General features: G+C 47.5%; 46 protein-coding genes, 1 tRNA gene and 1 pseudogene (1 of these 48 running past the window's edge). 33 read left to right on the top strand and 15 right to left on the bottom strand.

Annotated features, from left to right (window positions below; translation table 11 throughout):
* Positions 1-1,708: the 5' portion of a bifunctional metallophosphatase/5'-nucleotidase gene (locus BLS03_RS14410; protein ID WP_218122009.1), read on the bottom strand. 449 nt of this gene lie to the left of the window's left edge; only the first 1,708 of its 2,157 coding nucleotides appear in the window; the start codon lies at positions 1,706-1,708; the stop codon falls past the left edge of the window.
* A gap of 444 nt (positions 1,709-2,152) precedes the next feature.
* On the opposite strand from BLS03_RS14410, the gene BLS03_RS14405 reads away from it, so the two are divergent.
* Complete coding sequence (locus BLS03_RS14405) at positions 2,153-2,929, top strand: metallophosphoesterase family protein (protein ID WP_093275293.1); 777 nt, start codon at positions 2,153-2,155, stop codon at positions 2,927-2,929.
* A gap of 185 nt (positions 2,930-3,114) precedes the next feature.
* On the opposite strand, the gene hypE is transcribed toward BLS03_RS14405, so the two are convergent.
* The 5 genes from hypE to BLS03_RS14380 form a co-directional block, all read right to left on the bottom strand.
* Positions 3,115-4,149 (bottom strand): hydrogenase expression/formation protein HypE, encoded by a 1,035-nt coding sequence (gene hypE / locus BLS03_RS14400; RefSeq protein ID WP_093275290.1) that lies wholly within the window; start codon positions 4,147-4,149, stop codon positions 3,115-3,117.
* A 70-nt stretch (positions 4,150-4,219) separates the two neighbouring features.
* Positions 4,220-5,383 carry a hydrogenase formation protein HypD gene (gene hypD / locus BLS03_RS14395; RefSeq protein WP_093275288.1) on the bottom strand — a complete coding sequence of 388 codons (1,164 nt, stop codon included), beginning with the start codon at positions 5,381-5,383 and terminating at the stop codon, positions 4,220-4,222.
* Positions 5,384-5,442: 59 nt separating this feature from the next.
* On the bottom strand, positions 5,443-5,700 hold the full coding sequence (locus BLS03_RS14390) for a HypC/HybG/HupF family hydrogenase formation chaperone (protein ID WP_093275284.1): 258 nt from the start codon (positions 5,698-5,700) through the stop codon (positions 5,443-5,445).
* 10 nt (positions 5,701-5,710) lie between these two features.
* Positions 5,711-8,128, bottom strand: a complete 2,418-nt coding sequence (gene hypF / locus BLS03_RS14385) for a carbamoyltransferase HypF (protein ID WP_093275280.1) — start codon at positions 8,126-8,128, stop codon at positions 5,711-5,713.
* 25 nt (positions 8,129-8,153) lie between these two features.
* The gene (locus BLS03_RS14380) at positions 8,154-8,744 is read right to left on the bottom strand and encodes a HupE/UreJ family protein (RefSeq protein WP_093275277.1); all 591 of its coding nucleotides are present in this window, start codon (positions 8,742-8,744) and stop codon (positions 8,154-8,156) included.
* 431 nt (positions 8,745-9,175) lie between these two features.
* On the opposite strand from BLS03_RS14380, the gene hypA reads away from it, so the two are divergent.
* The 17 genes from hypA to selD all read left to right on the top strand — a co-directional run bounded on the left by hypA (position 9,176) and on the right by selD (position 29,724).
* The gene (gene hypA / locus BLS03_RS14375; RefSeq protein ID WP_093275273.1) at positions 9,176-9,517 is read left to right on the top strand and encodes a hydrogenase maturation nickel metallochaperone HypA; all 342 of its coding nucleotides are present in this window, start codon (positions 9,176-9,178) and stop codon (positions 9,515-9,517) included.
* Between the two features lie 3 nt (positions 9,518-9,520).
* Positions 9,521-10,513 carry a hydrogenase nickel incorporation protein HypB gene (gene hypB, locus BLS03_RS14370; protein WP_093275271.1) on the top strand — a complete coding sequence of 331 codons (993 nt, stop codon included), beginning with the start codon at positions 9,521-9,523 and terminating at the stop codon, positions 10,511-10,513.
* A gap of 437 nt (positions 10,514-10,950) precedes the next feature.
* On the top strand, positions 10,951-11,604 hold the full coding sequence (locus BLS03_RS14365) for a 4Fe-4S dicluster domain-containing protein (RefSeq protein ID WP_093275267.1): 654 nt from the start codon (positions 10,951-10,953) through the stop codon (positions 11,602-11,604).
* Entirely contained in the window at positions 11,604-13,619 is a 2,016-nt protein-coding gene (gene hyfB / locus BLS03_RS14360; RefSeq protein WP_093275264.1) for a hydrogenase 4 subunit B, read from the top strand. The genes BLS03_RS14365 and hyfB overlap by 1 nt, the downstream gene beginning before the upstream one ends.
* Entirely contained in the window at positions 13,619-14,575 is a 957-nt protein-coding gene (locus BLS03_RS14355) for a respiratory chain complex I subunit 1 family protein (RefSeq protein ID WP_281241234.1), read from the top strand. Before hyfB ends, BLS03_RS14355 begins: the two co-directional genes overlap by 1 nt.
* A gap of 12 nt (positions 14,576-14,587) precedes the next feature.
* Positions 14,588-16,048 carry a hydrogenase 4 subunit D gene (locus tag BLS03_RS14350; RefSeq protein ID WP_245696699.1) on the top strand — a complete coding sequence of 487 codons (1,461 nt, stop codon included), beginning with the start codon at positions 14,588-14,590 and terminating at the stop codon, positions 16,046-16,048.
* Positions 16,049-16,167: 119 nt separating this feature from the next.
* Entirely contained in the window at positions 16,168-17,919 is a 1,752-nt protein-coding gene (locus tag BLS03_RS14345; protein ID WP_093275260.1) for a hydrogenase large subunit, read from the top strand.
* A gap of 11 nt (positions 17,920-17,930) precedes the next feature.
* Positions 17,931-18,485, top strand: coding sequence for a formate hydrogenlyase complex iron-sulfur subunit (locus tag BLS03_RS14340; RefSeq protein ID WP_093275258.1), 555 nt, complete (start codon positions 17,931-17,933; stop codon positions 18,483-18,485).
* 4 nt (positions 18,486-18,489) lie between these two features.
* Positions 18,490-19,359 (top strand): NADH-quinone oxidoreductase subunit B family protein, encoded by an 870-nt coding sequence (locus BLS03_RS14335; protein WP_093275255.1) that lies wholly within the window; start codon positions 18,490-18,492, stop codon positions 19,357-19,359.
* Complete coding sequence (locus BLS03_RS14330) at positions 19,346-19,831, top strand: formate hydrogenlyase maturation HycH family protein (RefSeq protein ID WP_093275254.1); 486 nt, start codon at positions 19,346-19,348, stop codon at positions 19,829-19,831. Before BLS03_RS14335 ends, BLS03_RS14330 begins: the two co-directional genes overlap by 14 nt.
* 2 nt (positions 19,832-19,833) lie before the next feature.
* Positions 19,834-20,601: a hydrogenase maturation peptidase HycI gene (gene hycI / locus BLS03_RS14325; protein ID WP_245696698.1), complete on the top strand. Its 768-nt coding sequence runs from the start codon at positions 19,834-19,836 to the stop codon at positions 20,599-20,601.
* A 347-nt stretch (positions 20,602-20,948) separates the two neighbouring features.
* Entirely contained in the window at positions 20,949-21,494 is a 546-nt protein-coding gene (locus tag BLS03_RS14320) for a 4Fe-4S dicluster domain-containing protein (RefSeq protein ID WP_093275252.1), read from the top strand.
* A gap of 81 nt (positions 21,495-21,575) precedes the next feature.
* Positions 21,576-23,723: a formate dehydrogenase subunit alpha gene (fdhF, locus tag BLS03_RS14315; RefSeq protein WP_093275249.1), complete on the top strand. Its 2,148-nt coding sequence runs from the start codon at positions 21,576-21,578 to the stop codon at positions 23,721-23,723.
* Positions 23,724-23,993: 270 nt separating this feature from the next.
* Positions 23,994-26,207: a sigma 54-interacting transcriptional regulator gene (locus BLS03_RS14310; protein ID WP_176765603.1), complete on the top strand. Its 2,214-nt coding sequence runs from the start codon at positions 23,994-23,996 to the stop codon at positions 26,205-26,207.
* A gap of 187 nt (positions 26,208-26,394) precedes the next feature.
* Positions 26,395-27,240, top strand: coding sequence for a formate dehydrogenase accessory sulfurtransferase FdhD (gene fdhD, locus BLS03_RS14305; protein ID WP_093275244.1), 846 nt, complete (start codon positions 26,395-26,397; stop codon positions 27,238-27,240).
* 21 nt (positions 27,241-27,261) lie between these two features.
* Complete coding sequence (locus BLS03_RS14300; RefSeq protein ID WP_093275241.1) at positions 27,262-28,635, top strand: rhodanese-like domain-containing protein; 1,374 nt, start codon at positions 27,262-27,264, stop codon at positions 28,633-28,635.
* Positions 28,636-28,677: 42 nt separating this feature from the next.
* Complete coding sequence (gene selD / locus BLS03_RS14295; protein ID WP_281241233.1) at positions 28,678-29,724, top strand: selenide, water dikinase SelD; 1,047 nt, start codon at positions 28,678-28,680, stop codon at positions 29,722-29,724.
* Between the two features lie 94 nt (positions 29,725-29,818).
* Here selD and selB read toward each other — a convergent pair whose 3' ends face one another.
* The 3 genes from selB to BLS03_RS25665 all read right to left on the bottom strand — a co-directional run bounded on the left by selB (position 29,819) and on the right by BLS03_RS25665 (position 33,273).
* Positions 29,819-31,666 carry a selenocysteine-specific translation elongation factor gene (selB, locus tag BLS03_RS14290; RefSeq protein WP_093275236.1) on the bottom strand — a complete coding sequence of 616 codons (1,848 nt, stop codon included), beginning with the start codon at positions 31,664-31,666 and terminating at the stop codon, positions 29,819-29,821.
* Positions 31,663-33,096: an L-seryl-tRNA(Sec) selenium transferase gene (gene selA, locus BLS03_RS14285; protein ID WP_093275234.1), complete on the bottom strand. Its 1,434-nt coding sequence runs from the start codon at positions 33,094-33,096 to the stop codon at positions 31,663-31,665. Before selA ends, selB begins: the two co-directional genes overlap by 4 nt.
* An 85-nt stretch (positions 33,097-33,181) precedes the next feature.
* Positions 33,182-33,273: transfer RNA gene (locus tag BLS03_RS25665), tRNA-Sec, on the bottom strand.
* Between the two features lie 834 nt (positions 33,274-34,107).
* On the opposite strand from BLS03_RS25665, the gene BLS03_RS14280 reads away from it, so the two are divergent.
* Together BLS03_RS14280 and BLS03_RS14275 are read left to right on the top strand one after the other, a co-directional pair.
* Positions 34,108-34,878, top strand: a complete 771-nt coding sequence (locus BLS03_RS14280; protein WP_245696697.1) for a SoxR reducing system RseC family protein — start codon at positions 34,108-34,110, stop codon at positions 34,876-34,878.
* A gap of 212 nt (positions 34,879-35,090) precedes the next feature.
* Positions 35,091-36,065 (top strand): TAXI family TRAP transporter solute-binding subunit, encoded by a 975-nt coding sequence (locus BLS03_RS14275; protein ID WP_093275229.1) that lies wholly within the window; start codon positions 35,091-35,093, stop codon positions 36,063-36,065.
* A gap of 232 nt (positions 36,066-36,297) precedes the next feature.
* Here BLS03_RS14275 and BLS03_RS14270 read toward each other — a convergent pair whose 3' ends face one another.
* On the bottom strand, positions 36,298-37,206 hold the full coding sequence (locus BLS03_RS14270) for a choline sulfate utilization transcriptional regulator (protein ID WP_093275226.1): 909 nt from the start codon (positions 37,204-37,206) through the stop codon (positions 36,298-36,300).
* 138 nt (positions 37,207-37,344) lie between these two features.
* Between BLS03_RS14270 and betC the strand changes: the two genes are divergently transcribed.
* From betC to BLS03_RS14255, 3 genes are all read left to right on the top strand, one after another.
* The gene (betC, locus tag BLS03_RS14265) at positions 37,345-38,865 is read left to right on the top strand and encodes a choline-sulfatase (protein ID WP_093275223.1); all 1,521 of its coding nucleotides are present in this window, start codon (positions 37,345-37,347) and stop codon (positions 38,863-38,865) included.
* 160 nt (positions 38,866-39,025) lie between these two features.
* On the top strand, positions 39,026-39,922 hold the full coding sequence (locus tag BLS03_RS14260) for a choline ABC transporter substrate-binding protein (protein WP_342720409.1): 897 nt from the start codon (positions 39,026-39,028) through the stop codon (positions 39,920-39,922).
* A 156-nt stretch (positions 39,923-40,078) separates the two neighbouring features.
* Positions 40,079-40,738 (top strand): LysE family translocator, encoded by a 660-nt coding sequence (locus BLS03_RS14255; RefSeq protein ID WP_093275221.1) that lies wholly within the window; start codon positions 40,079-40,081, stop codon positions 40,736-40,738.
* A 17-nt stretch (positions 40,739-40,755) separates the two neighbouring features.
* On the opposite strand, the gene pncB is transcribed toward BLS03_RS14255, so the two are convergent.
* Complete coding sequence (gene pncB, locus BLS03_RS14250; protein WP_093275218.1) at positions 40,756-42,063, bottom strand: nicotinate phosphoribosyltransferase; 1,308 nt, start codon at positions 42,061-42,063, stop codon at positions 40,756-40,758.
* A 289-nt stretch (positions 42,064-42,352) separates the two neighbouring features.
* Between pncB and BLS03_RS14245 the strand changes: the two genes are divergently transcribed.
* From BLS03_RS14245 to BLS03_RS14225, 5 genes are all read left to right on the top strand, one after another.
* On the top strand, positions 42,353-43,069 hold the full coding sequence (locus BLS03_RS14245) for an NUDIX hydrolase (protein WP_093275216.1): 717 nt from the start codon (positions 42,353-42,355) through the stop codon (positions 43,067-43,069).
* A 122-nt stretch (positions 43,070-43,191) separates the two neighbouring features.
* Entirely contained in the window at positions 43,192-44,487 is a 1,296-nt protein-coding gene (locus tag BLS03_RS14240) for a hypothetical protein (RefSeq protein ID WP_093275213.1), read from the top strand.
* Positions 44,488-44,718: 231 nt separating this feature from the next.
* A complete protein-coding gene (locus tag BLS03_RS14235) occupies positions 44,719-45,993 on the top strand; it encodes an Nramp family divalent metal transporter (RefSeq protein ID WP_093275210.1) in 1,275 nt (424 codons plus the stop codon).
* A gap of 25 nt (positions 45,994-46,018) precedes the next feature.
* Positions 46,019-46,432, top strand: a complete 414-nt coding sequence (mntR, locus tag BLS03_RS14230; RefSeq protein ID WP_093275207.1) for a manganese-binding transcriptional regulator MntR — start codon at positions 46,019-46,021, stop codon at positions 46,430-46,432.
* Positions 46,433-46,600: 168 nt separating this feature from the next.
* The gene (locus BLS03_RS14225) at positions 46,601-46,924 is read left to right on the top strand and encodes a hypothetical protein (protein WP_143015636.1); all 324 of its coding nucleotides are present in this window, start codon (positions 46,601-46,603) and stop codon (positions 46,922-46,924) included.
* A gap of 3 nt (positions 46,925-46,927) precedes the next feature.
* On the opposite strand, the gene BLS03_RS14220 is transcribed toward BLS03_RS14225, so the two are convergent.
* Entirely contained in the window at positions 46,928-47,953 is a 1,026-nt protein-coding gene (locus BLS03_RS14220) for a helix-turn-helix domain-containing protein (RefSeq protein ID WP_093275202.1), read from the bottom strand.
* 286 nt (positions 47,954-48,239) lie between these two features.
* On the opposite strand from BLS03_RS14220, the gene BLS03_RS14215 reads away from it, so the two are divergent.
* Entirely contained in the window at positions 48,240-50,657 is a 2,418-nt protein-coding gene (locus BLS03_RS14215) for a beta-glucosidase family protein (RefSeq protein WP_093275198.1), read from the top strand.
* 458 nt (positions 50,658-51,115) lie between these two features.
* Entirely contained in the window at positions 51,116-51,913 is a 798-nt protein-coding gene (locus BLS03_RS14210; RefSeq protein ID WP_093275195.1) for a hypothetical protein, read from the top strand.
* An 83-nt stretch (positions 51,914-51,996) separates the two neighbouring features.
* Here the strand turns inward: BLS03_RS14210 and BLS03_RS14205 are convergent, their stop codons facing one another.
* The gene (locus BLS03_RS14205; RefSeq protein ID WP_093275192.1) at positions 51,997-53,130 is read right to left on the bottom strand and encodes an acyl-CoA desaturase; all 1,134 of its coding nucleotides are present in this window, start codon (positions 53,128-53,130) and stop codon (positions 51,997-51,999) included.
* Positions 53,131-53,292: 162 nt separating this feature from the next.
* On the opposite strand from BLS03_RS14205, the gene BLS03_RS14200 reads away from it, so the two are divergent.
* The 3 genes from BLS03_RS14200 (at position 53,293) to glpK (ending at position 56,774) form a co-directional block, all read left to right on the top strand.
* Entirely contained in the window at positions 53,293-53,853 is a 561-nt protein-coding gene (locus tag BLS03_RS14200; RefSeq protein WP_093275189.1) for a GNAT family N-acetyltransferase, read from the top strand.
* A gap of 484 nt (positions 53,854-54,337) precedes the next feature.
* Complete coding sequence (locus BLS03_RS14195; RefSeq protein ID WP_093275186.1) at positions 54,338-55,192, top strand: MIP/aquaporin family protein; 855 nt, start codon at positions 54,338-54,340, stop codon at positions 55,190-55,192.
* Between the two features lie 67 nt (positions 55,193-55,259).
* Positions 55,260-56,774 carry a glycerol kinase GlpK gene (gene glpK / locus BLS03_RS14190; RefSeq protein ID WP_093275184.1) on the top strand — a complete coding sequence of 505 codons (1,515 nt, stop codon included), beginning with the start codon at positions 55,260-55,262 and terminating at the stop codon, positions 56,772-56,774.
* Between the two features lie 55 nt (positions 56,775-56,829).
* Here glpK and BLS03_RS14185 read toward each other — a convergent pair whose 3' ends face one another.
* Together BLS03_RS14185 and BLS03_RS14180 are read right to left on the bottom strand one after the other, a co-directional pair.
* Entirely contained in the window at positions 56,830-57,081 is a 252-nt protein-coding gene (locus tag BLS03_RS14185) for a YgjV family protein (protein WP_093275183.1), read from the bottom strand.
* 262 nt (positions 57,082-57,343) lie between these two features.
* Positions 57,344-57,671 (bottom strand): annotated as a pseudogene (locus BLS03_RS14180) (IS4 family transposase); the annotation flags it as partial.

Raw genomic sequence — 57,671 nt, 5'->3', positions numbered from 1 at the left:
GGTTCGTCACCGTATATGAGCCATCTTGATTTTCACTTTGGCTGTAGGCATCACCGGTGAGGTCGACGGTGTACTGAATATCACCGTCGAACTGATCATAGTTGTAAGCGTTAGCGTTAGGGTTAAAAGAGTAGGTGAGGTCGCCATCGGTATAAGTGTTAAAGTAGCTGTATGACCACTCCATAAACTTCTTCAGGTTAGCGCCTGTGATGTTTACACCCAGCAAGGTGTTGTCGTATTTGTACAAATTGGCCGATTTGGCTTTGGTGTACGCTTCGCCATCGACCAGATTGGTTTGGTCAGAAAACAGCGACGCGGCTGAAACATCGACTTGATAACCGGCTTTGGCAATGTTTTGAATTTGAATTTGGTTAATAAAGTCAATCAGTGGTGTGTCATGAACTTTGGCGTAATGAATAGTGGAATACAAACGATCGGCTTCAACATCGAAATCTTCACCGGTTGCTTCATCAGCGTAACCGGTTGACGACGGGGTAAAGTTACCCGTCACCACACCTTGTTGCTGGCTAGTATCAGCGACCGACTCTTCATGCACCCAAGAAAACTCGGTATAAAGGAGACCATTTGGATCCTCTTCCACATCATTTGTTTGGTGATTAGCAAGAGTGGTATCGACCATTTGCCACGCGCCATCTGCGTCTTTTTTCAGTTCAATATTTGCTGTGGCAAGTGCCCAGCCCCATTTGCCCGGTTCGATGATTTTTACTTTTGACTCGCGAGTGGTTTGATCATAAGTGCCTGAAATCGACTTATCTTCTTGGTCGTTATTCGCGATGTCGGTGCCCGTGTAACTGTCGCTATAGGCATCTTTCTCAACCATTTCAATGTATTCTGCGTGTTCGTGACCGGCAAAAATAACATCGAATTTGTCGGCAAGCTCAGAGGCAATTCGATAGGTACCTGTCCCATTTTCACTGCGGCCAAGGTGAAATGCACCGATGACGACATCAGGATTATATTGGCTAATGGCTTCATCGACGGCGTCGCGAACAGATGCTAGCTCATCTTCAAAAGCAAGGTTAGCAAAATGGTCAGGGGAAGAGGCCTCCCAGTTCGGCACGTTAGATGGTGTGACCGCAACCACGGCAACCGTTACCCCTTTTATATTAAAGATTTGGTAAGGTTTGATGTAGTTAACGTCGGAGTCGCTCCATTTTATGTTGCTTGAGATAACTGCGCCGCCGAAGTTTTCTAAGTTACGGTCGATAAACGAGCGTTCAAAGTTAAATTCGTGGTTGCCTGGTACCCAAACATTGTATTGCAAGGTATTCAGGGCATCGACCATAGGGTGAGTGTCATAGTCGTTAAAAAGTGCCGCCGAGTTACCTTGAACGGTATCGCCTATATCGATAAACAGCGCATCTTGGTCTTGCTGTCTTACCGTATCGATTACACTTTCAATTTTGGTTAAGCCAGTATCAGCATCTTCGCTTAGCGTGGCATAGTCGTAAGCAAACAGACGGCCATGAATGTCTGAAGTCGCGCCGATGGTGATAGTTACGCTATCTTCACCGGAATCTTGACCAATAGCCACAACATCATCGGTGTTGGTGAGGGTCTGGCCATCGCTGACGCTGTTGGAGTAGCCAGAATTTGAGCCGCTGGTGTCATCGTTATTTGAATCATCGTGACAGCCACAAAGCACCGCAACTAACGCTAATGCTAAAGCGCTTTTTTTATACATCATGTTATTACCATCCGTTCCATGAAGATTAAATTCATGGTGATTTATTAATTACAACTGATTAAATGGCGCTGTTTATCATTTTAAATAGGACTAATGAAATAACATTTAAATAATGGAGGTTATAAATGTATTATCGCTATTTTAATTGGTTTACTGATAGATAAACGTTTGCGTAATCGATTATACGCAAGAGTGAATACCGCAAATAAGACACTAGGTAATATTACGGGGTGATAAAGGATATAAAGTGAAGTTATATTTATTTATGGTTGGATTCGTAATTTTTATGACGTTAAAAGTTAAATGCAGCTAGATGAGATAAATGGATTGGATTTAATAAATCTCAAATAAGCAACACTTGCTCATTGCATCATTCGAGTGAGCCGCGTATTGATCCTGTCTGTTATTAATGAGTTCACGCTCATCACGGTAAGGTTGCGTGCTATGAAGTTTATTCATTTATCCGATATTCATATTGGTCAATCTCATAACCTTGAGAATTTTGCCTCAATCGTTGATTGGATAGTGGCTTTTCAGTCGGTTCATCAGTCTAAAGTGGTTATTATTACGGGAGATATTGTTGACGATGGCGCACTTGGTCAATACCGCGAAGCCAAACAGCAGATTGACAAATTAACCCATGCCGGATTGCAAGTGCTATGCACGCCAGGTAATCACGATTACGGCGCAAATGGTATCGTTGAAAGTGAAGAGTGTGTTGCGCGGTTTAAAAAATACATCAGTGGCGATGTGGACTATCCACTTCGCGTTGATATTGATGACCATAGCTTTATTTTAATTGATTCTATGCTCGAAGAGATGAATAACTATAAGTTGTGGGGAGCGCAAGGCGAAATTGGTAAAGCGCAGTTAAGTGAATTAGATCGTATATTAAACGAGATTAATCATTCTCAGCAGCAACGTAAAATAATCGTTGCTTTGCATCACCATCCTTTTTATTACAACTATTTTCAAAAGCTTCGTGATGATGAATTATTTAAAAAAGTGATTATCGATGAAGAAAAACAACGCTCTCGTATCGATGCTATTGTATTTGGTCACAAACACGTTGCTCATCGTTTTGTCGAAAAAGAGCAAAAATACAAACTTGATCTTATTTATTCAGCAGGCGCTTCCATTGAGCGCAGTGGCGCAGGGAAATTGACTATTCCAGTGCTGGATTGTATGTGTGGTGAGATTGTCGTGCACGATATTGACTGATGTAGCCATTGACTAACGTAGAGATGACTAACATCGCACTGTCAGCAAGCTTGTACACAATCGCCAATGTAAGCCAAGCGCTAAGCCGTCTATAAAGCGCTAGCAGCAAATAAAGCGCCCAACCAAAGAAGAGCGCTTTGCGAGGTTATGTCGTTGGGTGAATAGGCTTTGTTAAACCGCTTTGGTCAACAAATCCTAGGTAATAACTCACCTTGTGGCAGCTCAAGATAGCGGCGACTGCCCCATGGGCTGTGCAAAATCACTTTAGGTTGCGGTGACTGCGAACCGTTGGTTTGGTGATGACTTGGTTGACGATGAGCGGATGCGCTGCCAATCTGGCACGCATTGGGGTCAAACTGCCTGAGTACATCAAGCGCGGCTTGGGCATCGCGCTGCGGCAGGGCAATTAGCATAGTGCCTTCGTTGGCTAAATCATAGGGCTCAAAACCGTATAATTCGCACAGTCCTTTCACTTCATCACTCACCGGAATACGCTCTTCAATCACATTGATATTCACTTGCGAGGCGGCGCTCCATTCATTTAACACCGCGGATAAGCCGCCACGGGTCGCATCGCGCAGCGCATGCACAGGCAGCCTGTGATTGAGCAAGGCGCTTACCCGAGGCCAAAGCGTAGTGCAATCACTGGTTAGACTCGAACTGAGCTTAAGCGCATCGCGCGCCATCAAAATACACGCGCCGTGGCGACCAATATCGCCGGAGACTAAAATCGCATCGTCATCGGCAATTGCGCTGGCACTGGGGCGCTGCGCCTGATAGAAATTACCGACGCCTGCAGTGTTAATAAACAGGCCATCAACACAGCCTTTTGGCACCACTTTGGTGTCACCACAAACAATTTGCGCGCCGCTTACTTTGAGCTCTTTGGCCATGCTCTTAACAATGCGCTCAAGCTCTGTGTAGGGGAAGCCTTCTTCAATCATAAAGCTACACGTGAGGTAGTCCGGTTTGGCGCCCATCATTGCCAGATCATTGACCGTGCCAGCAATGGCTAATTTGCCAATATCACCACCAGCGAAAAACAGCGGCGCGACGGTGAAACTGTCGGTCGTGAGCGCAATTTCGCCTTGGGTGGTCAGGCGCGCTGCATCTTCGCTTTTGAGCAAAATATCATTGGCGAAGTGGTGAAAAAACAGTTGGCTAATCAATTGGTTCATTTGCTGACCGCCGCCGCCGTGGCTAAGTTGAATCTGTCTCACGAGAAATTCCTTTGCGGCGAAGCACAATGCGCAGCGCCGGGGTTAAAAATACGGATCTCAATGGGCGAAGTTAGACGCCCAAATAACGGAAATAGGCATTGCAAGCGCCTTCGGAGCTCACCATGCAGCTGCCCATCGGATTATTGGGCGTGCAGTTGCGGCCAAACACTTTGCAATCGCTCGGTTTAGCAATACCACGTAAAATATCGCCGCACTGACACGCTTTATGATCGTTTAATGGTTGATTTGATAAGGCGTAATGGAACACCAATTCCGCATCGCGGTGGGCATATTCAGCCCTGAGCTTGAGCGCTGAATCGGCAATGTCGCCAAGTCCGCGCCAGCGAAATTGAGCGCGCCGCTCAAAATACTGGTTTACTTTTTGGATGGCCAGCGAGTTACCCTCCATGGTGACCGCGCGAGTATATTGGATTGCCACTGGCTCGATCTCAGTGCGCGAGTCACGCTGGGCTTGCAGAGTTAGTTCAACCAACATCAGTAGCGACTCCATCATATCGACAGGTTCAAACCCAGCAACCACCACCGGAAGTTGATAGCGCTTTGCGACACTTTGGTAGATGCCAGCGCCAGTTATGACGCTGACATGCGATGGGCCGATAAACGCGTTAACTTTGGCGCGGCCATCACTCATCACCGCATCAATGGCGGGCGGCACGAGAACGTGGTTACAGTGCAGGTACAAATTGGTAATGTTTTGCTGCTCGGCAAGTTCGATAAGTATGGCCGACATCGGGGTGGTGGTTTCAAAACCAATCGCAAAATAAATCACGTTTTTGCTTGGATTGTCTCTAGCAATGCTAAGCGTATCGAGCGGATCATAAATCGGCCGTACATCAAAGCCTTTAGCTCGGCACTGGGCGAGGGTACCTTTGGAGCCCGGCACGCGGATCATATCGCCAAGGGTAACCAAGATGGTATTCGGCAGCATGGCCAATTCAATCGCATTATCAATACGCTCTTTGGGCATCACACACACCGGGCAGCCTGGGCCGTGAATAAACGTAATGTTATCTGGCAGCAACTGACTGAGACCATATTTCATAATGGTATGGGTATGGCCGCCGCACACTTCCATCACCTTAATAGGCTGCTCAAGGTGCTTTGCCTTGGCGAATATTTTCTCGGCCAGGGCTTTAATCACCAAAGGGTCACGAAAGCCTTGGTAAAGCGTTTTTAAATCAAGCGCAGCGCTTGTCTTGGTCTGGGTGGTCACTAAGGGCGTTCCTGATTGCTGATGTTAATGGCTAAGTGCTTAATGGATAAGTGCTGCGCTCAGTGAAATAGCGCTTCGGCATCGCGTTCGCTCATGTTGCTGAGCATGGCTTGATACTCGTTTAAGCTTTCTATTGCTTCACTTGGACTAAGTTTACTGATCGCAAATCCGACGTGAATCAGCAGATAGTCCCCAATTGCGAGTGGTTCAGCAATCAAGTGGGTGCTGATATCGCGCTTGACGCCGAGCGTGTCAACGACGGCGCGCTGATCTTTAGCGTCAAGCTCGCAAATCTCGGAAGGAATACATAAACACATAATAAAGTCTCTAATCTTGGCTAAGGCTGGCAAGCCACAACTGACCGGCGGCGATACCGCCATCGTTGAGCGGAATGGTTTCACTGGCGTACAGGCGAGTGGAGTGAACACTGAGAGCGCGTTTTATCGCATTCATCAATACGCGATTTTGAAATACGCCTCCGGCAAGCACTAACGGCCTGTTTGGATAACGGTGACAAAGGCTGGCAAGCAGTATCGCCAACTGTTCAAACAGCATTGATGCCAATTCAACCTGACAGGCTTGTTTTTCTTGAGGGCTATCACACTGGCTAAGCGCCGAGAGGGCACGATGAAACAGTGGCTTAAAACTGAATAGGCTTAACCCGGACTCGTTATGTGGACTAAGGGTAAATTGCGGCGGCGCTTTGGCAGCGCTTTTGGCTTTTAAGGCTAACGCTTCAAGCCACAGACCGCATTGGCCTTCGAATTCGACGTGCTTTATACCCGTAAGCAGCGCGCAATACGCATCAATTAAACGTCCTACCGAGCTGGTTGAATAACAGTTGATTCGCTTTTGCCATAGTGTGTTCCAATTGGCTAAGGTTTGTTTATCTAATGCTTGAAAGGCATCCAAATCAAACGCTTGAATCTGTTCAAATGAATACCAATTGAGCAATAAGCTCAGTAGCAGTCGCTGTGGTGAATGAACCGCTTGTTCGCCGCCGAGCAGATAAAACGGCTCAAGATGCAATATCCGTTTTGCTTTCGCGCCATTGACCAGCAGGATCTCTCCGCCCCAGAGCTGGTTATCCTCTCCAAGCCCTGTGCCATCAAACGCTACGCCAAGCACAGGTTCATCAAGTTGATACTCTGCCATCACCGACAAAATATGCGCATGATGATGGGCGCATAAAGTGCGCGGAATCGTCTGGGTTTTCGCCCACTGATGAGAGGCGTAGCGCGGGTGCTTGTCGCATTCCACATGCATTGGCGCGATTTGATGCAGCGCTGAAAATGCGCGGCATCGCCGATCAAATTCGGTTTGCATTTCAAGGCTATCGAGAGTGCCTATATAAGGGCTGAGTACCGCTTGGTTTTTTGCGCCAAGGCACAAAGTGACTTTTTGCTGCGCGCCGAGCGCAAGGCTTGGCGCAGACAGGGGGCGCTTGAGTGCAAAATAGTACGGTGCGTAGCCGCGACCAAGGCGCAGTATTTGCCGCTGGCCGGCAGTAAAGCTCACCACACTGTCATCACATGGATGCACAATTTGCCGCGGATGATCAACAACGCCGCCAAGCTGCCCCGCAAATTGTCGACACACCGTTTGGCTATCGGTGATGATCGGCGCGCCTTTTTGATTCGCGCTGGTAAAGACCAGTGGTGTAGTGATGCTTTCAAACAGTAACCAATGCAGCGGAGTGTAGGGCAGCATGATACCCAAATAGGGTACGCCTGGCGCGATATTAGGCGCCACCTGAGTATCCGCATCGCTGCGCTTTTGCATTAAGGTGATGGGGCGCGCCTGAGAGTTTAACAGTTGCCACTCGTCGCGCTCACCGCGCACCAGCATCTTAGCTTGAGCCGAATCTTTGACCATTAACGCGAGCGGCTTGGCTGGTCGGCCTTTGAGTTGGCGCAGACGTAACACGGCGTCACTATTGCTCGCATCGCACACCAGATGAAAACCACCCACGCCTTTGATCGCGATAATTTCACCGCGTTGAATCGCGCTGCGTGCGCTTGCCAATACTTGATCCGAACTAAGGCTTTGATCACCGCGATAATCTTGATCGACGCGATAAGTTTGGTCGCTGCTAAATGTTTGATCGTGGCTAAATGATTGCTCGGCGCAACGTTTGTCAGTGCTTGGCGCCAGCCAGCGAATTTGCGGTCCGCACTTTGGACAAGCTATCGGCTGTGCGTGGTAGCGACGGTTGCTCGGGTCGTGATAGTCGCGTTCACAGTCTGGGCACATGGCAAATTCGGCCATTGAAGTGTTGGTGCGATCGTAAGGTAGCGTGCGAGTAATGGTGTATCTGGGGCCGCAATGGGTGCAGTTAGTCAGCGGGTAGCGATAAAAGCGGCTAGTTGGATTTTGAATATCGTTAAGGCAATCGGGACACATCGCAAAGTCGGCGCACACTTGAGTGCTTAGCGCGCCTTTAACCGCTCTGGAATTGCTGTGACGAATACGAAAGCGCTGTTGATATTCGGCTTCCAACTCGGTTTGGCTAAGCGGCGCAAGCGCTGTGACGTTGAGCTCGCGAATCACGCATAGCGGCGGTTTTTGGCTTGAAATACGCTGTTTAAACGCTTCGAGCTGATTACCTTGAACTTCAATCGTGACGCCAGCGGCGTGATTATGCACCCAGCCGAGCAATTGCTGCTCACAGGCAAGCCGATAAATAAAGGGGCGAAACCCCACCCCTTGTACCGTGCCACCAATGTCAATTTGCCAACGTTTCATTGTCAGTCGCTTGTGTTCATGGGAGTTACGCAAATGCGACCAGTAATCCGCACGCCGCAGTGAGCTTGGCTAACCAGCGGCTTGGCACAAAACCGGCTACGCCATAGCCACAAAGCATCAGAGTCAGAGATGCGATCGCCATACCGCTGCCAAATCCAAGCAAAGAGCCACTCATTTCAGCGCCGTGCGCCCAGCCGTGAAACAGCACCAAACCCACAGACGCGACATTAAATACACGCTGGCGGGCCACATTTGGCGTCGCTGCTGTATTTGAAATCGCTAGGCGAGTGGGCGCGCCAATACTGATGGCGGCGACAAACAGTGACAAAGCGACCAAAAGCTCAACATGGGCGAACTGGAACAGGCTGCCTAGTGCTAAACCCGCCACCATTAAGGCCAGAGTTGAAGCCATCATCAGCGCTGCTTTGGCGCGAATCTGCTGACGAGCCAAAACGCCAACTGCCATCAGCATGGTTAAGTGATCAAGTCCAGAAAATGGGTGAATAAAACCTTCACTGAATCCGAGATGCGTATGAACGCCCCCAACATGGGCAGAAGCGATAGGTGAAAGCAAAACACCAGTAACAGAAAGTAAGCCGAGGGCGTATTTATTCATTGTGAATCCTTAGTGCGAAATGTCATAAGCCGAAAACGGGGATTTGCGGCTTAACGTCAACAGCGGGCGGTAGAGCAAAATGCGCGCCAAAAATGGACGTGAAGATATTTTTGTCTAATGGCTTGTTTTTATGGTGTTTGTTACAAGCTCATGTGATGAGTTCAACGAGTGCTCGCAGTGATTTCGACACTAATGACGAACTTCGACATTTTTGCTAGTGATTGAAAATTATACGAAAAATGCGGATGAGCGCTTAGCTGCGCGGAAGTTGATACGAATCAAGTTGAACGAGTGATGAGAGTGCTTTAATCCGCTCCACTGTTGCTATTCGTTTGGCAATCAAGAGACCTTTGGTAAGTAACCAGCCACTTAGGCCGACTGAATAGAGCGCGCCTGAGCGCGCTTAAAGCCACCGTTACAGGAGCGAGCGTATGCATGAAATGTCACTCAGTTTAGAGACGGTAGAACTGGTGGTTGAATCGGCCAAGCAGGGTGGATTTCAACGTGTCAGCGCCGTGTGGATCGAAATTGGCGCTTTGTCTTGTATCGAACCCGAAGCGATTGAATTTAGTTACCAGATCGCCACAAGGGGAACCATGGCGGAGAATTCGAAATTGCATATAGAGTCTTTGCCCGGCGAGGCGTACTGCTTTGGGTGCCAAAAAAATATTGTGTTAAATCAACGCGGAGAACCGTGTCCTTGTTGCGGTGGCTTTGAGCTTAAAGTGATGCAGGGCGATGAGTTACGCGTCAAAGAGATAGAGGTGTTGTAGCTTATGTGCAGTGTATGTGGATGTGGCGACGCAACCATCGAACATCATCATGATGACCATGACCATGACCATGACCATGACCATCACGGCCATCATCATAAACCTGAGCCATTAGGCTCTGGCAGTCATCATTATTATTACCCGCCAAACGCTAATATCGTGATTCATCACCACCATTATTATGGGGTGAGCGGGGCTTCGCAAGCGGCTCACCATCACGAGACTGACGTTGGTCACCATGAGCACCACCACGATACCGCTGAGCAGCACCATGAACCGCACATCCAAGCCAGCGAGCATCAGCTCGATTACGGTACAGGCGAGGCTGGGGTACATGTGAGTGGCGTCAGTCAAAAGCGGCTGCTAAAAATCGAGACCGATATTCTTGATAAAAACAACCAGCTCGCTTTGCATAACCGCAGCCATTTTGAGCAAGATGAGCAGTTGGTCTTGAACTTGGTCTCAAGCCCGGGGTCGGGTAAAACCACGTTGCTGACGGAAACATTGATGCGTGTAAAATCAAGCCGCCCTTGCGCTGTGATTGAAGGGGATCAACAAACCGCCAACGATGCCGAGCGCATTCGTCACACCGGGGTTCCTGCTATTCAAGTGAATACTGGCAAAGGCTGTCATCTTGATGCCCAGATGGTGCACGACGCGTGTCATCAGCTCAAACTTGAGCGAGGTGGACTGCTATTTATCGAAAACGTTGGAAACTTGGTGTGTCCGGCCAGTTTTGATCTTGGCGAGAAATTCAAAGTCGCGGTGCTGTCAGTCACGGAAGGGGAAGACAAGCCACTTAAATACCCCAATATGTTTGCCGCTTCGCAGCTGATGATCATCAATAAAATCGATTTGCTGCCGTACGTGAGTTTTGACCTTGAAGCATGCATTGCCAATGCCAAAAAAGTGAACCCTTATATTCAGGTCATTTGTTTGTCCGCGACCAGCGGCGAGGGGATGCAAGCTTGGCTCGACTGGTTACAAAGTCATTAAATTTGGCTGCTTGCAAGTCATTGCATTCAATGCCGCGCGCGTAAATTCAAGGGCTGGGCACTGGCAATAAAAGCACTAATCGACATAAATAAGCTGCTAGGTAGGAATTCTCTTACTTAGCGGCTTTTTTATTGAATCCTGATCACGGCTTTATCGCGATATCAATTGCTTAGTGTGAGCTTCGTCATTTGCTGTCATTTATCGTCACATATGACGAGAGTGTCGAATGCTCCACCAAGGGCGATGTTTTTTTTGATTAGTTAAGTTATTTATAAACAACAGGTTACATTGAATTTTTCAGTGGTTTTGTGAATTGGAATGGTCTTTGCTATCTAGGGCTGATTTTTGTCTTTTTTACCATAACCGCCACTTTAAGGGAAAACCGGCTGCTAAAGCCTCAAACCGTATCAAAGTGGTAGAAATAACTAAGGTTGATTATGAATCGCTTTGTCATTGCGAACCCGAAGTTATGTATTGGCTGTGAAACCTGCACGGCAGCGTGTTCCACCACACATAAACAGCAAGGTTTGCAACCCCACCCAAGGCTGACGGTAACGCGTTGCCAAGATGCCACTGCGCCTGTGCTGTGTCGTCACTGTGAAGATGCGCCTTGTGCGACGGTCTGTCCGGTTAACGCCATCACTCATTTACAAGACAGTGTTTACGTCAATGAAACCCTGTGCATTGGCTGCACTTTATGCGCTATCGCGTGCCCATTTGGCGCGATAGGTTTTAGCGGCAGTCGCGGCGTCGGTTTGGCGAATGCTTATGACACCTTCATCCCGAGTAACGTGCGCAGCAGTAACCCTTCGACCTCCGCGCCAAGCTGTTTTGGTAAAGACATTTTGGCGTGGGAGCCGGGGGTGAAAAGCATTGCGATCAAATGCGATCTTTGTGCCCACCGCGAGCAAGGTCCTGCCTGTGTGGAAGTATGTCCAACTAAGGCGCTGCAACTGGTCGACCAAAACGCCACCGCGCTGATGCAGAGTAGCAAGCAACAGCAAGCAACTCAGGGAGGCGATAAGCTCAGCTTAGATACGTTGATTTACCTGCAATCTGCAGATTCGCACTCGGTTAAGGAGGACTGCTGATGTGGCCTTTTAATCTTTTGTTCGCCTCGCTTGCTCTGTATATGGCCGGTGCACTCGGTTCACTGCTACTGGCTAAGCGTGAACCTTTGGCGTGTTTGGCATCGAGTGTAGGATCAATCCTCGGTGGCGGTTTGGGCATCTGGGCGTCAGTACCGGTGCTGTTTGGCGGCGGCGTGGTGAGCTATCAAATCGCGACGCCGTTTTTCTTTGCTGATTGCGTGCTAAGAATCGATCCACTGGCGTCATTGATGTTGCTGGTGATTTCGCTGATGGTGACTGTGGTTGGCATCTACTCGTTGGCCTACATGAAAGAGTATCAAGGCAAAGGCGCTTGGGCGATGGGCTTTTTCCTCAACACCTTTATTGCCTCGATGGTGGCTTTGGTGGTGTCAGACAATGCGTTCTACTTTATCGTGTTCTTTGAGCTGATGTCGCTGGCGTCTTACTTTCTGGTTATCGCTGAGCAAAACAGCGCCTCAGTGCGCGCAGGACTGCAGTATTTTCTGATTGCACACGCGGGCTCGGTGTTGATCATGATTGCGTTCTTCTTGCTCTATCGCCAAACCGGCAGCTTGAACTTTCAAGGATTTCGCAGTGCTGAGCTCTCTCCAGCGATGGCGTCAGTGGTGTTTTTGTTGGCCTTCTTTGGCTTTGGCGCCAAAGGCGGGGTAATTCTACTCCATAGCTGGCTGCCGCTTGCGCACCCGGCGGCACCTTCCAATGCCTCGGCGTTGATGTCTGGGGTGATGGTCAAAATCGGTGTCTACGGAATTATTAAAGTCGGCATCGATTTTCTTGGCGCCGATACCGCGTGGTGGGGCTATTTAGTCTTGGCATTTGGCGCGGTGTCGTCGGTGCTTGGCGTGCTGTACGCGATTGCCGAACACGACATCAAACGTTTGCTCGCTTATCACACGGTGGAAAACGTCGGCATCATTTTGATCGGTGTTGGTGTGAGCATGGTTGGGATAGCTACTCATCACCCGATGCTCGCCACCATTGGCTTGTTGGGCGGTTTGTATCACATTCTCAACCACGCGGTATTTAAAGGTTTGTTGTTTTTGGGTGCCGGTTCGGTGGTGTATCGCTTGCACAGCAAAGACATGGACAAAATGGGCGGACTTGCCAAAGTGATGCCGTACACCGCAGTAGCGTTTTTGATCGGTACTATGGCGATCTCGGCGCTGCCACCACTGAACGGTTTTGTCAGTGAGTGGTTTATCTACCAGTCGCTGTTATCACTCGGTCATCAAGGTGAGGGCATTATGCCGATTGCCAGTGTGATTGCGGTGGTGATGCTCGCACTGACCGGCGCGCTTGCGTGCATGTGCTTTGTTAAAGTTTACGGCGTGTGTTTCTCCGGCGTGGCGAAAAGTGAAGCGGCGGCAAAGGCCACCGAAGCGCCAATGCCAATGGTGCTTGCGACCGCGCTACTGGCGATTGTCTGTTTGATACTCGGTCTTGGCTCACCTTGGATTGCGCCGGTGATATCCCATGTCGCTGGCAGCTTGGTGCATGGTAAACAGATCGTGACGGTGTCACAAGGTTTAGAGCTAATTCCAGGTTCGACGCATCAAGCGATTCTATCGACCCCAATTATTGCCATTAGCTTGTTTACGTTGCTGTTGGTGCCAGTGGTGATCATTGCCCTGTTCAAAGGTCATAAACAGCCTCGTCGTCACACCAACGACCCGTGGGCGTGCGGTTATGCCTACGAAGCGCGTATGACGCTCGATGCAGGCAGTTTTACGCGCACGCTGCGCAGTATGTACGCGCCTTTATACCGCTTGCGTGATGTGCTCAATCCTGCGGGCGTGTTTAGCGCGATTTTGCGCGGCGCCACCTCACTTGCGACCCATCTCGAATCCTTGATTGAGTACTGGCTATTTACGCCGCTCGCTAAGCTTGGCGGTGGTCTGAATGGCTTAATGCAGCAACGCTACCTGCGTTGGTACGGTTTGTACGTTGTGATTGCTGTGGCTTTCGCACTGATTATCCCTGAGTTAGGAGTGTAATGATGCAGGGAATAGAAATTCCAAGTTTATCGCTTATCGCCTTGGCGGTGACTCAAGCATTGATCATGCTGGCGCTTGCGCCAGTGTATACCGGCATTTCACGGGTGATCCGTGCCAAGATGCATTCGCGGCAAGGGCCGGGCATTTGGCAAGATTACCGCGACTTGTTCAAATTGCTGCGTCGCCAAGATGTCGCGCCTCATCCATCAGGCATTGTGTTTGCGATTGCGCCTTGGGTGCTGATCATCGCCATGTTGATGATTGCGATGGCGCTGCCCGCAGTCACCAATCATTCGCCATTTCCATTTGCGGGCGATGTGATTACCGACATCTATCTGTTCGCGATTTTTCGGTTCTTTTTCACCTTAGCTGGGCTGGATTCCGGAAGCATGTTTGCAAGTCTTGGCTCAAGCCGTGAATTGACCTTAGGCGTGTTGGTTGAGCCAACCTTGATGCTGTCGATTTTCACCGTCGCGCTGATTACCGATACCTCAGATCTTGGCCTTATCAGCACCACGCTTGCGAGCCAAAGCTGGGCGTTTCCAATCGCGACCATCGTCTCAGGCGTAGCATGCGCGTTTGTGGTGTTTGTTGAAATGGGTAAGTTGCCATTTGATATCGCCGAAGCGGAGCAAGAGCTGCAAGAGGGGCCTTTGACTGAATATTCAGGTTCGAGTCTTGGGCTGATGAAAATCGCGTTTGGTTTGAAGCAGATGGTGGTGGTGCAGCTGTTTTTGTCGATTTTTGTTCCGTTTGGCAAAGCCGATCATTTAGGGCTGTTGGCACTGCTGGTTGCGGCGTTTTGGTTATTGGTCAAATTGCTGGTGTGTTTTGTCCTTGCCAGTGTGATTGAAAACGCCATGGCGCGCGTGCGTTATGTCAAGACTCACCGTCTTACCTGGGTCGGTTTTGGCGTCGCAGTGGCTGGTTTCTTACTCTATTTGCTTGGTTTATAGGAGCACAACGCAATGATGCACAATGTTGAAATGATAAAAACCGTCGCGCTCCTGACGATTCTGCTGCCGTTTATTGGCGCAGCCATCACCATGAGCGCGCCGAAAAGCTTAGCCAAAGTCTTGGCGCCGTGTTTTTCAGGTGCCGCTGTTATTGGCGCGGTCACGCTTGCGCTGTGGTACAAAGATTCTGGATTTGCTCAGGTTAATCTGCCGGTGTTTAGCAGCCATGCCACATTACTATTTGGCTTGGTATTTGATGGTGCCAGCAGTTTAGTCGCGATGGCAGTAACAGTGGTTGGCGGTCTGACTTGCCTGTATTCAAGTGGCTATATGAGCGCCGACAATCGCGAACATGCCGAGCATGCCAAACCTTGCTATTACGCATTTTTGCTGTGTTTTATCGGCGCGATGGTGGGGCTGGTGTTGTCGTCAACCATTTTAGGCCAACTGCTGTTTTTGCAAATCATCGGTGCGTGCGCTTGGGGTCTGATTGGCTACAAGCAAACGGCCAGCGCACTCAAAACCGCGCTGCGCGCGCTGCTGATCACCCATCTCTCATCGCTAGGATTAGTGTTCGCGGCCGTGGTTTTGTATCTGCATACTGGCAGTTTTGAACTCAATGCCCTTAGCCAATTACCGATGGATGTCAAAACCGCAGTCTTTATTGGCATTGTGATTGCGGCGTGGGGCAATTCTGCCCAAGTGCCACTGCACGCTTGGTTGCCAAATGCACTTGAAGTGCCAACGCCAGTGAGCGCGTTTTTAGACGCCGCAGCGATGGTGAAAGTCGGTGTGTATCTGTTTGCTCGCGCGATCATTTCTGGCGGCGATATTCCGCAGGTCATTGGCGTGATTGGCGTCATCATCGCCATGGTGACGCTGGTTTACGGCTTTATCATGTATCTGCCGCAAAAAGATCTGAAACGTCTGCTTATCTACTCAACCATCACTCAGTTGGCGTACATCTTTTTGGCCTGTTCGCTGTCGATCTTTGGTTCGCGCTTAGCACTGCAAAGCGGCGTGATGTACATCTTTAACCACGCGTTTGCTAAAAGTCTGTTCTTTTTGGTGGCGGGCGCGGCGAGTTTCAGCTGCGGCACGCGTTTATTGCCAAATCTCAAAGGTATTATCAAACGTCAGCCGTTGATTGCGATTGGTTTTGGCGTTGCGGCCATGGCCATCACTGGTGTACCACCATTTAACGGTTTCTTCAGTAAATTCCCGCTGTTTGTCTCTGGCTTTGAGTTAAGCCGCGCGCACAGCTGGTTAACGCCAGTGATGGTGATTGCGCTGATAGAGTCGGTGGCGAGTTTTGGCTGGATTTTGTATTGGTTTGGCAACACCGTGGTTGGCGAGCCAAGCGAAGAAGTCGCCAGCAGCGCGCCGCTGCCGCTTGCGATGAAGTTCACCTTGATTGTGCTTATCGTGATGTCGCTGTGCTCAAGCTTGATTGCCTCAAGCTGGCTAAGTTAGGAGCACAATGCCCATGAATTTTTTGTTAATTCGTCATGGCGTTTGCGCTGTGAACCCAAGCTTTACGCTTTCAACCATTGGCTGCGGCCATCCTGTATTACTCATTGAGATTGCTAACTATGATGTCTGAATCCACGCTTTCAACGCGTCCAAACCCGTCGCAACAAAAACTGGGCAGCCGCTATATTGCGGGCGTTCAGCAAACGTTTCCTAACGCGATTTTAGAGCAGGAGTGGCGCACCGATAACCAAATCATTATCACTGTTAAAGACACCGCGCTGATTGACGTCATGAAGTGGCTTTACTACGAGCAACACGGTTGGTTAAGTGTGTCATTTGGTAATGACGAACGCAGTCTTAATGGTCATTTTGGCGTTTACCATGCGCTGTCGATGGAAGGCGAAGAGAAATGTTGGATCATGGTCAAGGTGCTGGTTGATGCCAACAGCAAAGAGTACCCATCGATAACACCGGTGATTCCGGCAGCGGTGTGGGGTGAGCGTGAAATTCGCGATATGTTTGGCTTAACGGCGCTTGGGCTTCCGGATCAGCGCCGTTTGGTGCTGCCCGATGATTGGCCTGAAGACTTGCACCCACTGTGCAAAGATTCGATGGATTATCGCAGGCGTCCGATGCCGACCACGGAAACCGAAACCTATCCATTTGACAACCAACTGGGCAATGAATCAAACCGTATAGTGCCAATTGGTCCGTTGCACATTACCTCTGACGAACCAGGCCATTTTCGTCTATTTGTCGATGGCGAAGACATCGTCGATGCCGACTATCGAATGTTTTATGTTCATCGCGGCATGGAGAAACTTGCCGAAACCCGCATGGGTTATAACGAAGTGGCGTTTCTGACTGACCGTGTGTGCGGCATTTGCGGTTTCACCCACAGCGTTGGCTACAGCAATTCTGTGGAAAATGCCCTCGGCATTGTGGTACCTGCGCGTGCCAAAATGATTCGTACCGTACTTTTGGAAGTCGAGCGTCTGCACAGCCATATGCTCAACGTCGGTCTATCCAGCCACTTTGTCGGCTTTGATACCGGCTTTATGCAGTTTTTCCGTGTGCGGGAAAAAACCATGGTATTGGCAGAGCTGCTCACCGGTGCGCGTAAGACCTATGGCCTTAACCTGATTGGTGGTGTGCGCCGAGATATTCATAAAGATCATCGCATTCAGGGCATTGCGCTGGTACGTGAGATACGCAAAGAGTTCAGTGAACTGGTCGATATGCTGCTCAGCACACCCAACATTGACCACCGAATCAAAGGCATTGGCCGGCTTGATCCAGACATCGCGCGTAACTTCAGCGCGGTTGGGCCTATGGTGCGTGGCAGCGGCTTTGCGCGCGATGTGCGCACCACTCACGCTGGCGCGGTCGAGTCGTATGCCAACGTGCCGATGGCGGTGCAAAGTTTTGACAGTTGCGATGTTGAAGCGCGTTTGTCGGTACGTATTAAAGAGCTCTTTGAAAGCCTTAACGTCATCGAATATGGCCTTGGCAATTTGTCGCAAGGGCCTTTGGTCACCGAAGGGTTTGCCTATCAGCCAAATCAATTTGCGCTAGGTTTTACCGAAGCGCCGCGCGGTGAAAACGTGCATTGGAGCATGACCGGCGACAACCAGAAGTTATTCCGCTGGCGCTGCCGAGCTGCAACCTACGCTAACTGGCCAACGTTGCGTTATATGTTACGCGGTAACACAGTGTCGGATGCGCCGCTTATCATCGGCAGCCTTGACCCGTGCTATTCGTGTACTGACCGCGTGACTGTGGTGGATACCAAAAAGCGCACCAGTAAAACCGTGTCTTACAAAGAGATCGAACGTTACGGAATCGAGCGTAAAAACTCGCCATTGAAGTAGGGCTAGCGACCATGTTGAAGTTATTCAAAACCATCAAAAAAGCCGGCACCAAAACCACGCTAAAATACCCGTTTGTGCCGATTGAAATTCGTGATGATTTTCGCGGTAAACCAGAGCACATTCCAAGCCAGTGCATTGCCTGCGCCGCGTGTACTCGCGCGTGTCCGGCTAACGCGCTGATTATGGAGACCGATGCACAAAATAATCTGCGCCGCTGGGAGATTTCGTTCGCGCGTTGTATTTATTGCGGGCGCTGCGAAGAAGTGTGCCCAACCAAAGCCATCAAGCTCTCGCCGCAATTTGAACTGGCAGTGACCAATAAAGCCGACCTTTACGAAGAGGCCAAGTTTACCTTGGCTCATTGCAGTGAGTGTGGTGAGGCATTTGCGCCAACTAAAGCGGTGGCCTACGTGCAAGACTTGCTCATCCAAGCGGGTATGGATAGCCAAGACCCGTATCTAGGCGCGCCGCTGAATCAGTGCCCAAGTTGCCGCCGCCGCGCCAATATGCTCAGCGCCAGCAATATTTTGCTCACTCAATCTCATCAAACCACCGAAGAGGAATAGCGCGATGAAAGGAATAAAACCAATTGTTGGTCATGACCACACGCAAGCGATTCCTGTGGTTGAAGATGCGAACGTAGCGAAACTCAAAAGCACCTTGCTCAGTGAAATTAAACGTTCGGCCTATGTTTATCGCGTTGACTGCGGCGGTTGCAACGGCTGTGAAATTGAAATTTTTGCGGCCACTACGCCAGTGTTTGATACCGAACGCTTTGGCATCAAAGTGGTGGCATCGCCACGTCATGCGGATATTTTGCTGTTTACCGGCGCGGTGACTCGTGCGATGCGCACACCGGCGCTGCGCGCTTATGAAGCGGCGCCCGACCCAAAAATTGTGATTTCCTACGGCGCTTGTGGCTGCGATGGCGGGATCTTTCATGATCTCTATTGTGTGTGGGGCGGGACCGACCACATAGTGCCAGTGGATGTGTATATTCCGGGCTGCCCACCCACACCTGCGGCGACGATTTACGGCTTTGCGGTTGCGCTAGGGCTTTTGGACCAAAAGCTCAAAGCGCGCAGCCACACAGAGCAAGAGGGCGAGCGAGTGACGCTGGCGCACTTAGGAATTCCATTGGCGCTAAAAACCTTGATTGAACGAGAAGCCCGCGCTCTGGCCGGATATCGCCACGGCGGCGAACTGGCCGATGAGTTTATGCTGCTTTTGGAAAACAGCCGCCCGGAAACCATCGATGGTAATTTACGCGATTATTTGGCGCAAAAAGACGATCCGCGGGTGGCGGAGATCATCTCGATTTTGCATCAACACGCACTGACGTTTATGCGCGGTGATAAACCGTGCGCCGAGGCCGCTGAGCCATCCGTCAGTGCTCAACGATCGCCATCAGAGCCTCGAGGTGAATATGAGCCAAATTAGCCATAACCTCGATAGCGATGCGCTGATGAAGAGCCAAGTGTATCGCGAAGCGACGCAAAAAGCCGAGACCGGGAAAGTGCGAATCTACGCGCTAAAGCGCAAATTTGTCGATGAGCAATACGATGTCCCCGAAGAGGCCAAGCAAGTCTTATATTACAGCTTGGCGATTGGTCACCACCTTGGCGTGGTGGATTGCTTGGAAGTCGAGATTGAAGCGAGCCGAACAGAGTATCAAGACTGGATTGAGCTGCTTGAGCCTCAAAGCCGCGCCTATCAAAAAATGCATGGTTTTTTCACCTTTGGTGAAATCACCGTCTATCCGGATCATATACACATGTTGGCGTGTGCGTTTGCCAAAGTCGATAAGGCGCGAATGAGTGATAAGCAGCGCGCAATGACCGATAAATTTATTGAGGTGCTGACCGCGATTTATCACGAACAAACCATGTACCTAATGATTCGAGACCGTTAGTGATGAGCCGACCGAAATCCGCTTCGCAGCGTATCGCCAAGCTTGATTGTTTGAGTTTTAATGCTGGCTATGGACATGACGCTAATACGTTATCGACCAATACGTTAGAGATCAAGCTAGAGCCAAATGATCTCAGCAACTCACAGATAGACCTAGATGCCAAGGGAATGGCATCGCCTTTTTCAGACCCCATGCTAATGCAAGATCTAAGCTTGGATGAACTGACAATGGCGGGTATTCACAACAGTATTGAACCGTCCAAAGCCAGCATCAAACGCTTAGATGAGCGCAAGCTACCTGAGCAAATTGATAAAATCGTCCTTACGGTCGGTAATTCGATGATGGGCGATGATGGCGCAGGCCCAAAGCTTGCCGATAAGCTGATTGAGCAGCCCCTAGATGGTTGGCAGGTGCTTGATGGTGGCGGACTGCCGGAAGACAGTTTGCACATTTTACGCCGCTTAAACCCCAAAATGTTGGTATTGGTTGATGCGGCGGACATGGGCGAAGCGCCGGGCTGCGTGAGAGTCATCGACCCACAAACCATCGCCAGCATGTTTATTATGTCGACCCATTCATTGCCGCTTAACTTTCTGATTGATGAGTTAAAAAGCTTTATCGATCGGGTTGAGTTTATTGGCATACAGCCGCGCGATGTGGCGTTTTCCGCGCCGATGACCAGCCAAGTGCGCCAAGGAATTGAAGATATTTATCACGGACTTGCCACGCTCGAACTTGGCTCACCGATGCCCAAGCATTGGCTTAACTAATTGGTTTTAAGCTAGCGCCGAGTGCTACGTTTCAACTGCCCGCAACTGCGGGCTTTTTACTTTTTACGCCTTGATGCTTGAAACGTGGTGAGTACGTTCGAGTTGCTTCAGCGTTTTCTCAATGAACTGCGTCGACAAAAATGACGAAGCGCTGGAATTTAGTGTCGACACATCATCAGCCAGCTCTCGAGTTAGTGAAGTGGTTGTTTATTTAGTTCAAATAAATCAATAAGATAAATTAAAAGTGTGACATAAGTTGGCTTTGGCATAGTTTGTGCTGATAAAGCGACGCTGTTTGGAGAGCAAAGAGCACAACCCCTAATCTGTGATTTAAAAAAGGTTGTACCATGAATCGATTTGTTTTTGCGGACCCAAACTTATGCATTGGGTGTACGACTTGTACCATCGCCTGTGTGATTTCACATCAAGAAGATTCGGATTACGAATTGACGGCGAAAGAGTTTGTACCGCGCTTAACGCTGGTGAAAAATCTTGATGTTTCGATGCCAGTGTTGTGCCGCCAATGCGAAGATGCGCCGTGTGCGCAGGTCTGTCCAAACCACGCCATTGTCACTGAGGATAATCACGTCAAAGTGATCCAAGAGCGCTGCATTGGGTGCAAAACCTGTGTCGTCGCTTGCCCGTATGGCGCAATGACCGTGGTGTCCACCACAGTGGATGCGAAGGCAGAGTCTTCCCTGTTTAAGACCGAAAAGACTCGAGCTCAAGCGCTGAAGTGCGACTTGTGCGCGCACAGCGAGGCGGGGCCTGCTTGTGTAAGAGTGTGTCCGACCAATGCGCTGCGTATGGTCAGCGGTGAAGATTTACAACAAATGAACAAGAAGAAACAGTTGGCTGCAGCAACCGCTGCAATTGATGTGATTTCTTTATAGTCATAGTTAATTCAATAATGCGCGGCGTTTTCGCCAAGCAAAAATAGACATAAATAACGCCATAAAAAGCGAGAGTTTTACATGGAAAAAACAATAACGGTATGCCCCTATTGCGGTACTGGCTGTAAGTTAAACTTACTGACCGAGAACGGCAAAGTGGTTGGCGCTGAGCCTGCAAATGGCCGCACTAACCAGGGCGAGTTGTGCCTAAAAGGTTACTACGGCTGGGACTTTCTAAACGACACCAATTTGTTGGCGCCGCGACTAAAAAGCCCAATGATTCGCCGCGAGAAAGGTGGCAAATTGGAAAACGTTTCTTGGGATGAAGCGATTGAGTTTGCCAGTTCACGACTAAAAAACATCAAGCAGCAATATGGCGCTGATGCGATCATGACTACAGGCTCGGCCCGTGGGCCAGGTAACGAAGCCAACTTTGCGATGCAAAAGTTCGCGCGAGCGGTTATTGGGACCAATAACGTCGATCACTGCGCTAGGGTGTGACACGCTCCATCAGTCTCCGGTCTGGAGGCAACAGTAGGTAACGGCGCAATGAGCAACGCCATTACTGAAATCAAAGACGCAAAATGCTTACTTATTTTCGGCTACAACGCAGGGGATTCTCATCCGGTTGTGGCGAAACACATTCTTAAAGCCAAAGCCAATGGTGCCAAAATCATTGTCTGTGACCCACGCAAAATAGAAAGTGCACGCGTGGCCGATCAGTGGCTGCAACTGAACAACGGTTCGAACATGGCGCTGGTTAATGCTATTGCCCATGTGATTTTCGCTGAGAACTTGCAAAATCAGTCATACATCGACAATTACACCGATGGATTGGTTGAATACAAACAAGTGATTGAGCAGTACACGCCAGAAAGCGTGGCGCAAATTACGGGTCTCGATCCTGAAGAGATTCGCCGTGCGGCGCGTACTTACGCCAAGTCATCCGGTGCGATGATTCTTTGGGGAATGGGCGTTACGCAGTATGGTCAAGCCGTGGATGTGGTCAAAGGGCTGGCAAGCCTTGCGCTCATCACCGGTAACTTTGGTCGCCCTGGTGTGGGTTGTGGTCCGGTGCGTGGTCAGAACAACGTGCAAGGGACTTGTGACCTTGGCATGCTGCCAAACTACTACCCGGGTTATCAAAAAGTGGAAGACCCAGCGGTTCGCGAGAAGTTTGAACAGGCGTGGGGCGTGAAGTTATCGCCGCATAATGGCGTCAAACTGACTGAAATTAACCACTTGGTGCATGATGGTAAGCTGCGTGCTTACTACATCTTTGGCGAAGATCCGGCGCAAACCGAAGCCGATTTGGCGGCGTTTCGCGCCATGATGGCGAAGTTGGACTTGGTGATTGTTCAAGACATCTTCATGACCAAAACCGCCGAGATGGCGGATGTGATTTTCCCAGCCACGAGTTGGGGCGAACATGAAGGGGTGTATTCAAGTGCAGACCGCGGTTTCCAACGCTTCTATAAAGCGATCAATCCGCCGCAAGGCACAAAGGTTGACTGGGAAATCTTCTCGTTGATGGCGCAGGCAATGGGTTATCCAATGGCCTACAGCAACACCAAAGAAATTTGGGATGAAATGCGTAGCCTATGTCCGCTGTACTACGGTGCAACCTACGAGAAACTTGAAGGTTTGAACAGTGTGCAGTGGCCGTGTACTGACGAAAGCGATGCTGATATGGGCATGGCTTACTTGTTTGAAGGCAACCAGTTCAGTACCGATAACGGTAAAGGGCATTTGTTTGCAACCGAGTGGCGCGCGCCGCTTGAGCAGCCTTGCGTTGACTACCCGCTGGTTCTGTCAACGGTACGAGAAGTTGGCCATTACTCTTGTCGTTCAATGACGGGTAACTGTTCGGCGCTGCAGACGTTATCGGATGAACCGGGCTTTGCTCAAATCCATCCCAATGACGCCAAGAAATACGGCATTGGCGATCAGCAATTGCTGTGGGTTTCGTCGCGTCGCGGTAAAGTGATTACTCGCGCCAACTACAACGAGCGAGTCAATCAAGGCGCCGTGTACATGACGTATCAGTGGTGGATCGGTGCGTGTAATGAGCTGACCATTGAACATGTCGACCCTATTTCGGGGACGCCTGAGTATAAATATTGCGCAGTGAAAGTTGAGAAAATCGACGATCAAGCGTGGGCTGAAAACCATGTTCAAGTGGAATACAGCGCGCTACGCAATAAGCTCAGAGTAGCTGCGAAAGGTTAACTTTTACCCATGTAACTCAAAGCCATAATTTTTTAATTAAGATTATGGCTTTGTTATTTTTTATTGAGTGTTTTATTCATCAAATTATCGTTTACTTTATTTTGATGAATAGTTTTTACTGAATTAATTTGTTGTGAATTTTTATTATATAAACTTTTTAATTAAAGATATTATTCGCCAAATTTTATTGCGTAAGATCAAGTTTCACACCCTCGAATTCTCACTATAATGTCGTTCCCAGAACGGTAGGGCATAATGATGATTGAATATATGAAGCCTGAAATAAATGACTTTGTTCCTAATGAAAAAGTAAGTCAGTTTTTTTCTCACTTATGTTCAGCAATTAATATTCAGGATTTAGTCAATAAAATAAATTGTTCTTCTTTTATTGATGGTCGACTCCAGTCGGCACAAATTATTCTCTACAACGCAGAAAAAAATAGTCATTTACTGTTTTACCCTCATCAAGGCAGTATCCAAACTCAGCAGCTTGATCAACTCGATATCGACCCTAGTATTCACCACGTGCACTTAGTCGAAAAATATAAGATGTTTGATAAAGCGCGCTTTGAGCAGCAGTTCTCAAGCTTCGCTCATTTGCCAATCTACGCCAATGCCACCACGGTTTACCATTTTCCTTTGAGCGCATTTAATCGCTATATCGGCAAGTTGGAATTTGTCAGTCATCATTCTGCATCTGATGCTTACATTAATGATTTAAAACAGATTTCTATCGCAACTTCGCTGATGATTGCTAAGATCTTTGATGGCAACCTTAACCGTAACTCGGGGCAGAAAACCGGTTTGGTCGGTTATGAATCGACACTCGGTTTGGTGAAATACCCGCCCATCGTTTATCAGGCGTTGGATGAAAGTCGTTTGCACAATCATGTACTGGTTGACGTGACTGAAGCGGTGATTGGTCAAGTGGATTTTGAAGGACTTTCCACTTTGCTTTTTACTCACCTTTATGAACATTTTAATATTGATTTTATCAGTATTATGTCGCTCGAAGAGGGCAGTGATACCTTATTTTGTCATGAAGTGACTCTTGGCGATAATGGTCGGCCTAATTACAGAAATGGTAATAAGAGCCTTGAAAAAACTTTAGCGTCACACGTGATAAAAACCAAAAAGACGTTAATTTTAAGCCGAGAAGATTACCCACTTTTAAAACATAAATATAATCATGTAAGTGATCATTATGTTACCAATAAGCTCAGTTCTGAGTGTGTGTTACCTTTGTTGTTTCGCCAAAAATCACTTGGGGTAATTAAATACGGTCATCGATCTGAAAACTATTTTTCCGAAGATAGATTGGATTTATTACAGCAAATTGCCGCTCGTGTGGCGGTGGCGATCAATAATTTTCAGCGTAATAGCAAGCTGATTGCCCCTGCAACCCAGCAAGATGAAGAGCTGCTCGCAGAAGATTATCAAAACAATGAAATGTTTGGCGAAATCATCAGCCAGAGTGCGGTTATGAGTGATGTACTGCAGCGCGTGTTAATGGTGGCAGATTGTGACAGCACGGTATTGATCCTTGGTGAAACCGGGACCGGCAAAGAGATGATTGCCAATATGATCCATAACTCAAGCAGTCGTAGCCGCAAAAAAATGATCAAAATGAACTGTTCTGCAGTGCCTGCTGGGCTATTTGAAAGTGATCTATTTGGTCATGAAAAAGGCGCGTTTACCGGCGCGGTCAATCAGCAAATCGGCCGTTTTGAAGAAGCGCACAAGAGCACCTTCTTTTTAGATGAAATTGGCGATATGCCGCTTGAACTTCAACCGAAAGTGTTGCGTGCGATTCAAGAAGGTGAGGTTGAGCGGGTGGGTAAGCACACTGTGATTCCCGTCGACGTGCGCTTAATTGCGGCAACGCATCAAGACTTGCTTGGTATGGTCGAAGACAAAACCTTTCGCCGCGATTTGTATTATCGCTTGAATGTATTTCCGATTCGTATCCCGCCGCTGCGTGAGCGTCGCGAAGACATTCCACTGCTGGCAAAACACTTTACGCGCATTTATGCCAAGAAAATGAATCGCGACATTAAGCGAATTTCGGCAGAAACGCTGCGCGTTCTGACTTCGCTGCCGTGGCCGGGTAACATTCGCGAGCTGAAAAACGTCATTGAGCGGGCGGTGATCATGACGTTTGGCCCAGTGCTGCATTTGCCTGTTTCTGAACTGCGTGAATATTTCCCTGAGACTGATGCCAAAACCCTAGCGGAGATTGAAGCCAACTACGCATTGGCCGCAGAACCAACCCCAGTTTCAGCGCAAACGCCAGTTAAGGTCAGTGAACCTTCGCCACTCAGCGAGCCAAAAAGTTTAGAGCGCGAGCAGATCATTCAAGTGCTAAAGCAAACCAACGGCATTGTCGCAGGGCCGCGCGGTGCGGCGCAGCGCCTTGGGTTAAAGCGCACCACCTTGCTGTCTCGCATGCAAAGGTTGAACATCAAAACCAGCGACTACACCTAGCAACGTCTGCCGGCGATTGCCTGTGGCGATGATGCTGTGTATCGCAATTATTGTTTGTCGTGATGACAAATCCTCAGGTCGCGAATTCATCGCACTTAGAGTTTGCTTATGTGCCCTCGTGCGGCAGCGCTTATTAATCATCGCCGCGTTGCCGCGCTTCAATTTACGTTTAACTAAGGTTCACGTTATGTATCACGCCCCACAGCGCCAAATTGATCCGTCTAAACAGTCTCTGACACACGGCGCTGTGAGCCGTACCCATGAACGATTGGGTTACCACGATGGTCAGGTGTTTTTACACGAGATGGATGAATTGGCAGTCGAAACGGCCATTGCGCTGGTCTACAACGGCATCGCCCACACAGTGCAGATGTGCAGCGCACAAGACCTTGAAGATTTTGCGCTGGGGTTTTCTTTGACTGAAGGGATCGTCGATAAAGTCAGTGATATTTACACCATAGAGCTGGTGCCCAGCTGTCATGGCGTTGAGCTGCATATCGAGCTACCTAATCGCTGTTTTGAACGCTTAAAACGCGCACGTCGCGCACTGGCCGGGCGCACTGGCTGTGGCATTTGTGGTGCCCAGAGCCTTGAACATGTTACCCGTGAGCTCAGCATCGTTGAGGATACAACCCAGTTCAGCTACCACGCGGTAGAAAAGGCACTTGGCGCATTTCACGATCATCAAGTGCTTAATCAGCAAACTGGCTCAATGCATGGCGCCGCGTATTTAAATGCCGAAGGGGACATTGTGGCGATTCGCGAAGATCTGGGTCGGCACAATGCGCTAGACAAGCTTATCGGCCACTGCCTAAAAAATAAGTTGAGCGGCGGCGCAATACTGGTATCTAGCCGCGCCAGTTTTGAAATGGTGCAAAAAGTGATTGCTGCCAATGTGGGCACGTTATTGGCCATTTCTGGCGCCACCAGCTTAGGTGTGGAACTGGCTGAGCAGCACAATGTCACGCTCGCCGGTTACTGCCGCGCCGGGCGAATGAATGTGTATTCTCACGCTAATCGAATCAAATTTTAAATTGTTATTTTAGAGGTAATTATGTCAGCGGCATTCACGCCATCGGTCTTAAGCTCAACGGCACTGAAGTTATCGAACACCACGAGTTCGCGCTTTACTCTTCACTCTATCGGCTGTTTAGTTGGCGCCATGCTAATCAGCGCGCCTAGTTTGGCGGCCCAGGAGCAAAACTCGCAGCTTATCGATTGCCGAGCGAGTGAATATTTTAATGGCTGGCCAGAGGTTGGTATGAGTAAAGGCGGCCATTTGCCAGGGGCAATCAACGTGCGCCCAGAGTGGCTAAATGCAATGTCAGCATCAGAGAAACAAGCGTATTTGTTTGAGCAAAAACAGCTTGATGCAAGCAAACCAACCCAAGTGTATTGCGCGGCTAAAAAGGCCGAATTATTGGTTGAGCAGCTCAAAGATGCCGGATTTAAAAGCGTATCGCTGAAAAAAAATGCGCTGCAAGAGAACATGAATCAATTGGTGGCACTGCCGCATTTTGAGCAATTGGTCAGTGCTGATTGGCTTAATCGACTGGTTAATCAACCTGCCGAGCTTGCTGCCTTGCTCCCTAAAGCGCCAAAACATCAATTCACAGTCATTGAAGCTGGGTGGGGCGCACCAAAAAGTTATTTGGTGTCGCATATCAAGGGCGCGGTTTACGCTGATACCAACCTGTTCGAGTCTGAACCGCTGTGGAATCAAGTTTCCGATGACAAGCTGAAATCGGCAATTGAAGCGCTGGGCATTCTACCGGATAGCACGGTGATCTTGTATGGTCGCGACAATATGGCGGCGGCGCGCATCGGCCAGATTTTGATGTATGCGGGTGTTGCGGATGTGCGGTTGCTTGATGGCGGTTGGGATGCATGGCAAAGCGGCGAGTTTGCGACCGAATCTGGTGATGTGAAAGCCGAAAAATCAAGCTTTGACAGCGCTATTCCAGCGCATCCGGAATATGTGATTGGTTTGAATAGCGCCAAACAATTACTCAAAGACCCTGAACATAATTCGCTGGTCAGTGTGCGCACGTGGAGCGAATACATCGGTGACATCAGTGGCTACACCTACATAGAACCTAAAGGGCGCATTGCCGGCGCGAAGTGGGGGCAAGGCGGTAAAAACGCCAACAATCTTGATGATTTCACCAACCCCGACGGCACCATGCGCGCTGCAGAAGAAATCGCGCGTAAATGGCGTGACTGGAATATCTATCCAGACCAAAACGTCAGTTTTTACTGTGGCACGGGCTGGCGCGCCGCAGAAGTATTCCTCTTTGCCCATGCGATGGGCTGGTCAAATATCAGCGTGTTTGATGGCGGCTGGTATGAGTGGAGCATGGACAAATCCAATCCGACTCAAACCGGTGCAGTCAGCGCTGCCAACGCCACGGCGGTACCCAAAGCTTAGTGCGTGAAGTGTGATTTAACCTCGGCTTAAATTTAAGGAACAGTGATGAGTTCGATACGTTTAACCCAATATAGCCACGGCGCAGGGTGTGGCTGCAAAATTTCTCCTAAGGTGCTTGAGCAGATCCTCAAAAGCGATGTTCCGGCGTTTAAAGATCCAAATTTATTGGTGGGTAATGAACATCGCGATGATGCGGCGGTGTACGATTTGCAAAATGGCACCTCGATCATCAGCACGACCGACTTCTTTATGCCGATTGTTGATGACCCGTACGATTTTGGTCGCATTGCTGCCACCAACGCAATCAGCGATGTTTACGCCATGGGAGGGAAACCGATTATGGCGATCGCGATTTTGGGCTGGCCGCTGGATAAGCTCGCGCCAGAGGTGGCAAAGCAAGTCACTGAAGGTGGCCGCGCTGTGTGTCGGCAAGCGGGAATCACTTTGGCTGGCGGTCACTCGATTGATGCGCCTGAGCCCATTTTTGGCCTAGCGGTTACAGGTGTTATCGACACCGATAAAGTCAAACGTAATAGTCAAGCGCAAGCGGGCTGCGAGTTATTTTTGACCAAACCGCTCGGCATTGGGGTACTCACAACCGCAGAAAAACGCGCTAAATTGCAATTCGAGCATCAAGGCTTAGCGCGCGATTGGATGTGTAAGCTCAATAGTCCTGGTTTTGATTTTGCCAAACTCAACTGCGTGAAAGCCATGACTGATGTAACGGGCTTTGGTCTGCTTGGTCATCTAAGCGAAGTGTGCCTCGGTTCAAACCTGATGGCGCGAGTTGAGTTTGACAAAGTGCCGGTACTACCGGGCGTACAACAATACATTGATTTGGATTGTATGCCGGGTGGTACATTTCGTAACTTCGACAGTTATGGACACTTAGTTGCGCCGATGAGCGAACGGCAAAAATCGATCTTGTGCGATCCGCAAACTTCGGGCGGATTATTGCTGGCTGTGGAAAAAGGCCATCAGGATGAGTTACAAACCGTGGCAGCACTGCACGGTATTGAGTTAGCGCCATTTGGTGAGTTGTTGGAAAAGACCGACGCCGATTCGAGTATCGTTATCGAAGTGGTGTGATTGGCTCGATATGCCACTTGCAAAGCCATGCGCAAACCAATCAATCAAACAGCCAGCATCGCTGGCTGTTTTTATATCTATGAAATGAAACGCTTTAATCTAAGGAGCGCAGAATCACGCGCTGGTTTTCATCACGGCGCATCCAGCCATCAATTTCCATTTTATTGGCCAGTGGAATGGCGTATTTACGGCTTAAGCCGCTTCTATCTTTAATGTCCGCCATACTGATGCGATCGCCTTGGCTGTGGTTGGTAATAATCGCGCGCACCAGAGTTTGGTAAAGTTCGTCGGCATAGTAAATATCGCCTTCAAGACATATCACGTACTTAAGCCGCGCTAAGTTTCGCAACTGAGCTTTTTCGCTTGGCGCAAGCGATTGTTTACTGAGTTCAAAGCCGTCTTTGCCTTGAGAGCGAATACTACTGAGTAATGATTGCGCCTCTGGCGTTAAGTCATCTTCTGATTGTCCATCGCCCAACACCCATTTCCCGCAGCTTAAATGAATCGCGTGTTCGGCTTTGAGCATGGCGGTCAGACGCTCAATTGCGCCTTGCTCAAGGCGCAATGCATGACTGAGTTCGATATCACTGAGCGCGGCTTCCGGCTGATTTAAAGCCAACAATAGCTGCGCACGTGATTCATCTAGCCATTGGCTATCAAACAGCCAATCGCCAATTTGCACGCTTTGGCTTTTTTGGCTTTGCTGGCTAAGCGCGTTGAGCGCAGATTGAGTTAAGGCGTCGACGGCGATGAATCCGCGCAGCATAAATTCAATTTGCGTTTGCTGATGGCTTTCAATCGGCAAAACCAGACTATCGAGGGCTTGATACAATTTACGGCGAATAAAGCCATTAACAGCATCGGTCCAGACGATTGCGCCGCCTGCGATAAGCTCGCTGCCGCCATGGCGAATCAGCGCAACTGGCTGGGCAAAATACATCGGCGCAGGTTGGGTGAGCTTGATGCGTGCAAGCTGGGTGTCTTTGAGCACAATCAATTGGCCGAAGCCGTGCCAACTGCCAAACGCGACTTCAATCTGTTTGTTGCTTTTCAGTCCTGATGTTAGTGCAGGATTTAAACGCACGATAAAGCTGTCGCTGAGCACACAATCACTCGGCGATTTCACCAAGCAGTCACCGCGGCGAATGTCTTTGCGCTTAATGCCTTTTAAACACACCGCGACTCGGCTTACGCCATCGACCTGCTTACACTCCTGATGATAGGCCTGTAGGCTGCGAACTTTGACCGCTTGCGACACCGTATTGATATGGCTGCCGGAGGCGATGTGGACTTTATCATCGAGCGTAATTTGCCCTTGACCTAGGGTGCCGGTAACCACAGTGCCAATGCCATTAATGGTAAAGCTTCTGTCGATATAAAGGCGCATAGCAGTATCATCGGTTGAGGATGAATTATCGCGAATTTGTTCGATGATCAGCGCTTTAAGCACGTCGATGCCCTGATGCGTGATGGCAGACACCGCAACCACTTCGGCAATTTCACCAGTTAGGTTTAGCACCTGCTGCAGCGCTTGTTCTTCCAGTAAATCGATTTGCTCTGCGGTGACCAAATCGGCTTTGTTAATGCACACAATGACCTTGGTTTGACCCAGTGCATGGGCAATTTTGAGGTGAGAACTGGTCATCGCCATCCAGCCTTCTTGCGCTGATATTACAAGCACGACGGCATTAAGTGATGCCATGCCGGAAACCATATTGCGAATGTAACGTTCATGACCAGGTACGTCGACGACGCCGATGGTATTGCCATGGTCATCGCAAAAATGCGCAAAGCCTAAATCTTGGGTCATGCCAAGCTTTTGTTCGTGTTCGCGTGCGGTCATCATGCCAGTCATGGCTTGAATGAGCGTGGTTTTGCCGTGATCGACATGGCCAATCACGCCAATGGCGGCGTGATATGGCGAATGGGATATCAAGTTCATGGCGTGGTCGTCATTTTAGTTTCTGCGGATTGTGAGGCGTTTAACTTGTCGGCTTCAATGTCGGCATCAAGAGAGGCAAAATATCCTTCTAACTGGGTGTTAAGCCGCGCAATGTCGCTCTCAAGTATTGTGGCGAAATGACACAGCAGTTCGCCGTTTTGAATCGTGGTGATGATCGGAATAGGGCAACTGCGCAGATCGCGACTGATGGCTTCAACACTGCGCTTAAGTGGTTTAAACGCCACGCCATAAGAGGGATATTGCACTGTCGGTAGTGTGCCGCCACCAATCACCAAAGGCATCGATTTGGCGTATAAGTAATTGCTAAAGCGCGCGGCTAAAGCTTCGGCGCGCTGGCGAATCAGAGGTTCGTTTTTGACTGCGCGAAGCGCCACGCCTTGCCCGGCGTCGTCTTGATTTAGCTTAACGACCAACAAGGCTTCAAGCAGCGAATAGACGATGCGACTGGGGCGAAAGGTACGCATCATCGGATGTTTTTCCATCCGTTCAATCAGGTCACTGCGCCCGCAGACGATCCCCGATTGCGGGCCGCCAAAAATTTTATCGCCGGAGAAGCACACCAAATCGGCGCCCCATTTCAGATATTGCGCGGCGCTGGGTTCGTTATGACCCAATCCTTCATCGGTTAATCCGGATCCTTGGTCTACCGCCAGCAGTACATGGTCTGGCAGTTGTTTGGCGACATCGGCAATATTGGGCGCTTGGGTAAAGCCTTGAATCGCGAAGTTAGATTGATGCACCATCAACACCATGGCGGTGTTTTCGGTAATTGCATCGAGATAATCTTGGCTGGTCGTGATGTTGGTGGTGCCAACTTCCACCATTACCGCGCCAGTGAGTTTTAAAATATCAGGAATGCGAAATCCACCGCCGATTTGAATTTGTTCACCGCGCGAGATGATCACCTCTTTGCCGTGAGCCAGTTCGCTCAGTAGCAAGTACAGAGAACTGGCATTATTGTTGACCACCAGGGCGTTGTCGGCACCGACAAACTCGCGCAGTAGGGCGCGTAAAATGCCTTTACGTCCACCGCGTTTACCGGTTGATAATTCGATTTCGAGATTGTTATAGCCGGTATTCACATCGCGAACGCCGTCCCAAATCCGTTCGTCAATTGGGCTGCGTCCCAGATTGGTGTGAATGACAGTGCCAGTGGCGTTGATGACCTTTTGCAATTTATCGCTGGCGGTTTTTTTGCATTGCCGCTCAATAAGAGCGTGCACATCAATGCCTTCACAACCGCAGGTTTTGAAAGTAGGGCGACGACGAATCGATTCGAGTGTTTGCTGCATAATGCTGCGCACCACTGGGCGGCTAAGCGTTTGAATGTAGATATCAAACTGCGATTGTTGAAGCAGGTGTTCAATTTGCGGTAAGCGATAATTTATGGATGTGGAAGCGCTGGACATAGCAGATGCCTTTATGCGGCGTTTCGTTGCGAGCGCAAAGTTTGCAAGCCCACCGCGAAACGGGGTTTAACAGCAAACAGAAATTTGGCGGAAGAGGCAGGAATCGAACCTGCCAGAGCCAATTAGGCTCACATCGGTTTTGAAGACCGAGAAGGCCACCAGACCTCATCAACTTCCTCAGTTCGGTAGAGTTTCGTTTTGGGGATTTAAACCCTGTTGATAACGTCACCGGAGCGCCATAGTAAATAAACCGCTAACGCTAAGTTTTGCGTTAAATCAAATAATCACAAACGTGTTGTTAGGTGAGTTTTATAATAATAACGCTGTTTTGATGATTTAATTTATATTCGCGCAATTGATAAAAGAAATAATTAATTTGTTTGTTGTTTATGTTTTGTGCTTTCGTAAGTAAAGCCGGTTATTTGTATGGGTTTGAACGAATGGGTTTTGAGTTATGTTGTTATTTATCAATTATTTATTCTTATGCTTAGTTATTGGTTAAACATTGATCTGGAAAGTTTTGATGGGGTTATTATCAATTAAATACAGCGCAGATGAATAGGGTGATAATTAAATTTATCATCTTGGTTTAAATTTTATCCATTTATACTGCTATCAAATAAAAGCTGATTTTTAGATTTTGAAAATGCAATCATGGTATTTCTATCCTACCGCTAATAATTATCCATTTGTGATTTTAGCCAGTTTAAAAACAGCGTCACTTGTTCGCTCGTTGCAAACTCTGAAGCAAGCAAATGTCATCGTTTTAATGAAACATCGTATGGTATCTATAGAAATGCATCAGTTCATATACTGTCATTCTTTCGTATGTGCATGTTAATTCATTAGGATTATTTATAAATCGACAATTCTAAATAAAAATATTTAATGTTATCATCCTGATAGTCGCAAATTTCATAAAAAATCTGCGTTACTTGTTTTGAATATCTATCACCAAGTACGGAAGCATAATTGGAGTGAACATGAAACAAAGAAGTTGGAGAGGTCGTTTTGAGTACAGACATTAAAGAAACTAGGATGCTAAGTCTAGGTAATCTTGTTGAGCAGAGTAATAACCAAATTGCTGAAATAAAACGTGAGCAAAGTGCTCAAATTACTGCGACTGCCCGTAATATCGGTTTTGTCGTTTTTGGGTTACTGGGCTTGTTCTTAGTTGGCTTTATAGCGTTACAAATTATCGCCGGCACCATTGCTTTACTTGTGGGTCTTGGTGGTCTGGCATTTATGTTTTATGCATTGCGTTACTTAACAATGAACGACAAGCATATAAAGCAGAAAATGCGTAATCGTGTAATTGCGAATATGATCGAAGAGGCTAAAACTCACAAAGTTGAAACGTTGACTAATTTGGTCCTAGATTCCAAAGAACGACTCGATGGCGCTCGACAGGCTCGTGACAAAATGGGTGGATATGTTGGGAAAGTCAATGCAAAGTTAGCTGAAGCTGACACATCATCACCTCATTATAAGCGTATGGTCAAGATGTCAGAACAGGTTGAACAAGCCTATGAACTAGTTAAAAAGAATGTAGAGCGTGCGGGACAAGCACATAAACGTTTGTCTACAAAAGTTCAAGAATACAAAGAAATGGCTGAGTTCTCTGATATCGTTAATGACGCAATGGCTTTTGCAAAATCGAAGACAGATACATTGGAAGAAATGCTTGGAATGGAAGCATTTGCTCAAATCGATCAAGATTTCCAAGAAGCTATGGTGAGCATTGAAAACTCGGTTGCTGATTACGAACTTGATAACGATTAAGGTGGAATGAAATTATGTCAAAAGAAAAAACTCAACCTGAAACTTCTACAAAAGTAATGCGAATTGTTATCGCAGTCATTTTCACCGTGCTGGTAGTGTTATCGGTAATGAACTTTTTATCGACTGGTCATTCGTCGGGTTCTAATTCTGATAACTATCAGAATACTACATCTGAAAGTCCATTTTAAATCAACCCAAGGAATGAATTATTTATGAAATTAAAAGTCACGGTATTATCAGTGTTGGTAATCTTAGCCTCTCTTCCCGCACAAGCCAAAACTTTGAATATGGGTACTGGAAGTACTAAAGGAAACTATTATTCAATGGGTATGGATATTAAAAGTTATTGTAGCGGTAGTATCGGCGTGGATCTGAACATTGCCGAGACGACCGGGTCGGTAACCAATTTAATGGGGTTAATGGACAAAGACTATTCGTTGGGTATTGTTCAAGAAGATGTTCTAAATTACAACGCCAAACGTAATCCCAAAAAAGTAAATCAGAATCGAATGAAAGTGCTAACAGGTTTACATGAAGAAGCCGTTCATCTGTTGATTCCTAAGGGTTATAACCCAAAGTCATCACATGATACAAGTATGTGGAGTAAATGGGGTTCAATGTTGGGAGGTGATGAGCAGCCTCATCAATTTGAACTCTCAATGTTGAAAGGACAGGAGGTCGGTTCTTGGGGCGGCTCGATTGTTTCGGCAGAAGCGTTAGGATATTTTTTCGGTCTGAATATTCACGTGACAGAAGTAAAGAACAAGGGCGATGTTAATGATACGAGCAAACCATTGATACTCGTGGGTGGCGCTCCTTATCAAGTAGTACAAGATTATTTGGCTTCAGGGAAGTGGACACTAGCGGCACTGAATTATGATGCTATCTCTCAACAAGCATCATTCTATAGTAAACAAAATGTAAATTACCAGATTAGCGGGAAAGTTCGCTCGGTTCCTACTGTTGCTGTACGTGCTTTACTTATTGGTAAATCGTTCCGCAAAGATTCGCGAAATAAGCCGATGACCGAACTTGCGACTTGTATCTATAACAACGTTGCAGATCTTGCTGATGATCCTGATACTAATCCAAATTGGGGTAGTGTGTACGATTATATTGAAGGTAACGGTCAAACGAATTGGTCATATTTCCCATTGGATGAAGCGAAGCTCGATTCAAATGATTAACGTTTGACAATTTACAGCACCTATAGGAATGCGCTCTCGAATATGAACGAGAGCGTTTTTTTTTTCAATATTAGATATTCAATTCAGTTCCCTTTTTAAGTAGTAATCGTATCCAAAAAAGGTCTTAGGGAAGTTATATATTGCGAATTAAGTAATTTTTAATCTCTAAGATAACCAGAATTCTTTAACTATTAAAACGCGAATGTAGTATATCCACCCCTCCATCCTACCGCTAATAATTATCCATTTGTGATTTTAGCCAGTTTAAAAACAGCGTCACTTGTTCGCTTGGCGCTTGCTGTTTTGACATCACAATGTGATAGCCGTGATCGGTCGTGACAGCAAAATGCTTTAGCGCCATCAATACGCCGCTTTCGATAAAACTGTCAAGTAACGGAGACCAACCGAGCGCAACACCTTGTCCTGAAATCGCCGCTTGCACCACGAGGGTGTAATTGTCGAATTCCATTAACGCCTCAGGCGATTGCCATAAGGTGTGGTGATGGGCAAATAGAGCCTCCCAATCAAGCCACTTTTGGCCAAGGTCTGCGTTTAGTTTTAAAAGCGGTGCTTGGGACAAGTCCTCAAACGATGAAAAGCCTTGATATTGCTCAAACAGTTTCGGGCTGCACACCGGATAGACATGTTCAATCAGCAGTTTTTCACTGTGATAACCGGTGTAATGACCGTCGCCAAATAGCATTGCGATATCGGCATCGGCGCTGACCAAATCGATTTCAGACTGTGAGGTTTGAATTCGAATGTCGATATCTGGATGTAAGCGGCGAAATTCGGCCAATTTCGGCATCAGCCAATACGCGGCGAATGCGAAGTCGGTTGCGAAGTTAATCCTTGGCGGCGCGGTGTTTTGTTTGATTTTTTGCACCACGTCACGTAATTCTTTCAAGCTCTTTTGCGTCGTTTCTAGCAATAAATATCCCGCATCGGTTAGGGTCACGCCGCGATAAACGCGCGCAAAAAGTGCGACGCCTAATTCCGTTTCTAAACTGCGAATCTGTTGGCTGACGGCGGGTTGAGTCGTGCCTAACTCACGTGCGGCAGCAGTGAAACTTAATAATCTCGCCGCAGATTCAAACACCACCAAGGACTGCAAAGGTGGCGTGTCGTTTCTAGATAACATAAGTAAAACTTATCCTAAACATAACTTTTCAGTCAGTTTACAACCCATTTTCACTTGTGCAAGGTATTAAATAATTTGTGACCTATGGATTTAACATCACACATGCTTATCGCATGTTACACGCAAAAAGGAGCGATAATGCCTCGCAAGCAGCCAAATATTTTGTTCATCATGGCCGACCAAATGGCCGCCAGCGCACTGCCTGTTTATGGTCATAGTGTGGTGAAGGCGCCTAATCTTGAAACTCTTGCCAGACAGGGGGTGGTGTTTGATTCTGCATATTGCAACAGCCCGCTGTGCGCGCCGTCGCGTTATGTATTAATGACTGGCCAGTTGCCAAGCCAAATTGGCGCTTTTGATAACGCCGCCGATTTCCCGGCAGATATTCCAACCTTCGCCCACTATTTGCGCGCGCAGAATTATCACACCGCGCTTTCGGGCAAAATGCATTTTTGCGGCCCAGAGCAGCTGCACGGTTTTGAAACGCGTTTGACAACCGATATCTATCCCGCTGATTACGGTTGGTTCCCGAACTGGGACGAGCCAGAGGTGCGTCCAACTTGGTATCACAACATGTCTTCGGTGACCCAAGCAGGCCCTTGCGTGCGTAGTAATCAGCTTGATTTTGATGACGAAGTGGTGTTTCACGCTAAGCGCTATCTTTACGATTATGTACGCGGCGACCAAGCGCGGCCTTTTTGTTTAACCGTATCGATGACCCATCCCCATGACCCGTATGCGATTCCGAAGCAATATTGGGATCGCTACACTAATGATGAGATTGATTTGCCTAAGGTGTCGATTGCAAAACAGCAGCAGGATCCGCATTCACTAAGGCTTCAACAAGTCTACGCATACGATGAACAGCCGATCACCGAGCAGCAAATTCGCAATGCGCGCCGCGCTTATTATGGCGCCATTAGCTACGTTGATGACAAAATTGGTGAGATTTTGACGGCGTTAAATGACGCAGGGCTCGCTGATGACACCATTATTGTCTTTTCTGGCGACCACGGTGACATGCTCGGCGAGCGTAATCTTTGGTACAAGATGTCGTTCTTTGAAGGTTCGGCGCGGGTACCGATGATTGTTCATTACCCTAAGAGTTATGAGGCGAAACGGGTTAAACAGTCAGTGTCGACTATGGACTTGTTGCCGACGTTCGTTGAGATGGCCAACCCTGACACGCAACATCAATACGCAATGCCGATTCAAGGCCGCAGTTTAATTGGCCACTTAACGGGCTCAGCCAATGTGCACGATGAAGTGATTGGTGAATATTTCGGTGAAGGTGCCATTGCGCCGCTATTTATGATTCGCCGCGGTGCGTACAAATATGTCCATTGCGCTATTGACCCCGACCAACTCTACCACCTTGAAAGTGACCCGTTTGAGCTGACCAACTTGGCCAGTGACCCAACCTATGCCGACATTTGCCGCGAATTTCGCCAAGAGGCATTAGCGCGTTGGGATAGCGAAGCGCTTACTCAAGATGTGCTCGTGAGCCAGCGTCGTCGCCGCTTAATCGTCAAGGCACTTGATGTTGGAGCGAAAAAGCCTTGGGATCATCAACCGATTTTTGACGCCAGTGAAATGTATATGCGTAATCACATTGATCTGGACGATCTTGAAGCGCGCTCGCGCTTTCCTAAACCTTAACGTCATTTTCGATAAAGACATCATTAAGGAAAGAACTATGACACAGGAGCAATACATGTCTATTTCGTTTTTTACCCTAAAGCCCAATAGGCTTATCCAACTATTCAAGCTGGCGTTCACCTCAAAGGCACTGAGCTGGGCGTCTATCGCTGCGGCAGCAATGTTTGCCACTGGCAGCGCGCTGGCAGCAGAGCCTGCGCAGTGCAAAAAAGTCACCTTTAGCGATCCGGGCTGGACGGATATCGGCGCCACCAATGGGGTCGCGACCACGTTACTTGAAACCTTGGGTTATAAAACCCAAGTGTATTTGCTGAGTGTGCCGGTGGGTTTTGAAAGCTTAAAAAACGGTGAAATCGATGCTTTTATGGGTAACTGGATGCCCGCGCAAAAAGATTTCATCACCAAATATCAAAGCCAAATCGATGTGCTGCGCACTAACCTGGAAGGGGTTAAGTTCACGCTCGCGGTGCCAAGTTATGTGTATGACCAAGGCGTGAAAGATTTTAGCGATTTGAATAAATTTGCTGATGATTTCCGTCATCGCATCTATGGCATCGCACCAGGGTCACCGGCCAATGAAAACTTGCAAAAGATGATCGATAAAAACGATTTCGATATGAAAGATTGGCAAGTGGTTGAGTCAGGTGAGCAAGCGATGCTTTCTGAAGTTGACCGCGCGATTCGCCGCCACAAATTTATTGTGTTTCTTGGCTGGGAGCCGCACCCGATGAACGTCAATTACGACATCAAATATTTAAGCGGTGGCGACGACTACTTTGGCCCTAATTATGGCGGTGCGACGATTCATACCTTGACTCGCAAAGGTTACGCCAGCGAATGTAGCAATGTCGGTAAACTGCTCGGCAATCTCAAATTTAGCCTCACCATGGAAAATGAAATCATTGATGCGGCGAGTAAACAAGATACTCTGGCAAAAGATGCGGCGCGCACATGGATAAAAGCCCATCCACAAGTGCTCAAAGATTGGCTTGAGGGAGTGACGACCTACAGTGGAGACCCTGCAATGCCTGCAGTCACTAAAGCGCTGGGCTTGTAGTTCAATCAGTGAATGTGTGTTGAACGCCAATTGGCCGGTCTGACTATCAGGCCGGTTTTTTTGCGTTACTCGCCGTATGCAATCGTTTAGCGGTTTTAATTTCTAACAACCTTGATTTCTAACGAACTTGATTTCTAACGAACAAAAGGAGCGGTGATGGATTACAGTATCTTTGTGTTATTAAGTTTGGCGGCGGTGCTAAGCCCAGGGCCTGCGGTGTTACTAACGGTGAGTAACTCGGCGCGTTTTGGCGTTAACGCTGCGTTTTATGGCATTGCTGGCAATGTCAGCGCAATGCTGTGCATGGCGGCGCTTTCTGCCGCTGGGCTTGGCGCGTTACTTCAAGCATCAAAGCTCGGTTTTACGCTGCTTAAAATCGTCGGTGGAGCCTACCTTATCTATTTAGGTATCAAAGCTTGGCGGCAAAGTCGCCAGGCCCAGTGGAGTCTAGAAATTCAATCCGAGCAAATGGATGCCATTACTGAGGATGGAAGAATACAGCGCCAAGGTGTGGCGAAGGCGAAGCATTTATTTGCGGAGGCTTTTTTCGTGGGTATCAGCAATCCTAAAGCCATCGTGTTTTATAGCGCACTGTTTCCACAATTTTTGCATTTAGACCAACCGATCGCCGCGCAGTTTGTATTGCTCGCGGGCACTTTTGCTTGCTGCTCGTGTTCGGCGCTGATTGGCTATGCGTGGTTAGCAGGGCAACTTAAAGAGTTGCTTAAACGGCCAAAAATAAGCCAGCGATTTCATCAAATCACTGGCGGAATATTTATTGGTTTTGGTTGCAGCTTGTTGGCGGCGTCTCGCTAACGCATAATGCGCTCAGGTTATGCTGCGGCGATGTATTGGCGTTTTTGACTTTTCTGTTTCTCGAGCTCTTGAATCAGGCGGTCGACGTCTAACTCGATATCAAAGCGGCGTTTCAGATTGGCAAGGAAGATCGGGTCTTCACACATTGCTTTTTCCGGTTCGTCACTGATTTTTGCCACTGGTCTGCCGTTACACTCGGTCAATTTGATCACGATAGATAACGGTTTGTAGGCGATGCCTTCATCGTTTTGCCAGCCGTCAAGATCGTTGGTGAGGAAAGTCCCGATACCAAACGACACTTTGACGCGTCCAGCGAAGTATTCACACAGATTCAACGCTTCATCGAAATTCAGTCCATCAGAGAAGATAAACATCTTGTTCTTAGGATCGATGCCCAAACGCTCATAATGAGCAATCATACGATCGCCCCAGCGGTACGGGTCACCTGAGTCGTGGCGAATACCGTCAAAGGCTTTGGCAAGATGGGTGTTAAAGTCATTGATAAACGCATCAATGGTTAAGGTATCGGTCGGTGCGATTGAAAGCTGACCGTCAAATACGCGCAGCCATTGCTCGAGCGCAACTTTTTGGAAATCGCCGATATTGACCAGTGCCTGATGAGCCATAAACCATTCATGGGCAATGGTGCCAATCGGCCTTAAGTTAAACTCGCGCGCAAAGTGATAGTTGCTGGTGCCCAGCAGCAATTCAGGCATTTTCTGACTGAGGTAGGCGATAACATCGCGCTGCACTTGACTTGAAAAACGGCGTCTGGTGCCCATCTCAGTCAAAGAGAAATTGGTGATACCGCGCTGTTTAATTTGCTGTTTAAGCTTAGCGACTTTGGCGTCCAGTACTTCGATGGGCAAGCCACTTGGCACTTGGCTCCAACTGTTACGACTGCGTACTTCAGACAAAATCGCCATCACGATGGTTTCATACAAAATGGTATCGCGCCAAGTACCTTGAATGCCAATTCGTAGCTGGGACTGGTTATCTTGCTTAATGACGCCAAACTCCACTTGATGTTCCGGCTGGAAGTGGAAGTAGCGCAAAGATTGAAGAAAAGAAGGTTTTAGATAAGGGGACGCTTTCTCCAAATACAAAATATCCGCATCGGAAAAACGCAGCGAAGAGAGCTGCATTACCGCGCTACGCACTTCATCGAGCAGAGCGCTGACGTCTTCGTCACTGCGCACAATCAACTCATAACGGACTTGAACATCAGGGTAGAGCGAATGAATCGCTTGCATCATGGTGATTTTGTAGGCGTCTAAATCGAGTAGGCTGCGAATAATGCTAGGAGAAAAGAGAGTGGCGCTCATAAGGCTTTCCTTCAATTTCACGATAACTAGATTAGTAACATTTTGTTCCTAACTTTTCGGTAAAAGTAATTCACAGCGCACAATTTGTCAACAAGTGTGATTTTGATCATAGCTGAAAGCTGTCACGATAATCAGACAGGTAAGCATTTAATCGAAGGATATCAACGGCATTAAGCCACAAGGGGAAAATTGTTAGTGAGATGAATGGTTAATAACAAATTGTGAATTACATTTGACCATATGATCACAGCCACCTAGAATAGCCGAGTTACTTGTCAAGGAATCATTTATGATAGTCACTATTGATCTCGTCTGTTTACGTCTCGACCAACAAGGGATCAAAACGCTGCTCATCAAACGTACCAATCCACTCAGACCTGATTGCGGCAAATGGGCGCTCCCGGGTGGGTTAGTGTATGACGAAGATTTATCAGCGGAAGGTGGCGAACCTGCCGATGATGACTTTGATTCCGCGCGTCGGCGTATCTGCCGTGAAAAAATTCACACGTATCCTAATTATATTAGTGACCCACTTGTCGACGGTAATCCTAAACGCGATCCCGACGGTTGGAGCGTGAGCATCTCCCATTATGCGTTGCTCAATCCATCCAACATCACCCAAATTTCCAATGCCGGAATGGGCGCAGATCGAGCCGACTGGTTTGATTTAGAAACCATTTTAAACGGTGAACTGGATTTGGCCTTTGACCATGTTGCTCAGGTGAATCACGCATGGAAAAAATTGCGCGCGGCGGTGGAGTATACTTCGGTGGTGCTGTTCTCGCTGGATAAAGAATTTCTGGTTGCCGACATTATTGATGCGTACGCAAAATTTGGCGTCGATGTGAACCGCATGACCATCAAGCGGCGTTTGATTGAAACGGGCGTTATCGTCAGTGCCAATAAGATGGCCGCGTCGTGTAAAGGAAAAGGTGGCAAACCAGCGATGGTCTATCAATTGGCCAGCAATCAGGTCTCATATTTTCAAACCTGCCTACGAAAATAGCACCACCTAAGCGCTTGCATTGGCGCTTTATTCATCGCTATCATGCTTTGGTTAGTTTTTATAAATCTCTACCTTCCTTGTCCTCATTCAGAGTTGCGACTCTTGATGTCTAAGTGGTGAATATGAGTCCTAAACTCGTTGCGTTAAGCGGCTGGCTGCTGATGGCTGGTTTGATTTTGTCGTTATGTGCAGGCTTTACCGGTTTACTGCCGGGTTATATTGCCGGCATTCCTATTTGGTGCGCCTCATTTCTTTTCTTCCCTTATGTGCGTTCTGCGCAAAAGAAACAGATTATCATTTTGCTTGTAGTGGGGAGTGCGGGCCTGATTTATGGCGCGTTTAATGGCATTGGTGCCAAATTTTGGCTAAAAGCGCTGGAAGCCAACCAAGTGGTGGTCTTTATGCTGGTGGCGGTAGGCTTTTTACGCCTGTTTGCGGTCGATGAGATGCGGGACAACGAAGCGCTGCCACAAGGTAAACGGGCGTTATTAAGAACCCTGTTTGGCGCCCATTTGTTCGGCGCGGTGCTGAATATGTCGTCGGTGGTGATCGTCGGCGATAAGCTCGCAGCGAAGTCTAAGCTTTCCAATACCCAAGGCCTGTTATTACTGCGCGCGTTTTCCATCTGCGCCTTGTGGTCTCCGTTTTTTGCTGCGATGGGTCTGACTTTAGTCAGCGCACCAGGGGCGCACCTTTCGACGTTAGTACTCTATGGCATTCCAGCCAGCCTCGCGGCGCTTGGATTGAGCGGCTGGCAAATTCTACGTCGCTTTGATGCTGCCCAAATGTATGGCTATCCAATTACTGCGCGTTCGTTGTGGATGCCATGTTTGTTGGCGGCGATCGTGATGCTGTCCCACGCGTATCTACCGTCGATCAGCGTGTTGTCGCTGGTAAGCTTAATCGCGATCGGTTTTATCTTTTTGTGGATGCCACTTAAACAAGGTCGCATCGGCATCAAGAAAATTCGCTTACATATTGAGTCGGGTATTGCCAGTTCGCGCGGGGAAGTGGTGCTGTTTTCGGCAGCGGCGTTACTCGCCTCCGGTGTGGCGGCGCTACTCACTTCGCTCAATATTCATCTTGCGCCCGAACATTTTGGCGCGTTTGAAGCCTGTGTCACTGTGATGATTTTGGTGGTGCTGGCGATGACCGGTATGCACCCGGTGACGAGTGTGGTGCTGGCTGGAAGCGTGTTATCGCCTTCGGTTTCCGATCCTAACTTACTTGGTTTGACTTTACTGATGGGCTGGTCACTAGGTATCACGTTATCGCCATTCTCTGGGATTCAACTGAGTATTCAATCGCGCTATGATATCGCGGCGAAAACCCTCCTAGCGCTGAACTGGCGTTATATTCTAACGATGTTTGTGGTGTGTAGCGGCATCATTTGGCTATACAGTTTTCAAGCACAGTAAACGTTTTCTGGATGGCCAATCAATTATGCTCTCGATCATAACTTGCTCACATATATTTCTCCCGCTTAGCCGTGTATAAGCGGGGTGAGGCATTCACATTAAGTCACGCATCAAATCGATTGATAGGCAGAGTCAATAACAGAAATCGGTATAAGCGATTGGTTTTTAACCACCCAATTAACCCAAGATAACAGTGTTAACCGGGGTTAACTTTTGTAAGGTGAGGAAACTATGCTGCAATCGCTATCCAACAATTCAGTACAATATCAAGCAGATACGGTTTTAAAAGGTCGTAGCAAAGGCTTTGGCTGGCTGGCAATGTTTGGTCCGGCATTGATTGCTGCGGTTGCGTATGTCGACCCAGGCAACTTCGCGACCAACATAGAAGCTGGGGCGCGCTACGGCTACACATTGCTGTGGGTGGTGCTGGCGGCGAACTTGATGGCGATGCTTATTCAAGGGTTGTCTGCGCGTCTTGGTTTGGTGACTGGCAAAAATTTGGCCGAAGTGATTCGCGAACGTTTTCCCAAACCTGTGGTGTGGTTTTATTGGATTCAAGCTGAGTTGGTTGCGATTGCGACCGATTTAGCCGAGTTTCTTGGCGCCGCATTGGCGTTTTATCTGCTGTTTGACATTCCTATGGTATATGGCGCGCTGTTAACCGGGATTGTTACCTACGCGGCGTTGCACCTGCAAAAATTTGGTTTTCGCATCATGGAAGTGGTGATTGGCGCGATGATCATGGCGATAGCCCTTGGATTCGGATTGGAACTCATTCTTAGCCAACCCGATACCGGAGAGCTACTTAAAGGTCTGGTGATTCCTATGTTTCCTGATGACTATGCGGTGTATTTGGCCGCAGGTATTCTAGGTGCCACCATCATGCCTCACGTTATCTATTTGCACTCTGCACTGTCGCAAAATCGCCTTAAAGCCGATGATGAAAATGGCAAACGCACACTTGCTAAGTTTTATCGCCTTGATGTGGTGTTTGGTATGGCGCTGGCTGGACTGGTTAACATGGCGCTACTTGCGCTGGCGGCATCGACGTTTCACCGCAGCGGCCACCAAGATGTCGCGACCATCAGTGAAAGCTACAAATTGCTATCGCCACTGTTGGGCGGTGAAATGGCGAGCTATATTTTTGGTTTCGCTTTGTTGCTGGCTGGGTTGTCGTCATCGATTGTGGGAACCATGTCCGGTCAAGTGCTAATGCAAGGGTTTGTGCGCTTTACGATTCCGATTGGACTGCGCCGATTGATTACCATGGTTCCCGCGCTGGCTGTGATTATGATGGGTATTTCTGAGCAAAAAGCGCTGGTGGCAAGCCAGGTGGTACTGAGCTTTGGTATTCCGTTTGCACTGGTGCCGTTGTTGTGGTTTACCGCCAATAAGAGCATCATGGGATCGTTTGTGAATAAGCGCTGGGTGACCGCGATTGGTGTGCTTATTTGTAGTTTAATCATAGGGTTGAACTTCTACGTTTTGTTTTATAGTTTATTTTAGATGCGTTTTATTTAGCCGAGTTGTTATGCCAAAAACCAATCAAAGCCAATACTTCAGCAAGGTGAAAGAAGATCATCAGTTTGAACTGATCGAAGATTATGTCGAAGAAATTGCCGACCTATACCAGACCATCGGTGAGGTTCGAAGTGCCGATCTTGCGAAACGTTTTGGTGTTAGCGCGGCGGCGGTGTCGAAGTTTATTACTCGGTTAAGAAACGAAGGCTACGTTGAATCTAAGCCGTATCGTGGCATTTTTCTCACTCAAGCGGGGCAAGATTTGGCGCATAAGGTCGCCCATCGTCATCAAGTGGTGTACCAGACTTTGATTAAACTTGGTGTTCCCGAGCGGGTAGCGCGCGCCGATACTGAAGGCATCGAACATCATTGCAGCGAACAAACCGTAAAAGCCATGGAGCACTTTATCGCTGGAAAATCCTAACTCTGCCATGTTATTTATTAATCGTCAGCTGGAATCAAACTCGCAAATCGCGTTTTCAGTTTGAGAGATTGAGGGAGAAACTGGCCAGCCAACGTATAGCGAACGCGTGAATTGGCTTATTGCTATTCTCATCAATAACTTTATTGCGAGAATAATATGCGCTTAGCGATGTTCAGTTCATTTATAGTAAGCCTTTCAGTAACCTTTAGTGCATATGCCACATCCGGTTGGCATGATTTTGCCAGCTCTTCATCACCAGAAACCGTGTGCAATCAAAATCAAGTGTGCCAGATTGACCGTTTGGCGTTTTCTCGCGCTGTGCAACTCTGTCAAAAAGACAGTGCGCCGAATTATTGTTTGGCACTTGCAGAGTATGGTTGGAACAGCACTAAGTCAGTCGCAGAGGCGGCAAACCAAGCGGTGACCTATCAGACAGCGTCAAATTTTACCGTATTGTGCGGGCTTAAAGAAAACCAAGCGCGCCCATGTTAACTATTATTGCGTTCGCTCTTTACGATAATAGAGCGGCGCTACGCCCATGTTAGAATAGAAAAATCGTGAGAACGCGCTGGATGAGCCAAATCCGGTCAGGTCGCTGATTTCCTGCACGCTGCGTTTTGAATCGAGCAGTAAATGCAGCGACATTTCCAAACGGACTTTCTTTAGCAAAGCAGAAAAAGATGTTTGCTCATGAGTTAACTTTCTATATAAAGTCCAACGGCTGATATTTAGTCCTTCACACACTTCATTTAATAAGTTGGTATCACTGTCTAAATTATTTTGCTCGATTTTTGCCCTGATTTGATCTTCAATAATAAATGAGAAACTGCCTTTTGTTTCGATCTCTTTCCCTATACTCACTAACGCTTCTCTTTGCAGATTAAATAAATTTTCATTAAAGGAATTTAACTCTGTATCTAAATAACTATTGCTTATATACATGTCATTGTATTGATGCTTCCATTCTATGTGAGTATTAAATGCACTGTTTAAAACTGCTTTATTAATTTGTGGGTTACCCGTTAACTTAATATTGACCTTTATATGAGGTTGCAGTGTATTTAACATACATAATAAGTTTAAAAAGTTCGCCATCGCTGAATAACTGGTCTTATCGCTTAAAAATTCATCGGTGTAACGCAAGCGAGTTTCGAGACCATTATTGGTGACGATAATTTGATCGCAACTTCCTACCACAAAGCGAAATTCCAGATAGCGCATGATCAATTGACGAGGTGTGGTGCTGTTCAAGCAGTAACTGACTAGTTCGGGAAAGGTGCTATAAAACGCAATTAGTGTTTGTTGCGGGTTTTTAACTAATTCGGTTAATAGAAAATATTTGTGTTGTTGATAAAGGTGCGTCATTAGTTTGGCATAACTATGGCGCGAAACACGTCCCTGAATTCTCGATAATTCATATTCAGAAATACCGCAGATATCTTGCAGTTTTTGTACATCACTGCCATTCGTTGATAGCGTCTTAAAAAGACTGTTTACCACTTTATTTGATATGTTACTCATGATTATTTTTATTGGTTTTTTATTTATTTTATTAACTAAATAAAAGTCGAATTGTGATTTTCTTCACGGCGAAATATTCCTGACATTTTCCTGATAAATATCATTCTAAAGTTTTATTGTTGATGTGAATCACAGTTATATATTTGTGCAACTGTCGGTAAAGAACCCGCAACCGAAAGGTAAGAAGCTATTTATTTTTGTCTTTAAAGTAATTAGGCGCGCATATTTCTAACCTGCCAGAAATATAGCGAGTGAAAGTAGGGGTAATACTTTTAAGGAAAAAGACATGAATAAAAGACGCTTTAAATTCAATCCTATTATGTTGGCTTTAGCGGTTGCGGTGCTCGCCGTCGGTTGTAATGACGATGATAACGACGACAACGACAACCAAGATACCACCACCACCGAAACTTCATATCGCACGCTTGCCGAGCAGATGGTTGCCAAGATGAGCACCAGCGACAAAATCTCGGTGGTTTCAGGCCCAGGTTACAGTTCTTCCGATTCGGTGATTAATTTGACCAATGATGTTTCGGGCGTGGCTGGTTATATCAATGGTGTGAGCAATGATTCTTTGCAAATTCCAGCCACTAAACTCAGTGATGGCCCCGCAGGGCTGCGCATTGATGAAACCCGCGACGGCGATGATGGCACCTATTACGCTACGGCCTGGCCGATTGGTTCTACCTTGGCGTCGAGCTGGGATAAAGACTTAGTGGAACAAGTTGGTGCGGGGCAAGGTAACGAAGCACTTGAATATGGCGTCGACATTATTCTAGCGCCAGGGATGAACATTCAACGTAACCCGCTTAACGGTCGAAACTTTGAATATTATTCCGAAGATCCGCTACTTAGCGGTCGTATGGCGGGAGCGATGGTGACCGGTATGCAGTCCGAGGGTGTTGGGGCAACCATCAAACACTTCTTCGGCAACGTTTCTGAAACCAACCGTTATTATGTCGATGATATTGGTGAACCAAGAACTTTTCGCGAGATTTACTTGCGCGGCTTCCAAATTGCTGCCGATGAAGCAGAACCTATGGCGATCATGACGTCATATAACTTAGTCAATGGTACCTACGTAAACCAGCGTTACGATGCGCTTCGCAGTATTTTACGTGACGAGTGGGGTTTTGATGGATTGGTGATGTCTGACTGGTATGCGGGCAATATTTACCAAATGAACGAAGCGGTGGAAATCGATGAGGATTCAGCGCTTAAACAACAAAACGCCGGTAACAACCTAATTGAACCCGGTGATGCTTCTGATGCTCTTCAAACCGCGTATGATGCTGGTGAGCTTACCGATGATGTGTTGGATGAAAACGTGGTCGATATTCTGACTCAAGTCCAACAAACGCCATCATATAAAGGGTATAGCTATTCCGATGACCCAGACCTTGATACTCACGCTGAACTTGCGCGTCAAGCTGCTGCGGAAAGTACCATCTTGCTGAAAAACAGTGATTCAGCACTGCCGATTACCGCTGGTAAAAAAGTCGCTGCCTTCGGTGTTAACCAAATCAATACCTATAAAGGCGGGACAGGCAGTGGTGATGTGAATGCCGCCTACACGGTTAATATTATTGATGGCTTAGAAGATCAATTTGAAGTCGACTCTGCGCTTGCAAGTTATTACGCAACCTACTTTGAAGAAAATCAAGTCGAAGAAACCGTGTTCTACAATACTGTGATTACTTGTGAAGAAGCCGCGGTGACTGATAACGAAGAGCTGTCGACCTTGCTAGAAAGTGCAGCAACGGACGATGATGCTGCGATCATCAGCTTTGGTCGCCAATCTGGTGAAGCGGCAGACCGCGATAGCGGGCGCGGGGATTACTTGCTGAGCGAAAATGAGCTCGATATGTTGACTCAAGTTGCTGAAGCGTTCCACGCTCAAGATAAAAAAGTGGTGGTGGTGCTCAACGTAGCGGGCATTATCGATACCTCTGAGTGGGAAGATTTGGTCGATGCGATTGTTCTGCCTTATATGGGCGGCCAAGAAGCCGGTAATGCGATTGCGGATGTGTTGTCTGGTGAAGTGAATCCAAGTGGTAAACTGGCGCAAACTATTCCAAATTCGTATGATGATGTCCCTTCAGCTGAGACTTTCGAAGGTATCGACAACAACGACGATGGCGTGATTGATGAAACCGACTTAAATGAAGGCATTTATGTGGGCTACCGTTACTACACGTCATTCGATGTCGACGTCGCGTACCCATTTGGTTATGGTTTGTCATACACCACCTTTGATTATGGCCAGCCAACCATTACTGCCAATACGCTTTCAAGCGGTGCAGACGGCAGCATTTCATTCTCTGCAACCATTACCAACTCAGGCAGTGTTGCAGGTAAAGAAGCCGCTGAGCTTTATATTTCCGCACCAGAAGTCAAACTGAAAAAACCAACCATTGAGTTGAAAGATTTCGCCAAAACATCAGAACTGGCTGCTGGCGCGTCGGAAACGTTGAGCTTTAATGTTCCAGCCAGCATCTTGGCGAGCTTTGATCAAGATAACAACCAGTGGATTATCGAACCAGGCAGTTACAAGGTTTATGTCGCGCCATCGTCTGATGTCGAAGACGTAACGCCGATTACCTTTAGCGTCAGCAGCGAAATCGTGGTCAGCAATACTACAGAAGGGGCATTGGCACTGCCAGATGGCGTTGACGCGTCTTCGTTTGTTACTGTGAGTGAATAATCGCGGCTTAGTCAGTGTAAAAAATCGATTTGTGAAAATGATCAGTTGAGGCGTTTTCCTCACTCAATGGGTTGTCCTAGTACGAGTGAACACCCCTGAAAATGCCGAGATTAACCATTTTTCATACTGCAAAGTCCAAACCGAGGTCACAACTTTGGTTTGGACTTTTTCTTTATTAATGAATTCGTTGAGTGATGAAATTCAAATATTTGTAAATTGTCATTTATAAAATGTGACATAGGTAGTTGCTAAATTTTGGTTGTGCAAAAAATGAACAACTTTTTTGCACCAAAACTACGAATATGTTTCATTTTAGTCCCCATAAAAGTGCATCTAGGTCACATAATTTGGGGCTTTTTATGAGCTACAAATACCTGTTTTAAATGAAATCAATGGCTTAAATAAATGGCACATAATGTGCTGTAAGTTGCTTAGTTAAGTTCAAAAGGAGACGGGTCATGGATGCATTTAACTATCATTCATTTAATCATTTGGTCGGCGATGTATCGGCCATGTTGTTTAGCAGTAGCAAGCACGACATTATGAAGTATCAAGTGTCGGTGTCATTACTTACCCAAGCGATAGAGTACGTTAGGCAGCATCGAGCACTGACTCATGCGGCGCTAAGCGGCGAAGCGTATGATCGCAAACAACTGGTTAATGTGCAGTCTCATCTGCATCACTGCGCCGCAGAGATTTTAAAAAGCCGGGTGATTGGAAAGAAAGTCGACCGTATTAGCTTACAAAATCAGATGACGCACTTGGTTGATTCTACCGGTGAGCTGACTTTAACCAAAAGTTTGGTGGTACATGGGAAAGTGATTCGCCAACTGATTTTTCAAATTGACGAGCAGATGCTCACTGCGATGACTCAAGCGAATAAACTCGATCTGGCTGGTGAATATAACGATCAATGGCAAAGTATTATGAGTGCGGTCGATGCATTGACTCAGTATCGCCTCGCGATTGTTGCTATGCATGTTGAGCCGCGTGATGAAGTTTTAGTTAATCGCGCAAAAATGCTTTATAGCAAACTTATGAAAGTGAGTTATCTGTATAAAGGTTATCATCCTAACTTGGAAGCGTGCCTGATGAGTTTGGAGAAACACACCAAAGCTGAAAATCTCAAACTCAGCGTTGCGCGTCAGCAAGAACTCTATGCTTTGTGTTCAGAAATTTCAGCCGCGGTGATTGAGGTGTATCGTCAAACCACCGAGCATACGTGCTTAAAAGTCTTCAACGCTTGTGTTGACTAATATTCTTCCCAAATTAAAAAAACAACGTCAGAAAAAAGCCTCGCATTTTGGTGCGAGGCTTTTGTTTTATCGAATAGAAACGTTTAAGCGTATTGCTTCGTCAGCAAGTGCCAATGGCGGCGACGCTGTTTGAGTTCGAGTTTTAATTGCGCCAGTTTAAGTTTGATCAGCGAATGCTCGTACTGCTTCATCATGGTATCGTATTTGGTTTCAAGCAATTGAGTCTTGGTATGGTAATAATCGTTAAGTGTTTGCGCCAAACGTTCAAACTCTGCGGTCAACCGAGCTTTGCTTTCAACACCATTTGGCGCAGTTTCGAGGCGCTGCTGCGCAATTGCCAACTTGGTTTTTGCGCGTGCGAGTTCAATACGCAAATCAGACACGCTGCGCAGTTTGTCCGCCAGGCCGAGCCAAGCGCAAGTTTTGATTAGCCATTTAGTGGGGTCGTATTGCCACCAACGCACGCCGTTACGATAGTCGTTTTCAAAAATATGATGGAAATTGTGGTAACCCTCACCAAAGGTAAAGACCGCGAGCACGCCGTTATCACGCGCACTATTTTTGGTGGTATAGGGCTGGGTTCCCCAAATGTGTGCCAATGAGTTGATAAAAAACGTCGAATGGTGACTTAAAAATAGTCGCAGAACGCCGACGATAAGTAACATCCCAACCACGTCTTGATAGATAACGCCTAATATCAGCGGAATGCCGATGTTGGTGGCCAGCACTAAGGGTAAGTAATAGCGGTGCTGCCACATCACGATGGCATCTTTCTGTAAATCACGGCAATTACTGTAATCGTCATAACGTTTCGTGCTGTAGTTACGAAGCATCCAACCGATATGGGAAAACCAAAAGCCGCGCGATGCGGAGTAAGGGTCTTTGTCATCATGGTCGACATGTTTGTGGTGAATACGGTGATCTGAGCTCCAGTGCAGCGCGCTGTTTTGCAAAGCGAACGCGCCGCCGATTGCAAAGATAACTCGTAGCACTTTGTGGGCTTGATAACTCTTGTGCGACCACAAACGGTGATAACCTGCGGTGATCGACAGGTTGCAAAAGCTAAACGCGATCAAAAACCATAGCCAGTGAGCAAGCGTAAATCCGTGTTGATAGGCGTACCAAGGAATGACAAAAACGCTAACAGCAAAAAGGGTGAAAAAAAGAATCACGTTTTGCCAGATCAAAGGTGGCCTTTTACAGGTGTTATTAGTCATAAAAAGTTAAATTGAGCTTACAAGTGTTCGCTAGAATATCAGCGCCGCTCACTAAGTCAATTGCAACTGTGAATAATATGCGAAGTTTGTTTGGCTTTTGCGTAACAAATGAATAGTATGAATAAACAAGTAATCCTTACAGGAAGTAATAAGGAACTAAGAATGGAATTAAAAGTAGCCGAATATAACGATTATGATGCCATCGCCCAGTTGCATACTCGAAGCTGGCAAAAGTATTACCAAGGTATATTGAAGCAAGATTATCTCGACGATGAGATCCTCAACGAGCGTCGCGCCATATGGCAAACTCGCCTGACCAACCCACCGTTTAACCAGCATATTTTGTTGATGGAAGACCAAGGCAAACTGTGTGGATTTATCTGTGTGTTCGGTAATCATGATTTTGAACGTGGCAGCATGGTAGATGCGCTGCACGTCGATCCTCAATATCAACATCGTGGAATTGCAACGGCACTGTTGCAAGGTATCGGTAAATGGCTTGAGCACTATTTTAGTGACGCAGGTGTCTATCTTGAGGTGTTAATTAAAAACCAGCAGGCGGTTGAGTTTTATCAGCACATCGACGGTGAGCGAATCAAAGAGCGTAAGTGGACAGCGCCTTGTGGGACGGAAGTGGATGAAGCAGTTTACGCCTGGTCATCACCGAGTCAGTTGCTTACTGCGCTTGCAGTGCATGATTCCTTGTGTCTTGACGCGTCTTAGCTGGTTTAAGACTGAACAAATAAAAAGCAGCCCAGTGAGGCTGTTTTTTATTACCCAGTTATAGTTACAGTGTCACCATGTCTAATTGTGTTACAGACGATGAGCAAAAATGTTGTTTTTTATTCGAATGAGCGATCTAAGCAAGGTTGAGGCGAGAAATCATCGCAACCATAAGTAATATCGTTAAGGTGTGATATGCGATTATCACAGTAAAGATTACGCCGAACAAATTAAACTCATGCTTTTTGATTAATAATTTTCAATGGGTTAAGTTTTATAATCTGGTAAACAAAGACGATGATGTTAATAACACAATACGTAAATAATGATTCATTTAACAAATTGGTAAACATTTTATAAACAAAATGTGCTCGAACGCTCATTTGTGCTCATTTTTGGTTTTCGTTATTTACAATTTGTGGAGAATTTCGCTTGAAACATAACAAAGCATAATAATTCAACGTGAAATTAAAGGACCTTGAACATGACTCGTAAAATGAACCCCTCGTTGGTTGGAGAATGTATCGCTGAATTTATCGGAACCGGATTACTGATTTTCTTCGGTGTTGGCTGTGTAGCTGCCTTGGTGTTGACTGGCGCGCAATTTGGCCAGTGGGAAGTGAGTATCATGTGGGGACTTGGCGTCGCCATCGCAATTTATTGCACGGCCGGCGTTTCCGGTGCTCATATCAATCCAGCTGTCACCATTGCGCTGGCAGCATTTCATGGTTTTGATAAAGCCAAAGTCGTTCCTTATATCGTCGCACAAATGCTGGGCGCGTTTTGTTCTGCGGCGCTGGTGTATGCACTGTATAGCCAACTTTTTGCCGACTACGAAGTCGCGCACCATTTTTTACGCAGCAGCCCAGAAGCGCTCGCAACAGCCGGCATTTTCTCAACTTACCCTAATGCTGCTCTGTCATTTTTCGGCGCATTTGCGGTTGAGTTTGTTATCACTGCAGTATTGATGTTTGCCATTTTGGCGCTGGGAGATGAAAACAACGGTGCGCCGCGTGGAGCGATGAATCCACTTTTGATTGGGCTTTTGATCGCCGTCATCGGCGGTTCGCTTGGTCCTTTGACTGGCTTTGCGATGAATCCGGCGCGTGATTTTGGTCCTAAGCTGTTTGCCTATTTGGCTGGCTGGGATTATGCGTTGAGCGGCGCGCGTGATATCCCGTATTTTATCGTGCCGATTGTCGCTCCGATATGTGGCGCCTGTTTTGGCGCTTGGGCATACCCAAGATTTATTTCTGTCTATTTACCGAGTGTGGGTACCGGATGCACTATCCCTAACCAATGCGATGACAGAGAGCAAGAACAGCAAGCACAGATATAAGTAAGAAGCACAGACATAAGTAATAAAAGCCATAATTCAATTAACGATGAAAGATAAGGAATCAATCATGGGAGAGCAAAAATACATTGTTGCCTTAGACCAAGGAACCACCAGTTCTAGAGCGGTTGTCCTTGACCATGACGCCAACATTGTCAGCGTATCACAACGTGAATTTACGCAGATCTACCCTGATGATGGGTGGGTTGAGCATGACCCAATGGAAATTTTTGCCACGCAAAGTTCGACTCTGGTTGAAGCGCTTGGTAAAGCGGGAATTCGAAGTGATGAAGTTGCTGCCATTGGTATCACTAACCAGCGTGAAACGACGGTGGTGTGGGATAAAGAAACCGGTAAGCCAGTATACAACGCCATCGTTTGGCAATGTCGCCGCACCGCAGATATCTGTGAAGAACTTAAAGCGCAGGGGCTAGAAGAATATATCCGTGAAAATACCGGATTGGTTCTTGACCCATACTTCTCTGCTACCAAAGTGAAATGGATCCTCGATAACGTTGAAGGTGCGCGTGAAGCGGCAGAGCAGGGGAAACTGCTGTTTGGCACCGTCGATACATGGCTGGTCTGGAAAATGACTCAAGGCCGTGTCCACGTGACCGACTACACCAATGCATCTCGGACGATGCTTTTCAATATCAATACCTTAGAGTGGGATGAAACCATGCTTAAGGCGTTGGATATTCCACTGTCGATGATGCCAGAAGTCCGTAAGTCTTCAGAAGTGTACGGCAAAACCAATATCGGTGGTAAGGGCGGGACACGAATCCCAATCGCAGGCATTGCGGGCGACCAACAAGCAGCGCTCTATGGGCAGTTATGTGTCAGCCCAGGTCAGGCGAAAAATACTTACGGAACTGGGTGCTTTCTATTGATGAATACCGGTAAAGAGAAAGTGACGTCGAGTAATGGTTTGGTCACGACGATAGGCTGCGGTCCCAAAGGAGAACCGGCTTACGTACTGGAAGGCTCGGTGTTCATGGGCGGCGCCTCGATTCAGTGGCTGCGCGATGAAATGAAGTTATTGGCGGACGCACACGACTCAGAGTATTTTGCTACTAAAGTCGATACCTCCAACGGTGTCTACGTGGTTCCTGCGTTTACCGGGCTTGGCGCGCCGTATTGGGATGCGTATGCGCGCGGCACCATTGTCGGTTTGACTCGCGGTGTGAATGCCAACCATATTATTCGTGCAACGCTTGAAAGTATCGCTTATCAAACTCGTGATGTTATTGATGCGATGCAAGCGGATTCGGGAATCAAACTCGCGACACTGCGCGTTGATGGCGGAGCGGTTGCCAATAATTTCTTGATGCAGTTCCAAGCCGATGTTTTAGATACTCAAGTGCTGCGCCCGAAAGTGACGGAAGTCACGGCGCTTGGCGCTGCGTATCTCGCCGGTATGGCGGTTGGATTTTGGGATAGTCTCGATGAGTTACAAAATAAAGCCGAAATCGACCGTACTTTCGAGCCGCATCATGACGAAGAGAAACGTAATCGTCGTTATCAAGGCTGGAAGCGTGCAATCAAGTGTGCTCAAGCTTGGGCAGAATTCAGAGACGAAGATTGATCCTTTTATGGATTAGAGTATTAAAAAGCCCTGATACTGACATCAGGGCTTTCTATTATGCGGCGTTTTGTAGCTCGGCAGCTTTTTTTTCTTGCTTCATCTTGGTCAGGAAGTAGACGTTAACGCAAGCGATAAATCCATTCGTTACCACAACAGGCCATGCACCGATCATTGTGCCGTAAATGGCAAACAACGCACAGCCGATAAAGTTAATCACGCGTAACTTTTTGATATCTTTCATTGTTAGCGAGATTGCAACCATAATCGATGCTGCATAACCCATAATTTCAACCACATTCATGTCCATAATTTGACCCTCTATCATTTGCCGCACCTGATTGTGCGATACCAAACTTCTCATCGTGAGAGTAGTGAGGAAGCTCCTTGCCTCGAATGGTCTAAATTAAGTAACGCGCGCAATATACCAACATGATAAAGGGCTGAAAAGCGAAATGTGCGCAACGGAGAAGGTTAGCGATTACGCAAACGTTTTACCTGATATTAGCCATGTTTCAGCGAGTTTTCGTATGCCGAAAATACAAAAAAGCCCGCATGAAGCGCAATGTAGTTCACTTAAGCGGAGCTGCCTTGCGATTAACAGGATATCGGGTCTTTGATATTTTCACCGCCCTAGGCCGATTAGGCTTAGGGCGTTTGTCTATAAATAGGATTGATAAATCTCCACGCAGACTTTTTAGACGTTTCGGTGTATTACCCGGAGACACCGCTTTACTCATCACTTTTAGCTGACTTGCGATGAACTGACAAGCGTACTTAAAGCTGATTTCATTGGGCATTCGACCATGTTCTACTGCCGCTTGACTGGCTTCTCTTCTCACCAAGTTATAACCAAGTAATAGTCCCCATAACTCTTGATAGACAAGCTCGACCGTCTTG

Source organism: Vibrio xiamenensis (assembly GCF_900100015.1).
In the GTDB taxonomy this organism is placed as follows: Bacteria; Pseudomonadota; Gammaproteobacteria; order Enterobacterales; family Vibrionaceae; genus Vibrio; species Vibrio xiamenensis.
The sequence above is the reverse complement of the archived record's forward strand: the minus strand, read 5'-3'. Positions and strand labels throughout refer to the sequence as shown.

Bases quoted from the DNA above. Each gene is read 5' to 3' on its own strand.
- BLS03_RS14260 (WP_342720409.1), top strand. From the start codon at position 39,026: ATGTTTGCCACTGGCAGCGCGCTGGCAGCAGAGCCTGCGCAGTGCAAA.
- BLS03_RS14345 (WP_093275260.1), top strand. From the start codon at position 16,168: ATGATGTCTGAATCCACGCTTTCAACGCGTCCAAACCCGTCGCAACAA.
- hypA (WP_093275273.1), top strand. From the start codon at position 9,176: ATGCATGAAATGTCACTCAGTTTAGAGACGGTAGAACTGGTGGTTGAA.
- BLS03_RS14210 (WP_093275195.1), top strand. From the start codon at position 51,116: ATGGATGCATTTAACTATCATTCATTTAATCATTTGGTCGGCGATGTA.
- BLS03_RS14405 (WP_093275293.1), top strand. From the start codon at position 2,153: ATGAAGTTTATTCATTTATCCGATATTCATATTGGTCAATCTCATAAC.
- BLS03_RS14245 (WP_093275216.1), top strand. From the start codon at position 42,353: ATGATAGTCACTATTGATCTCGTCTGTTTACGTCTCGACCAACAAGGG.
- glpK (WP_093275184.1), top strand. From the start codon at position 55,260: ATGGGAGAGCAAAAATACATTGTTGCCTTAGACCAAGGAACCACCAGT.
- BLS03_RS14225 (WP_143015636.1), top strand. From the start codon at position 46,601: ATGTTCAGTTCATTTATAGTAAGCCTTTCAGTAACCTTTAGTGCATAT.
- hypF (WP_093275280.1), bottom strand. From the start codon at position 8,128: ATGAAACGTTGGCAAATTGACATTGGTGGCACGGTACAAGGGGTGGGG.
- fdhD (WP_093275244.1), top strand. From the start codon at position 26,395: ATGTATCACGCCCCACAGCGCCAAATTGATCCGTCTAAACAGTCTCTG.
- BLS03_RS14355 (WP_281241234.1), top strand. From the start codon at position 13,619: ATGATGCAGGGAATAGAAATTCCAAGTTTATCGCTTATCGCCTTGGCG.
- betC (WP_093275223.1), top strand. From the start codon at position 37,345: ATGCCTCGCAAGCAGCCAAATATTTTGTTCATCATGGCCGACCAAATG.
- BLS03_RS14235 (WP_093275210.1), top strand. From the start codon at position 44,719: ATGCTGCAATCGCTATCCAACAATTCAGTACAATATCAAGCAGATACG.
- hypB (WP_093275271.1), top strand. From the start codon at position 9,521: ATGTGCAGTGTATGTGGATGTGGCGACGCAACCATCGAACATCATCAT.
- mntR (WP_093275207.1), top strand. From the start codon at position 46,019: ATGCCAAAAACCAATCAAAGCCAATACTTCAGCAAGGTGAAAGAAGAT.
- BLS03_RS14300 (WP_093275241.1), top strand. From the start codon at position 27,262: ATGTCAGCGGCATTCACGCCATCGGTCTTAAGCTCAACGGCACTGAAG.
- BLS03_RS14200 (WP_093275189.1), top strand. From the start codon at position 53,293: ATGGAATTAAAAGTAGCCGAATATAACGATTATGATGCCATCGCCCAG.
- BLS03_RS14185 (WP_093275183.1), bottom strand. From the start codon at position 57,081: ATGGACATGAATGTGGTTGAAATTATGGGTTATGCAGCATCGATTATG.
- BLS03_RS14205 (WP_093275192.1), bottom strand. From the start codon at position 53,130: ATGACTAATAACACCTGTAAAAGGCCACCTTTGATCTGGCAAAACGTG.
- BLS03_RS14330 (WP_093275254.1), top strand. From the start codon at position 19,346: ATGAGCCAAATTAGCCATAACCTCGATAGCGATGCGCTGATGAAGAGC.
- selB (WP_093275236.1), bottom strand. From the start codon at position 31,666: ATGAACTTGATATCCCATTCGCCATATCACGCCGCCATTGGCGTGATT.
- selA (WP_093275234.1), bottom strand. From the start codon at position 33,096: ATGTCCAGCGCTTCCACATCCATAAATTATCGCTTACCGCAAATTGAA.
- hycI (WP_245696698.1), top strand. From the start codon at position 19,834: ATGAGCCGACCGAAATCCGCTTCGCAGCGTATCGCCAAGCTTGATTGT.
- BLS03_RS14220 (WP_093275202.1), bottom strand. From the start codon at position 47,953: ATGAGTAACATATCAAATAAAGTGGTAAACAGTCTTTTTAAGACGCTA.
- hyfB (WP_093275264.1), top strand. From the start codon at position 11,604: ATGTGGCCTTTTAATCTTTTGTTCGCCTCGCTTGCTCTGTATATGGCC.
- BLS03_RS14365 (WP_093275267.1), top strand. From the start codon at position 10,951: ATGAATCGCTTTGTCATTGCGAACCCGAAGTTATGTATTGGCTGTGAA.
- BLS03_RS14270 (WP_093275226.1), bottom strand. From the start codon at position 37,206: ATGTTATCTAGAAACGACACGCCACCTTTGCAGTCCTTGGTGGTGTTT.
- BLS03_RS14275 (WP_093275229.1), top strand. From the start codon at position 35,091: ATGAAATTAAAAGTCACGGTATTATCAGTGTTGGTAATCTTAGCCTCT.
- BLS03_RS14380 (WP_093275277.1), bottom strand. From the start codon at position 8,744: ATGAATAAATACGCCCTCGGCTTACTTTCTGTTACTGGTGTTTTGCTT.
- BLS03_RS14240 (WP_093275213.1), top strand. From the start codon at position 43,192: ATGAGTCCTAAACTCGTTGCGTTAAGCGGCTGGCTGCTGATGGCTGGT.
- BLS03_RS14320 (WP_093275252.1), top strand. From the start codon at position 20,949: ATGAATCGATTTGTTTTTGCGGACCCAAACTTATGCATTGGGTGTACG.
- BLS03_RS14340 (WP_093275258.1), top strand. From the start codon at position 17,931: ATGTTGAAGTTATTCAAAACCATCAAAAAAGCCGGCACCAAAACCACG.
- BLS03_RS14350 (WP_245696699.1), top strand. From the start codon at position 14,588: ATGATGCACAATGTTGAAATGATAAAAACCGTCGCGCTCCTGACGATT.
- BLS03_RS14215 (WP_093275198.1), top strand. From the start codon at position 48,240: ATGAATAAAAGACGCTTTAAATTCAATCCTATTATGTTGGCTTTAGCG.
- BLS03_RS14195 (WP_093275186.1), top strand. From the start codon at position 54,338: ATGACTCGTAAAATGAACCCCTCGTTGGTTGGAGAATGTATCGCTGAA.
- BLS03_RS14310 (WP_176765603.1), top strand. From the start codon at position 23,994: ATGAAGCCTGAAATAAATGACTTTGTTCCTAATGAAAAAGTAAGTCAG.
- BLS03_RS14255 (WP_093275221.1), top strand. From the start codon at position 40,079: ATGGATTACAGTATCTTTGTGTTATTAAGTTTGGCGGCGGTGCTAAGC.
- pncB (WP_093275218.1), bottom strand. From the start codon at position 42,063: ATGAGCGCCACTCTCTTTTCTCCTAGCATTATTCGCAGCCTACTCGAT.
- BLS03_RS14335 (WP_093275255.1), top strand. From the start codon at position 18,490: ATGAAAGGAATAAAACCAATTGTTGGTCATGACCACACGCAAGCGATT.
- BLS03_RS14390 (WP_093275284.1), bottom strand. From the start codon at position 5,700: ATGTGTTTATGTATTCCTTCCGAGATTTGCGAGCTTGACGCTAAAGAT.